Origin of the sequence: Rhodopseudomonas infernalis (genome assembly GCF_022271405.1) — a bacterium.
GTDB classification, from domain to species: Bacteria; Pseudomonadota; Alphaproteobacteria; order Rhizobiales; family Xanthobacteraceae; genus Rhodopseudomonas; species Rhodopseudomonas infernalis.
The window spans coordinates 1-55305 of sequence record NZ_JAJNAL010000006.1 but is presented as its reverse complement, the minus strand read 5'-3'; the positions used below and the strand labels follow the sequence as shown (position 1 = coordinate 55305).

General features: G+C 65.0%; 62 protein-coding genes and 1 pseudogene (1 of these 63 only partly in view). 5 read left to right on the top strand and 58 right to left on the bottom strand.

Annotation, left to right across the window (positions count from 1 at the left end; translation table 11 throughout):
* The 5 genes in view from LPW26_RS06235 to LPW26_RS06215 are tightly spaced (at most 13 nt apart) and all read right to left on the bottom strand, a layout consistent with a single transcriptional unit that may run on beyond the window.
* Positions 1 to 2176, bottom strand: the 5' portion of a protein-coding gene (locus LPW26_RS06235; RefSeq protein WP_238733456.1) for a xanthine dehydrogenase family protein molybdopterin-binding subunit. The gene continues 125 nt to the left of window position 1, outside the view; the window shows 2176 of its 2301 coding nt (coding positions 1-2176); it begins with the start codon at positions 2174 to 2176; its stop codon lies off the left edge, out of view.
* Entirely contained in the window at positions 2163 to 2645 is a 483-nt protein-coding gene (locus tag LPW26_RS06230) for a (2Fe-2S)-binding protein (RefSeq protein WP_238733453.1), read from the bottom strand. The genes LPW26_RS06235 and LPW26_RS06230 overlap by 14 nt, the downstream gene beginning before the upstream one ends.
* Entirely contained in the window at positions 2642 to 3505 is an 864-nt protein-coding gene (locus LPW26_RS06225; RefSeq protein ID WP_238733452.1) for an FAD binding domain-containing protein, read from the bottom strand. The genes LPW26_RS06230 and LPW26_RS06225 overlap by 4 nt, the downstream gene beginning before the upstream one ends.
* 13 nt (positions 3506 to 3518) lie before the next feature.
* Positions 3519 to 4298 carry an ABC transporter permease gene (locus LPW26_RS06220; protein ID WP_238733451.1) on the bottom strand — a complete coding sequence of 260 codons (780 nt, stop codon included), beginning with the start codon at positions 4296 to 4298 and terminating at the stop codon, positions 3519 to 3521.
* A gap of 8 nt (positions 4299 to 4306) precedes the next feature.
* The gene (locus LPW26_RS06215; protein ID WP_238733450.1) at positions 4307 to 5080 is read right to left on the bottom strand and encodes an ABC transporter ATP-binding protein; all 774 of its coding nucleotides are present in this window, start codon (positions 5078 to 5080) and stop codon (positions 4307 to 4309) included.
* A 337-nt stretch (positions 5081 to 5417) separates the two neighbouring features.
* Between LPW26_RS06215 and LPW26_RS06210 the strand changes: the two genes are divergently transcribed.
* A complete protein-coding gene (locus LPW26_RS06210) occupies positions 5418 to 6284 on the top strand; it encodes an IclR family transcriptional regulator (RefSeq protein WP_238733441.1) in 867 nt (288 codons plus the stop codon).
* A 22-nt stretch (positions 6285 to 6306) separates the two neighbouring features.
* Here the strand turns inward: LPW26_RS06210 and LPW26_RS06205 are convergent, their stop codons facing one another.
* The 3 genes from LPW26_RS06205 to LPW26_RS06195 all read right to left on the bottom strand — a co-directional run bounded on the left by LPW26_RS06205 (position 6307) and on the right by LPW26_RS06195 (position 10084).
* A complete protein-coding gene (locus LPW26_RS06205; RefSeq protein ID WP_238733439.1) occupies positions 6307 to 7311 on the bottom strand; it encodes an LLM class flavin-dependent oxidoreductase in 1005 nt (334 codons plus the stop codon).
* Between the two features lie 41 nt (positions 7312 to 7352).
* Positions 7353 to 8540 (bottom strand): M24 family metallopeptidase, encoded by a 1188-nt coding sequence (locus tag LPW26_RS06200; RefSeq protein ID WP_238733436.1) that lies wholly within the window; start codon positions 8538 to 8540, stop codon positions 7353 to 7355.
* Positions 8541 to 8830: 290 nt separating this feature from the next.
* Complete coding sequence (locus tag LPW26_RS06195) at positions 8831 to 10084, bottom strand: hypothetical protein (RefSeq protein WP_238733435.1); 1254 nt, start codon at positions 10082 to 10084, stop codon at positions 8831 to 8833.
* 379 nt (positions 10085 to 10463) lie between these two features.
* Between LPW26_RS06195 and LPW26_RS06190 the strand changes: the two genes are divergently transcribed.
* The 4 genes from LPW26_RS06190 (at position 10464) to LPW26_RS06175 (ending at position 12319) form a co-directional block, all read left to right on the top strand.
* The gene (locus tag LPW26_RS06190) at positions 10464 to 10904 is read left to right on the top strand and encodes a hypothetical protein (RefSeq protein WP_238733434.1); all 441 of its coding nucleotides are present in this window, start codon (positions 10464 to 10466) and stop codon (positions 10902 to 10904) included.
* Between the two features lie 293 nt (positions 10905 to 11197).
* A complete protein-coding gene (locus LPW26_RS06185; protein ID WP_238733433.1) occupies positions 11198 to 11371 on the top strand; it encodes a hypothetical protein in 174 nt (57 codons plus the stop codon).
* Between the two features lie 314 nt (positions 11372 to 11685).
* Positions 11686 to 11973 (top strand): hypothetical protein, encoded by a 288-nt coding sequence (locus tag LPW26_RS06180; protein WP_238733432.1) that lies wholly within the window; start codon positions 11686 to 11688, stop codon positions 11971 to 11973.
* A 4-nt stretch (positions 11974 to 11977) separates the two neighbouring features.
* Positions 11978 to 12319: a hypothetical protein gene (locus tag LPW26_RS06175; RefSeq protein ID WP_238733430.1), complete on the top strand. Its 342-nt coding sequence runs from the start codon at positions 11978 to 11980 to the stop codon at positions 12317 to 12319.
* Positions 12320 to 12463: 144 nt separating this feature from the next.
* Here the strand turns inward: LPW26_RS06175 and LPW26_RS06170 are convergent, their stop codons facing one another.
* The 50 genes and pseudogenes from LPW26_RS06170 to LPW26_RS05925 form a co-directional block, all read right to left on the bottom strand.
* Positions 12464 to 12781, bottom strand: coding sequence for a hypothetical protein (locus tag LPW26_RS06170; RefSeq protein WP_238733428.1), 318 nt, complete (start codon positions 12779 to 12781; stop codon positions 12464 to 12466).
* Positions 12759 to 13175, bottom strand: a complete 417-nt coding sequence (locus LPW26_RS06165) for a hypothetical protein (protein ID WP_238733426.1) — start codon at positions 13173 to 13175, stop codon at positions 12759 to 12761. Before LPW26_RS06165 ends, LPW26_RS06170 begins: the two co-directional genes overlap by 23 nt.
* Before the next feature lie 2 nt (positions 13176 to 13177).
* Positions 13178 to 13810, bottom strand: a complete 633-nt coding sequence (locus LPW26_RS06160) for a hypothetical protein (protein WP_238733425.1) — start codon at positions 13808 to 13810, stop codon at positions 13178 to 13180.
* Between the two features lies 1 nt (position 13811).
* Positions 13812 to 14852 carry a glycoside hydrolase family 19 protein gene (locus LPW26_RS06155; RefSeq protein WP_238733424.1) on the bottom strand — a complete coding sequence of 347 codons (1041 nt, stop codon included), beginning with the start codon at positions 14850 to 14852 and terminating at the stop codon, positions 13812 to 13814.
* Positions 14853 to 14989: 137 nt separating this feature from the next.
* Positions 14990 to 17401 (bottom strand): hypothetical protein, encoded by a 2412-nt coding sequence (locus LPW26_RS06150; protein WP_238733423.1) that lies wholly within the window; start codon positions 17399 to 17401, stop codon positions 14990 to 14992.
* An 8-nt stretch (positions 17402 to 17409) separates the two neighbouring features.
* Positions 17410 to 17976 carry a DUF4376 domain-containing protein gene (locus LPW26_RS06145; RefSeq protein ID WP_238733422.1) on the bottom strand — a complete coding sequence of 189 codons (567 nt, stop codon included), beginning with the start codon at positions 17974 to 17976 and terminating at the stop codon, positions 17410 to 17412.
* A gap of 14 nt (positions 17977 to 17990) precedes the next feature.
* Positions 17991 to 19217: a glycine-rich domain-containing protein gene (locus LPW26_RS06140; protein WP_238733420.1), complete on the bottom strand. Its 1227-nt coding sequence runs from the start codon at positions 19215 to 19217 to the stop codon at positions 17991 to 17993.
* Entirely contained in the window at positions 19218 to 19868 is a 651-nt protein-coding gene (locus LPW26_RS06135) for a hypothetical protein (protein ID WP_238733416.1), read from the bottom strand.
* 5 nt (positions 19869 to 19873) lie between these two features.
* Positions 19874 to 21001: a baseplate J/gp47 family protein gene (locus LPW26_RS06130; RefSeq protein WP_238733413.1), complete on the bottom strand. Its 1128-nt coding sequence runs from the start codon at positions 20999 to 21001 to the stop codon at positions 19874 to 19876.
* Between the two features lie 19 nt (positions 21002 to 21020).
* Positions 21021 to 21602 carry a phage GP46 family protein gene (locus LPW26_RS06125; RefSeq protein WP_238733409.1) on the bottom strand — a complete coding sequence of 194 codons (582 nt, stop codon included), beginning with the start codon at positions 21600 to 21602 and terminating at the stop codon, positions 21021 to 21023.
* Positions 21602 to 22108, bottom strand: a complete 507-nt coding sequence (locus LPW26_RS06120) for a phage baseplate assembly protein domain-containing protein (protein ID WP_238733406.1) — start codon at positions 22106 to 22108, stop codon at positions 21602 to 21604. The genes LPW26_RS06125 and LPW26_RS06120 overlap by 1 nt, the downstream gene beginning before the upstream one ends.
* A gap of 3 nt (positions 22109 to 22111) precedes the next feature.
* A complete protein-coding gene (locus LPW26_RS06115; protein WP_238733403.1) occupies positions 22112 to 23152 on the bottom strand; it encodes a phage baseplate assembly protein in 1041 nt (346 codons plus the stop codon).
* A gap of 7 nt (positions 23153 to 23159) precedes the next feature.
* Positions 23160 to 24377 (bottom strand): DNA circularization N-terminal domain-containing protein, encoded by a 1218-nt coding sequence (locus tag LPW26_RS06110; RefSeq protein WP_238733400.1) that lies wholly within the window; start codon positions 24375 to 24377, stop codon positions 23160 to 23162.
* Between the two features lie 9 nt (positions 24378 to 24386).
* Positions 24387 to 26354, bottom strand: a complete 1968-nt coding sequence (locus LPW26_RS06105) for a phage tail tape measure protein (RefSeq protein WP_238733398.1) — start codon at positions 26352 to 26354, stop codon at positions 24387 to 24389.
* Between the two features lie 115 nt (positions 26355 to 26469).
* The gene (locus LPW26_RS06100) at positions 26470 to 26835 is read right to left on the bottom strand and encodes a hypothetical protein (protein ID WP_238733395.1); all 366 of its coding nucleotides are present in this window, start codon (positions 26833 to 26835) and stop codon (positions 26470 to 26472) included.
* Positions 26835 to 27218: a phage tail tube protein gene (locus LPW26_RS06095; RefSeq protein WP_238733393.1), complete on the bottom strand. Its 384-nt coding sequence runs from the start codon at positions 27216 to 27218 to the stop codon at positions 26835 to 26837. The genes LPW26_RS06100 and LPW26_RS06095 overlap by 1 nt, the downstream gene beginning before the upstream one ends.
* Positions 27219 to 27288: 70 nt before the next feature.
* Positions 27289 to 28800 carry a phage tail sheath C-terminal domain-containing protein gene (locus LPW26_RS06090; protein WP_238733390.1) on the bottom strand — a complete coding sequence of 504 codons (1512 nt, stop codon included), beginning with the start codon at positions 28798 to 28800 and terminating at the stop codon, positions 27289 to 27291.
* Between the two features lie 3 nt (positions 28801 to 28803).
* Entirely contained in the window at positions 28804 to 29034 is a 231-nt protein-coding gene (locus LPW26_RS06085; RefSeq protein ID WP_238733389.1) for a DUF2635 domain-containing protein, read from the bottom strand.
* A gap of 10 nt (positions 29035 to 29044) precedes the next feature.
* Positions 29045 to 29860, bottom strand: a complete 816-nt coding sequence (locus LPW26_RS06080) for a hypothetical protein (protein ID WP_238733388.1) — start codon at positions 29858 to 29860, stop codon at positions 29045 to 29047.
* A complete protein-coding gene (locus LPW26_RS06075) occupies positions 29857 to 30270 on the bottom strand; it encodes a hypothetical protein (protein WP_238733387.1) in 414 nt (137 codons plus the stop codon). The genes LPW26_RS06080 and LPW26_RS06075 overlap by 4 nt, the downstream gene beginning before the upstream one ends.
* A gap of 115 nt (positions 30271 to 30385) precedes the next feature.
* Positions 30386 to 31414, bottom strand: coding sequence for a major capsid protein (locus tag LPW26_RS06070; protein WP_238733386.1), 1029 nt, complete (start codon positions 31412 to 31414; stop codon positions 30386 to 30388).
* A gap of 14 nt (positions 31415 to 31428) precedes the next feature.
* Positions 31429 to 32079, bottom strand: coding sequence for a head decoration protein (locus LPW26_RS06065; RefSeq protein WP_238733385.1), 651 nt, complete (start codon positions 32077 to 32079; stop codon positions 31429 to 31431).
* Between the two features lie 12 nt (positions 32080 to 32091).
* The gene (locus LPW26_RS06060) at positions 32092 to 32619 is read right to left on the bottom strand and encodes a hypothetical protein (protein WP_238733384.1); all 528 of its coding nucleotides are present in this window, start codon (positions 32617 to 32619) and stop codon (positions 32092 to 32094) included.
* 2 nt (positions 32620 to 32621) lie between these two features.
* Entirely contained in the window at positions 32622 to 33545 is a 924-nt protein-coding gene (locus tag LPW26_RS06055; protein WP_238733383.1) for a S49 family peptidase, read from the bottom strand.
* A 10-nt stretch (positions 33546 to 33555) separates the two neighbouring features.
* A complete protein-coding gene (locus tag LPW26_RS06050) occupies positions 33556 to 33813 on the bottom strand; it encodes a gpW family protein (RefSeq protein ID WP_238733382.1) in 258 nt (85 codons plus the stop codon).
* The gene (locus tag LPW26_RS06045) at positions 33813 to 35468 is read right to left on the bottom strand and encodes a phage portal protein (protein WP_238733381.1); all 1656 of its coding nucleotides are present in this window, start codon (positions 35466 to 35468) and stop codon (positions 33813 to 33815) included. The genes LPW26_RS06050 and LPW26_RS06045 overlap by 1 nt, the downstream gene beginning before the upstream one ends.
* Positions 35469 to 35593: 125 nt before the next feature.
* The gene (locus LPW26_RS06040; RefSeq protein ID WP_238733380.1) at positions 35594 to 37708 is read right to left on the bottom strand and encodes a phage terminase large subunit family protein; all 2115 of its coding nucleotides are present in this window, start codon (positions 37706 to 37708) and stop codon (positions 35594 to 35596) included.
* Positions 37705 to 38328, bottom strand: a complete 624-nt coding sequence (locus LPW26_RS06035) for a hypothetical protein (protein WP_238733379.1) — start codon at positions 38326 to 38328, stop codon at positions 37705 to 37707. The genes LPW26_RS06040 and LPW26_RS06035 overlap by 4 nt, the downstream gene beginning before the upstream one ends.
* Positions 38329 to 38473: 145 nt before the next feature.
* Complete coding sequence (locus tag LPW26_RS06030) at positions 38474 to 39037, bottom strand: hypothetical protein (RefSeq protein WP_238733378.1); 564 nt, start codon at positions 39035 to 39037, stop codon at positions 38474 to 38476.
* A complete protein-coding gene (locus tag LPW26_RS06025) occupies positions 39034 to 39189 on the bottom strand; it encodes a hypothetical protein (RefSeq protein WP_238733377.1) in 156 nt (51 codons plus the stop codon). The genes LPW26_RS06030 and LPW26_RS06025 overlap by 4 nt, the downstream gene beginning before the upstream one ends.
* Before the next feature lie 419 nt (positions 39190 to 39608).
* A complete protein-coding gene (nusG, locus tag LPW26_RS06020; RefSeq protein WP_238733376.1) occupies positions 39609 to 40244 on the bottom strand; it encodes a transcription termination/antitermination protein NusG in 636 nt (211 codons plus the stop codon).
* Between the two features lie 2 nt (positions 40245 to 40246).
* Positions 40247 to 41353 (bottom strand): hypothetical protein, encoded by a 1107-nt coding sequence (locus LPW26_RS06015; protein WP_238733375.1) that lies wholly within the window; start codon positions 41351 to 41353, stop codon positions 40247 to 40249.
* 261 nt (positions 41354 to 41614) lie between these two features.
* Positions 41615 to 41830 carry a cytochrome C gene (locus tag LPW26_RS06010; RefSeq protein WP_238733374.1) on the bottom strand — a complete coding sequence of 72 codons (216 nt, stop codon included), beginning with the start codon at positions 41828 to 41830 and terminating at the stop codon, positions 41615 to 41617.
* Positions 41827 to 42084, bottom strand: coding sequence for a hypothetical protein (locus tag LPW26_RS06005; protein WP_238733373.1), 258 nt, complete (start codon positions 42082 to 42084; stop codon positions 41827 to 41829). Before LPW26_RS06005 ends, LPW26_RS06010 begins: the two co-directional genes overlap by 4 nt.
* Positions 42081 to 43811, bottom strand: coding sequence for an SNF2-related protein (locus LPW26_RS06000; protein ID WP_238733372.1), 1731 nt, complete (start codon positions 43809 to 43811; stop codon positions 42081 to 42083). The genes LPW26_RS06005 and LPW26_RS06000 overlap by 4 nt, the downstream gene beginning before the upstream one ends.
* A complete protein-coding gene (locus LPW26_RS05995) occupies positions 43808 to 44179 on the bottom strand; it encodes a hypothetical protein (RefSeq protein WP_238733371.1) in 372 nt (123 codons plus the stop codon). Before LPW26_RS05995 ends, LPW26_RS06000 begins: the two co-directional genes overlap by 4 nt.
* A complete protein-coding gene (locus LPW26_RS05990) occupies positions 44176 to 44589 on the bottom strand; it encodes an ASCH domain-containing protein (RefSeq protein WP_238733370.1) in 414 nt (137 codons plus the stop codon). The genes LPW26_RS05995 and LPW26_RS05990 overlap by 4 nt, the downstream gene beginning before the upstream one ends.
* Complete coding sequence (locus tag LPW26_RS05985) at positions 44586 to 45023, bottom strand: hypothetical protein (protein WP_238733369.1); 438 nt, start codon at positions 45021 to 45023, stop codon at positions 44586 to 44588. Before LPW26_RS05985 ends, LPW26_RS05990 begins: the two co-directional genes overlap by 4 nt.
* Positions 45017 to 45457, bottom strand: coding sequence for a TSCPD domain-containing protein (locus LPW26_RS05980; RefSeq protein WP_238733368.1), 441 nt, complete (start codon positions 45455 to 45457; stop codon positions 45017 to 45019). The genes LPW26_RS05985 and LPW26_RS05980 overlap by 7 nt, the downstream gene beginning before the upstream one ends.
* Positions 45454 to 45705 carry a hypothetical protein gene (locus LPW26_RS05975; protein ID WP_238733367.1) on the bottom strand — a complete coding sequence of 84 codons (252 nt, stop codon included), beginning with the start codon at positions 45703 to 45705 and terminating at the stop codon, positions 45454 to 45456. Before LPW26_RS05975 ends, LPW26_RS05980 begins: the two co-directional genes overlap by 4 nt.
* Entirely contained in the window at positions 45705 to 46277 is a 573-nt protein-coding gene (locus LPW26_RS05970; RefSeq protein WP_238733366.1) for a hypothetical protein, read from the bottom strand. The genes LPW26_RS05975 and LPW26_RS05970 overlap by 1 nt, the downstream gene beginning before the upstream one ends.
* Complete coding sequence (locus LPW26_RS05965) at positions 46277 to 46546, bottom strand: DUF2312 domain-containing protein (protein WP_238733365.1); 270 nt, start codon at positions 46544 to 46546, stop codon at positions 46277 to 46279. Before LPW26_RS05965 ends, LPW26_RS05970 begins: the two co-directional genes overlap by 1 nt.
* Positions 46547 to 46557: 11 nt before the next feature.
* On the bottom strand, positions 46558 to 47061 hold the full coding sequence (locus LPW26_RS05960) for a DUF7220 family protein (protein WP_238733364.1): 504 nt from the start codon (positions 47059 to 47061) through the stop codon (positions 46558 to 46560).
* Positions 47062 to 47065: 4 nt separating this feature from the next.
* The gene (locus LPW26_RS05955) at positions 47066 to 47275 is read right to left on the bottom strand and encodes a hypothetical protein (protein ID WP_238733363.1); all 210 of its coding nucleotides are present in this window, start codon (positions 47273 to 47275) and stop codon (positions 47066 to 47068) included.
* Positions 47272 to 51030 (bottom strand): DNA methyltransferase, encoded by a 3759-nt coding sequence (locus LPW26_RS05950; RefSeq protein ID WP_238733362.1) that lies wholly within the window; start codon positions 51028 to 51030, stop codon positions 47272 to 47274. The genes LPW26_RS05955 and LPW26_RS05950 overlap by 4 nt, the downstream gene beginning before the upstream one ends.
* Positions 51027 to 53024: a DNA cytosine methyltransferase gene (locus LPW26_RS05945; protein ID WP_238733361.1), complete on the bottom strand. Its 1998-nt coding sequence runs from the start codon at positions 53022 to 53024 to the stop codon at positions 51027 to 51029. Before LPW26_RS05945 ends, LPW26_RS05950 begins: the two co-directional genes overlap by 4 nt.
* Complete coding sequence (locus LPW26_RS05940; RefSeq protein ID WP_238733360.1) at positions 53021 to 53230, bottom strand: hypothetical protein; 210 nt, start codon at positions 53228 to 53230, stop codon at positions 53021 to 53023. Before LPW26_RS05940 ends, LPW26_RS05945 begins: the two co-directional genes overlap by 4 nt.
* A complete protein-coding gene (locus tag LPW26_RS05935; RefSeq protein WP_238733359.1) occupies positions 53227 to 54630 on the bottom strand; it encodes an MT-A70 family methyltransferase in 1404 nt (467 codons plus the stop codon). Before LPW26_RS05935 ends, LPW26_RS05940 begins: the two co-directional genes overlap by 4 nt.
* On the bottom strand, positions 54627 to 54893 hold the full coding sequence (locus tag LPW26_RS05930) for a hypothetical protein (protein ID WP_238733358.1): 267 nt from the start codon (positions 54891 to 54893) through the stop codon (positions 54627 to 54629). Before LPW26_RS05930 ends, LPW26_RS05935 begins: the two co-directional genes overlap by 4 nt.
* Positions 54890 to 55305: pseudogene (locus tag LPW26_RS05925) on the bottom strand (hypothetical protein); the annotation flags it as partial. The gene LPW26_RS05930 and the pseudogene LPW26_RS05925, both read right to left, overlap by 4 nt.

Below are 55305 nucleotides of genomic sequence, written 5' to 3'. Positions count from 1 at the left end.
CGACCGCGCCGCCGACCGCAATCAGGCCGCCCTCGCCTGCGCCCTTGGCGCCGAGCGGATTATTGGGTGACGGCCGCAATTCGAGCGACACCGAGCGAATGTTCGGGAAGTTCGCGACACTCGGCAGCAGATATTCGGCCAACGAACCTGTCAGCAGCTGTCCGTCTTCGTCGTAGTGGATCTGTTCGAGGAACACGCTGCCGAGTCCCTGGACGACCGATCCGATCACCTGGCCGTGCAAGGTCGCAGGATTGATGATCTTGCCGACATCCTCGACCGTCAGATAGTCGAGGATCTCGACCTGTCCGGTGCGCGGATCGACAGTCAGGTGCACCGCATGCGAGCCGTAGCTGTAAGTGTGCTTGGTGTTGCTGAAGGTCGCCTCGGCGCTCACGCCCTGACGGGCCAGCTCACTGAAGCTCAGTTTGCGGCCGCCGAAGGCCGCCGCGCCGTCGGCAATGCCAACCTGCTCCGGCGTACAGGAAAATGCCGCCGCGGATACCCTGGCGATCTCGCGCTTCAGCGCCTCCGCCGCGAGTCCGACGGCGTTGCCGCCCATCACGGTCGAGCGCGAATGAAACGATCCAAACCCCTCTTTCACCAGCGTGGTCGAGCCGTGGCGCACCCGGATTTGCTCGATCGGCACCTCGATCGCGTCCGAGGCGATCTGCGCCATCACGGTCTCGAGCCCCTGCCCGATGGCCGACGATCCGACATCGAGGTCGACGCCGCCGTCCGGCCGCAGCGTCATCCGCGCGCTCTCGCGCGGCCCCGCGGCGCCGCCCTCGATGAAGCAGCCGAGTCCGAAGCCGTGATACTTGCCGTCGATCAACCGCCCCTGATCGGCGACGCGCCGGTGCCAGCCGAATTCCTCCAGGCAGCGCTCGAACACGACCGCATAGACGCCGCTGTCACAGGCCGTCTCGCTGCTCGGATCGACATGCCGGGTCCGCGGCATCTTGTACGGCATCTCGTGCTCGGCGATCAGATTGCGGCGACGGATCTCGTCGGGCGCAATGCCGAGGTCGGTCGCGGCCATCTCCAGCAGCCGCTCGAAGAAGAACGCCGCCTCGAACCGGCCGGGGCCGCGATAGGTGCCGGCCGGCGTCTTGTTGGTGACGAACACTTCGGCATCGACGCCGACATTGGCGATGCTGTACGGCCCGCTGAGAAACTGCGCGACGTTGCGCGGCGCGGTGAAGCCGTTGGTGCGGACATAGGCGCCGATGTCGACTTCGATCGTTCCGCGCAGACCGACGACCTTGCCGTCGCGGCGACAGGCGATCTCCAGCGCCGCGGCCATCTCGCGCGCGTGGTTCATCGCCATGAAATGTTCGCGCCGATCCTCGGTCCACCTCACCGGACGAGCCAACCGCTTCGCGGCGAACGGGATCAGGAAATCCTCGGGATAGAACTCGCCGCGGGCGCCGAACCCGCCGCCGACGTCGACCTCGATCAGATCGACCTGCGTCTCGGCGAGCCCGAGCATGCCGGCGAGCGTTCGCCGATTGAAGAACGGCACCTTGGCGGCGCCCGACAGCGTCAGATGCTCGGCGGCCGCGTCCCACTGCGCGAACAGGCCGCGCGTCTCCATGGTCATCGCGGTGTGGCGCTGTGTGCTGAAGCTGGCTTTGCGGACGTAGTCGGCGTCGCGAAACGCGGCCTCGACGTCGCCCTTCTCGGCCCGCATCAGAATCGCGCGGTTGCTGCCGGACGCGGCGAACAGCAACTGATCGTCGTTTCGTGCGGCCTCGACACTGGCCACCGCCGGCAGCGGCTCGATCTCGACCTCGACCAGTGCCGCCGCATCCTCGGCCAGCGCAGCGCTCGCCGCGACCACCACGGCGAGCGGCTCGCCGACATAGCGCACCACCTCGTGGGCGATCACCGGCTGCAGATACGGCTCGCCTTCCGGCAACACCTGCTGCCGCAGCGGGATCATCGGCACGCTGCCGATATCGCGTGAGGTGAGCACCGCGACGACATCCGGATGCGCAACAGCCGGGTCGACGTCGATCCGGACGATGCGGCCGTGGGCGACGTTGCTGCGGACGATCACCGCATACACCGTGTCCGGCGTGGCGAGGTCGCCGACATACTGGCCGCGCCCGGTGAGAAAGCGCGCATCTTCGAGGCGCTCGACCGCGCGCCCGACCATGGTGTTAGACCGCTGCATCGGCGCCGCCCTGGTAAGCCGGCTGTGCCACGCACGCCGCCTCGACGATCGGCAGATAGCCGGTGCAACGGCAGGCGTGCCCGCCGAGGGCCTCCTTGATCCGGTCCTCGCTCGCGTCCGGCTCGCTGCTGAGCAGCGCATGCAGCGTCATCAGGATTCCGGGCGTGCAGAAGCCGCATTGCAGCGCATGGCAGCGTTTGAACGCGGCCTGCAACGGCGACAGCGCCGCGGGCGAGCCGAGCCCTTCGACGGTGGTGATCGTGCAGCCGTCGCTCTGCACTGCGAGGGTCAGACAACCCCGAACCGGCGCGCCGTCGACGATCACCGTGCACGCGCCGCAGACGCCGTGCTCGCATCCGAGATGCGTCCCGGTCAGCCGCAACTGATCGCGCAGCAAATCCGCCAGAGTCAAGCGTGGCTCGACGTCGAGCTGCCGCGCTTCGCCGTTGACCGTCAGGGCGATCTTCATGCCGCGCCCCCTCGGGCGTGCGCCTGGGCCAGCGCGTCTTCGAGTATCACCCCGAGTAGCGCCGTCCGATACACACGATCCGCATTCAAATCATCGACGCAGTCGACCTCGCCTGCCAGCACGTCCCGCATGTTCGCGAGGTCAACATCGTCCACACGACGGCCATCGAGACAGCGCTCGACCGCAAACAGCCGCTGCGGCATTTCCACCGCCGCGAAGGCGACGACGCGGCTATCGCCAATGACGCCGGCGGCGTCGACCGCATAGTGCAGACAGATGCCGGCGAGCGCGAAGTCGCCGGGACGACGCGCAAACTCCGCAAAGCCGTAGCGCCGCCCCGCCATCGCGGGGATCCTGATTTCGGTGACGATCTCGGCAGCGTCCAGCGACGTCTCGAGCGGCCCGGTGAGAAACTCGGCGATCGAAATCAGGCGCGGTCCCGACGGCCCGACCGCGACAACGCTCGCATCGCAAGCCAGCGCGACGGCCGGCAACTCGGCCGCCGGATCGGCATGCGCGATGCTGCCGCCGATGGTGCCACGGCTGCGGATCTGCAGATGCGCGACATGGCCGATGGCTTCGACCAGCAGCGGATGCACCTCAGCCAACAGCGCCGACGCTGCGATCTGGCACCAGCGCACGCCTGCGCCCAGTCTGATGGTGCCGTCCTCGACAACGATCTGGTCGAGCCCCGGCACCCGCGCGATATCGACCAGCAGCCTCGGCGCGGCGAGCCGGAACGCCATCATCGGCAGCAAGCTCTGTCCGCCGGCCAGCACCTTGGCGTCGTCGCCCTGCAACAGGGAGATCGCCTCGGACAACGAGGTCGGGCGCGCATAGTCGAATGCCGGCAGCTTCATGGTGTCGATCCGTCTAACCGAGGATCGGTGCGGGATCAGACCGCAGCCAGAAGATCATCCGCTTGCGAGCGAACTTCACTACACTGTGCAGACTGAGACCGATCGCCGCGAGGCAGAGCAGCACGGCGAACATGCCGGCGACATCGAGATTGAAGTTCAGCGAGGTGATCAGGTAGCCGAGCCCGACCTGGGCGCCGACGAATTCACCGACGACGGCGCCGATCACGGCGAGCACCGACGCAATCTCGAAACCGGCAAAGATCAGCACCAGCGCCGACGGAATGCGCAATCGAAACAGCGTCTGCATCGGCGTGGACCCGAACGCGCGCATCATCTCGAGCTGGTTTTTGTCCACCGACTGAAAACCAGAGACGACGCTGACCAGGATCGGGAAAAAGCAGAGCAGCGCGGTGATGACGATCTTCGATGTCAGGCCGTAGCCGAACCACATCACGAACAGCGGCGCGATCGCGATCTTCGGCACGGTCTGCATCGCCACCACGTAGGGATACACCAGCCGCTCGACGGCCGGCATCAGCGAGATCGCGCTGCCGACGACGAGGCCGGCAATGCCACCCGCGGCCAGACCGGTCAGCACCGACGTCAACGTCGCGACGAAATGCGGCCACACCTCGCCGGTCGTCACCATCTCGTACAACCGCACGATGACGGCGCTCGGCGCCGGAATGACGAAGGGCGAAATCGCGAAGATCCGGACCACGCCCTCCCATGCGGCGAACACCGCGAGCAGCAGAGCCAGAGATTGCAGTTTATGAATGGTCCTGCTGCGCATCGTCTGGCTCACATGTCCTGTCCGGGCGCCGACGCTGCACCGAAGTGCCGCCGCACGCGATCGCTGAGCTCGGCGAAGGCCGGCGTGCCAAGCGTGCGCAGATCGCGCGGCCGCGGAATATCGACGTCGAGAATTTCCGAAATCCGCCCCGGCCGCGGCGACATCACCACGACACGATCACCGAGCAGCACGGCTTCCGGGATACTATGGGTGATGAACAGGACGGTCTTGCCCTCCTGCGAACACCAGCGCATCAGCTCGACATTCATGGTCTCGCGCGTCATCGCGTCCAGCGCGCCGAACGGCTCGTCCATCAGCAAGATCTTGGGATTGCGCACCAGCGCCCGGCAGATCGCGACGCGCTGCTGCATGCCACCCGACAATTCGAACGGATATTTGCGCTCGAAGTCCTTGAGCCCGACGAGATCGAGCAACCCGTGTGCGCGCTGTTCGATCGCCGGCGAACGATCACCCTTGAGGTGGGCCGGCAGCAACACGTTCTGCAGAACCGTGTACCAGGGAAGTAGCGTCGCCTGCTGGAAGACGACCGAGACGTCGTCATTGGGGCCGCGAACTTTGTTGCCGCCGACCACGATCTCGCCGGAGGTCGCCCCCTCGAGGCCCGCCAGGATCCGCAGCAACGTGGTCTTGCCGCAGCCGCTCGGACCGACCACCGAGACGAACTCACCCTGCGAGATCTCCAGGTCGACGTCCTTGAGCGCATGGACCGTCTCGTCCGACCGCGTCCGATAGATCTTGCCTGCCCCGCGCACCGAAATCATCGACGCCTGCTCCCGCAGGCTCGTTCGACCGTCTGTCTTGCGTAACGCGGCGATCGCCATTTGCGGGTTCTCAAGTCCTTCACACTGTGCTCAATATCGGTACGCCGTTCCACGTATTGAGCTTATTCTCCGGTTCGCCGATTAGTCAACGTCGAATGTCGGCATGGTGGTCGCATGACGAAGCGGTGGAGGCGCACTACACGTGCGGAAGGATGACAAGCTAGGCAGCTCGCGCTTGCGGAAACGGCAGAGTGCGCCGATCATGAGCAACTCGCTCGCCCATGCGCAAAACGCGGACGCGACTGCAGCCGCTGAAGATCGAAGGATGGAAGTAAAGATGACTCAAGAGACCGGTTCCGGCGCGGAGAATCAGTCGGTAGCGCGGGCGATCGCTATCCTCGATCTGCTGGCGGACTCGCCTCCGCTCGGCGTCCGCGAGGTCGCCCGCCAACTCGATATCGCGCCGAGCATCGCGCTGCGCCTGCTGAAGACGCTGAGCCGCGCCAACTATCTGGAGCAATCCGGCGAGAACGCGCGCTACACGATCGGCTACCGTGCCTTCCGCACCGGCAATGCCTTTCTCGGTCAGAGCACGATCCACTCCGCCGCGATGCCCGAGCTGCATCGACTGGCCGATCAGCACATCAACGGCTTTCTCGGCGTATTGCGCGATCATGCGGTCGTCTATCTGGCGACCGTGCCGAGCAGCGGACCGATCGCGCTGAACCATCGCCCCGGCGCGCAGACCTATCTGCACTCCACGGCTCTCGGCAAGGCGATCCTGGCCGAATACTCGGACGCGGAGGTGAAGCAGCTACTCAGCGAGACGCCGCTCCCGAAGCTGACGCCGCAGACCAAGGTCCACATCCCCAAACTCCTCGTCGAACTGCAGGAGGTTCGGCGTTTGGGATATGCCCTCAACGAGGACGAGAACCGGGTCGGCGTGTATTCGGCCGGCGCCGTGGTGCGCAATGCCGACAACAAGGCGATCGGGGCGCTCAGCGGCGGCGTACCCAGCGCCGGCCTCACCGACAAGGAACGCGCCCGCGTGATCAAGCTGGTGGTGGACGCCGCGCTGTCGGCGTCACGCAAGCTCGGCGCCAGCATCGCGGGCGATTTCGCCGGTGCCGGCCGATCTTTCGACCGCTCCGGCGCATCGTCCCGCAATGCGGGGCGGGTGACAGAGCCGCAGCCGCGCCGCTGAGCCGGCGCGGCGCGGGTCCGCATCATTGCACGTGCGGCATGACCTCCTCGGCGAACCAGCGCACCTGGTCGTCGTATTCCTGCAGCGAATTGACGGCGACGACCATCGCGGCGCAGTGGTCGACGCCGATCGCCTTCAGCTTGTGGATCTTCTCGATGATCGAGGCGGGAGAGCCGACGAGGTTCGCGGTGACCTGGTGCACCGGGTCGCGGCCCGTATAGGCCAGCGACACACGATGCGCGACCAGACCGCTCTGCATATAGGTCTTCTCCGCCTCGGCATCGGTCTTGCCGATCAGCAGCGAGAATTGCGGTGCGATCTCGATCTCGGCGGGATCGCGGCCCAGCGCCTCGGCGCGCTGGCGGAGCTGACCGATCCGCTCCTCGATCTCGTTGAACGGCCGCCACCCCGGCAGCCAGCCGCGCCCGACAGCCGCCGCCCGCTCGATCGACTGCATGTTATGGCCGCCGATGAACAGCGGGAACGGCGTCTGCGCCGGTTTCGGAAACAGTTCGACGCCGTGGAAGGAATAGTACTTGCCGTCGAAGCTTGCCGATTTCTCCGAGATCAACGCCAGGAACGACTTCAGCCCCTCCTCCATCATCTCGCCGCGGTGGAACGTCTTGGCCTTGCTGCCGGCCCAAGCCTCGAACTCCTCGCGATAGGCGCCGAGCCCGACCGCCATGGTGAAACGGCCGCCCGACATCTGATCGATGGTGCAGACCTGTTTGGCGAGATACACCGGCTCGCGCATCGGCATCACCAGCAGCGCAGTGCCGACGCGTAGCTTCGTCGTCGCCTGCGCGATCATCGCCATCACCACCAGCGGCTCGAAGAAGTTCGGCGGCGTGTCGGGATACATGTCGCGCACGTAGTGCTGCGTCGTCATGTGGTCGTTGCCCCAGACGCCGTCGTAGCCGAGCTGCTCGCATAGCACCGCGGTCTTCACCAGATCCTGAGGGGCACAAAACGGGATCGGATAGGCCAGACCCTCGTAGCCGGTCGCCAGGCACACGGAAAATTTCACATTGCTCTCCTTCGAGGTGCAGTTCGGGGATTTTCGCGGGGTCAGATCGCCAGAATGCGCAGCCGTCCGTCGCGCGCCATCAGGGATTCGCTGCCGTCGCGGGTGATCAGGATCATGTCCTCGACCTGAAGGCCGGCGAAGCCGAGCTCGTAGTATGGCGTCTCGACGCAGACCACCATGTTCTCCTCCAGCACGTCGCTGGAGTCGGCTGCGATGTTCGGCGGATCGTAGCCGTCGATGCCGATGCCGTGGCCGACATGGCTGCGCTCGTAGTGCGGAATGCCGTTGCGGCGCACGGTTTCGACGACTTCGTTGAACAGAGTGGCGACGCGCAGCCCGGGCTTGGCGATGTCGTGGGCGCGCTGCACGCCGAGCCACAGCGCGTTGTGATAATCGCGCACCTTGGCGGTCGGCTCGCCGACCGCCGCGATCCGCGAAATGTCCGAACGATAGTGCCGGTAGCGGCAACCGACATCGAAGCGGATCACGTCGCCGCGGCGCAGCTGCCGCGACGATGGCTGCACGTTGCTCATAGCGCTGCGATCGCCGAAGCCGATACAGCCGGTCACCGGCACGCCGTCGAGACTGGTCGTGGTGCTGTGGAACACCCGGGCCATTTCGAGCTCGGTCATCCCCTCTGTCGCGGCGTCCAGCGCCCGGTCGATCGACCGCTCAGTGATCGAGCACGCCATCCGCAGCCGGGCGATTTCCTCGGGCGTCTTGATCGCGCGGATTTTCTCGAACAGCTTGAACGACCGAACGAATGTGGCTTGCGGCAGGCGCTGGATCAGCTCCTCCATGCATTGCGGCGTGATGCCGAGCTCGTCGATGCCGATCCGCGCGGACCCGCCGACGTCATCCGTGAGCGCCGCGACCAGCGCGTCGACCGGCCCCTTGTATTCGCGGTCGGAAAACAACGCGACCTGCCGCTGATCTTCCGCGCTGAGCGTCGCCGACGGATCGACGTCCGTGCGGAAATACGAGAACCGCCGCACCTGGCCGCCCGGGTTCTGGTCCGCCACGAGGTCGAGCAGCGATGTGCTGGTGATGATGCAGAGCTCGGCCTTGGTCCGGCTGTACATCACGTAGGCCTGCGGCCCGCGCCGGACCCATTGCGACATCGCCCAATAGCCGCCCAGGTAGAGCACATTCTCCGGCGTCGTCGCGACCAGCGCGTCGAGCCCGTTGTCTTGCATGATCTCGGCGGCGCGGGAGGCATTCAGCAGCATGACAGCCCTGTTTCTATTATCGGCACGGTGTTTCTAATTTTGACGATGCGCCGCCGCCCTGTCAATTCGCGCGCAGCTCTGATTTTGAATTTAAACGCGGCGGCCTGCTCAGAAGGCGGGCAGATCGGCGAAATAGTCAGCCGCGCCGTCCGCCCGAAACCGGGATAGAGACAGCGTCAAGGCGATCGGTGTGAGGGGCAGGAACCGGTGAAGCCGGTCAGCAGCGAGCTGAGCCGGAGATGGCGACTGAGCTGATGATGCAGCCCCGAGGCCGCTGATTGCGGCCCGCGCTACCAGCGCCGCGCAGCGCCGAAGTTTTCCGATGCGGCCGGTCGGAAATAGATTTGCGTCACCGCCGAGACGAGATTGAGCGCGATGCAGAGGGCGACGAGGACGGCGGCGAAGCGGCGCGCCTCGATCCGTGCCGACAGATAGACCACGTAGAACGGCAGCATGAAGATCAGGTAGCGCTGCGCCGGCCGGCTGAACGACAGCACCACGACGAACAGCGCGATCACGCCGATCATCGCGCGATCGCGGACCGTGTGCGGCTGGTTGAGCAGGCTGAGGACGAAGACGGCGAACAGGCCGGCGAGAACGACGCCCGAGACCCCTGCCCCGACCCAGCGATCGAACGGACCGAAATTCATCTCGCCGCTGGACGACGGCAGCACGGCGCCAACGAGGCCAGCGAGTGCAATGGCGGCGAGCTTGAGCATGCGACCACGGGGATCGGCCATCGTGCTCTGCAGCGAGAACGGCATCGCCAGCAGCGCGAGGAAGCCGCCATAGTGCACGACGTTGGTCAGCACGTGCTGCGTGGTCAGGCCGTGCTCGGTGACCCATTTCGGCGCCGTGAGCCAAAATCCGAAGGCCTTGAACACGGCGACGTTATAGACCGCGAGGACGCAGCCGGTGAGGGCCACCACGATGCCCAGCATCACGCCTCTGAATTTGACGGACTGAGTCCCCGTCGGCGCGAGGGCGATGAGCGGCAGCAACAGGACGGCGTGGTACTTCAAGGCCGCAGCGAAAGCGAAGACGCCGGCGCCCGCCAGCACCATCGCCGGCCCCTGTGCGCGCCAGCAGATCGCGATCGCAGCCAAAGCAAACGCCATCGGCGGAAAGTCGGCCGTGCCGCGGCCGGCGAACACCCAGATCAGCGGATTGAGCATGATGGCGGCGGAAATCAGCCAGCCGCCGATCCGGGCCTGCGTGACGATCGCGTGCAGCCCGGCAGCCATGACGGCGAAGCCAATCAGCGAAACCAGCCGGCACCCCCAATCCACGCTGATACCGAGGACATGCGCCAGCGCAGCCCCGACGGCAGCCAACACGAGCGTGTTCGCATCGGATTCGAAGTAGGCCTGCACCAAGGCGGCGTCGCCGGTCTGGAAATAGCGCGCAGCCGAATTGAACGCGCTCTCCTGGTTGACGAAGGGCAGCCACAGAGTCCCGAGGTGCGCGACGACGAGAACGCCCAGGGCAAAGGGGCCAGCGTGTCTGGAAGGCGACCGATCGTGTGCGGAGGCTGATAGCGACATGGGAACCGCTTAACAACTCTCGCCGAAGCGCACAAGTAATCGCAGCGGCGATCGGCGATTGCGGCAGGCGAAGTTGGGGCGTGAGACCGAGCGGCTCATGATGTCCGCGGACATCCGATCTTGCGACAGCTTCCTAACACTTCGGCCAGCGCAGGGTGGCCGACTTCCTTCTCGCGCCCGCCACACAACCATCGGGGCGATCGCTCAAGTTCGAATCGATCCGTCTCGTCCGCGTTGTACTTATTGTGCCGTTGCAACTACGCGCCTCACAGCGCTGTGAACCAGGGATGGTTCGACGCCGGAACAACTCTCTGCGGACCACGTTTCGTCGTCATCGAATTCGACGCTTCATGAGATCACCAACAGGGAGAATTACCCGATGATTCGCACGATCGCCCTCGCCGCCGTGGCGGCCACAGTCGCGTTGTCTGCCGCGTCCCCGGCTTCGGCCCAGCAGCGCGTCAAGCACATGAAGAACACCGCCGCCTGCTCGCAGATGGATCCGAATTGCCGCTACGACAGCCAGGCGCGCTCCACCGATCGCGACCAGTGGGGTGCCGGCGGCTGGCGTGACAGCAACGCGGCGTTCTGGCCGGCCGACGTCGCCGCCGGCGTCGTGGGCGGCGCGATCGGCACTGCCGGCGCCATCGCTACCGCGCCGTTCCGGGCCGGCTATGACGGGCAGTATGGCTGGAACCAGCCCACCGGCTGGGGTCAGAGCTACGGCTGGAACCAGTCCTACGCCGAGCGCAACGGCTTCGTCTGTCAGCCGGGCACGACCTTCCGCGGCCAGGACGGCCTGATGCATCTCTGCCAGTAAGCAGAACCGCATTTTACGAAAAGCCGCTTCTCCGGAAGCGGCTTTTTCATGCGCGGATAGCGTTCGCGGCGCTCAAGTGATTCGGTTAATGCTCCCGTTCATCAGCAATTAACCGTATGCCAAACGACTAAACGCCGGAACATCCTTCCGCATTGCGGAAAGGCGTATCCCGAACGTCCCTTCTGGCGGTTCCGACCATTCGCAAAAGCGGGGAAAAGCTAAAATTCGAACGATTGGCTCAACCTGACGCCAAACTGCTTGGGGCACAGTGCGGCTCGACAGGGAGCCGACCAATGAGTGAAGCCGAATACAAACGCCTGCTGGACGACGTCAGCCACGCCTTCGCCGAAACCGACCAGGACAATCAACGACCGTCCGGGCTGGTGGCATCGATGCGGCGCGCAGCCAATGACAATCAGACCGAGTGGCCGATGATTCCCTTCCCGACCGGCTGGCACGCGTCCTGAGCGACCGCGCAAGACCACCTTCGCCTGATCAAGGCGGAGCGCGCCGGCGGGCACAAAACGCCATAGTTGCCTAACCGTCTGATCGCCTATAGAAGATCGCCCGTTGGGGCCACGTGGCGGAGTGGTTACGCAACGGTCTGCAAAGCAGAGCGTTTCCGCAATCGGCTCAACAGGCAATCTGAAACAGTGGCCAAAATGGTCACGTTTTCCTCGTTTTTTGCCATTGATCTCTCAGAAGAATTTTTCTTTTCAGAATGGCCAACCACCGCTTGGACGCGTCACAGCCCCTCACCCTCCGCCGCGTTCGCCACCCCATGTCCACGGACAACTACCGCGTGATCTGGCACCGCAATGCGGAGCCCCCGATCGAGGTCGGGTCGATCGGGGTCCAGACCGGCGCCGCCGGCCGGGCATTCTGGGCATGGGGGATCGACACGGTCGTACCTGTGCGGGAGTTCGCGACACACGGCGAGGCGCCGGACCGCGAAGCCTCAATGGCGGCGTTCCGGGAAGCATGGGATAGGTTCACCTGCGACCCGGCGAGACTTGCGCTGTTCGTCGAATGGAAAGCAGCGAGCGCTGGCGGAGACCACAGCGGATAAACCGATGATCTTCGCGCGGATTGGCGTCACCGCCATGCCGAGGCGACATGAGCTGCCCCAGCGCACCAGCCGCGCCGCGACGATAAAATCCAGCGGCATTACCGCCGTCCACCGGCGCCTCCCGATCACAATGGATATCGGCCGCACCAGCGGCCGCATTGCGACAAAGGGGATTGCCGTGACCAAATACGACGATGATCTCGCCTCAATTCTTGAAATTTTAGAACGAGCAGTCGCTGCTGCCGAGCGCCTGAAATTGCCGACGCTCGGCTACCTGCTGTCGATGGCGGTGATGGAAGCCACCGAGCAGATGCGAACTTCTGAAGCCAAGCGCCACAGGGCCTAAAACGCAAAAAAAAAGCCCCGCCGACATGCCCCATTGCGGGAGCGGTCGGCGGGGCCAGTTTTGGGAGGGCCCTTGGCGGGCGAAGTGCCGGCGGCGGGAGGCGAGCCGTCGGCGTCATTGCGGCGCGGGCACGCGCCGACCGGGTTAGCGCCGCCGGCGGTCGCTCATTGCTTCATCGATCTTGTTGGCGAGATCCTCGAGCGCGTTCGTGGTCTTGACGTCGTGCTGCCGATCGAGCGCGGCCGCGTGGCAGTTCATTGCGATCGCCAGCTTGTCGAGCACCTTGATGTAGTCGCCAAACTGGTTGGCCTCGACGATGGTCCCCGCGATGCTGACGAACGGAGCAGATTGCACTGCCCTGGTCTTGGCGGCATCGCCCTGGCTGACGCCCCGCCATGCGGCGAGCGCGGCCAGCACCATCATGCCGAAAGCGATCGCGTCAGGGGTTGTGATACCGAGCATCGAAAGCCGCCCTGTTGATGGAGAACAGTTCAAAGGCTGACAGCAGGGCGTACACTGCAAAGCCCGTGGGGATCGGCATCTCGTTGATCGCCGACGACTGGTAGAGCAGGATCGACACCTGCCCCCAGGACAGCGCTCCGAACAATGCTCCGAACATCCGGATATGCGGCGACCGCGGCCAGCGGCCGTTGATGTAGAGCGCGACCAGCCGGCCGGCCCCGATGAAGGCGAACGCGAAAGCCCAGAACGTTTCAGTCGTGCCGAACCGGCTGAAGGCGACGAAGCCGGGCTGCGCCAGCGTATCGCCAGGCATCGCAAGCGTCGCCCCCCAACCGACCATGACGAGGGACGAGAACCACTCGATGGTTCGGTCGGAGAGGCTCTGGAGGGCCACCCTCATTTCCTTCGACCTGCCACCGCCGTCGTCACGGCCGAGACGACGCCGCCGACCGGCTGCCCGGTGATCGCGGTCTGGCGCTCGTTGCTGCCGGTCCAGACGTGCACGCCGAGGACGCCGAACCGCGCGCCCCACCACACGGTGAGAACCGAAGTCGCCCCCACCAGCTCGTTGATCTTGCCGGCGACGACGCACCAGACGATCAACGCCGCCCAGAACGGGCATTCGATCGCGAGCTCGTAGGCCATCCATGTCCGCCAATGGCCCCACCATCGGTCCGGCGTGGCCGCCTGCGCGGCAGTCTCTGCCCGGATGGTCTCGTTGACCTGGTCGATCTGCTCCTTGGCCACGTCCGCCTGCACCTCGACGATCCGCGTCAGGTAGGCGTACTTCGCCGCAACCTCGGACTCGGCAGCCGACAGCTGCGCCTTGGCCACGTCCGGATCGGCGGCGATTGCGTTGCTGACGTCTTCCGGCGATGCTTTCGACGAAAGACCGAGCGCCGACTTGATGCGCGAAGCCGCGAACTCCGACACCGGCCCCGGCATGCCGAGCGCAGTGCCGAGGATCGGAAAGCCGAAGTCGATCGCCGTCTTGGCGATCCACGCGTATCGTCCGAGATCGATCGCCATCTCAGGCCGCCTTTCGCTTGGAGGTTTTGCGCTTGGGCGCGGACGTCTTCGCGGCGGCCGGCCGGCGCTTGCGCCGCGGCTTCGCCGCCGGCGGCATCGGGGCATCCATTGCGGGCGCATCCGCCACCGTCTGGGACGCCGCCAGCGACGGAGCCGGCAGCGTTTCAGTCGCCGCGGCCTTGCGGCGCCGCCACCACCACCACGCCGCGCCACTGAGGGCCGCCACAGCGACCAGCACCAACGCCGCGACCAGCCAGGCTTCCCAGCCCCACCCCTGCTGCACGCCGGTCGCGACCGCAGCCGAGGTCGTGCCGACGGCGCTGCCCACCAAAGCCTCACGCTTGCTCACCGGCGCCGCCTTCGGATCCGGGATCGCCGCAGCCTGGTCGGACACCACCTGCAGCCGCTTGATGATCGGATCGTTGCCGGCCATCTGCGCCTTTCGGTCTGCCATGCCGTTGGTGCCGCCATTCCAGGCCTTCACGCAGCCGACGAAGTCGCCCGCGTCGGCGAAGCGATTGAGCCCCTTCCACTGCCAGAACGCCGCGCAGATCTCCGGTTGCAGGTCGAGCCGCGACGCGATCTCCGGGCTCATCACAGCCGGCAGGCCGGTGATCCGCTCCAGCGCCGCGTAGCCGTCGCGGCCGGTCCATTGCGGTCCGCCGCGCCCGATGTAGCGCGAGCCGTCCGACGTGCCCGGCCGGTTGCCCATGCGGCCGCCGTAGATGTCGTTAAACGCCTTGGTCTGCCAGCCCTTGGACGTGCCGAATTTGGCCTGCACCGCCGCAGCGCTCTTGAACCGGTTCGGCCACACAGCCGCCATCCGCGCGGCCGTGTAGTTGATGTTCTCGGTCAGGTTCGGGATGGTGAACCCGCCGCACTCATGCTCGATGTTGGCGAGGAAATACGCGAGGCGTGTCTTGGTCGCGGTGATGCCGGCCTTGTCGAGCGCGGACTGCTTGACTGCGAACGCGTCGATCACCTGCTGCGGCGCGCGCGGGAAGATCGCCCGCCAGTCGGCGGCCGTGAGTTTGATTGGCATCTTGTTCTCCATGATCGGCCGACATCGGGAGCGTGGTGGCCCACGCTTGCGTTGAGGACTACCAGTCCCATGCACAGTCCATCTGCGCCGCGCCGCCGAGCCGGAGCGGCGACTAACAATGGTCGGCGCTGCTAATTCTACAGCCCAAGGTTGATGATTGGCGCCCCGTTCCCTACAAACTCGGTGAAAGCGGCTCCTTCCGCGAATGCTGGCATCGCATTGTTGTAGGTAGATGCCACACTCAGAGCATTGGCTGCGAGAGAAGCAGCTCCCATGAAAGCAGCCATGAACTGATCCGCGCTTGGGATGGAGAGCATCGTGGGGGGCGCCCCCGTGCACTTTACTCCCATCCAATACCAGCCAGTCGGCAGAAATCCAAAGAACGCTAAAACTGCGTTCGAGTTGTTGGTTGCGGTCGACGCGCCGGCGTTGTCCACAAGCACTGGGCTTCCAAGCGGCCGATTGGACAAAGCGCTATTCCGCCAGACTGCCGCCTTTATCGATGAGCCGGCACCGCCTGTGACCACCCTGCCTGATCCGGACGTGACTTTCCTGGCATGGTCGACATAGAACGGGTAAAGATAAATAGTGTCCGCCCCCGGGATAGCGACTGTAGAGATGACAGTTCCTGTCCTAGTTGCGTACAGGCGACCGGTGATTAGTTGCGACCCTTCATAATCGACGATTGCACCAGACACGGCCGAGACTTCAAGTCCAGTGTTGCCAACGCCACGAACATTCTTCAGCGAAATAAAGTTGTTATTTGCGGCGCCGATTTTGACAATGTCAGTGACAAGCGAAGAAGTGTCGATCACTCGCACTTCGGAAATATCAGCAGAAAGCCCGAAGTTCATGTTTCTGAGGTCAACGGCAAATGGCTTAGTGACAGTGCGCTGACAAATGTCTTTGCCATGCAGATCGCGATACTCGAGATTGCCGCCAACCCCGTTCCGGCCGGTTGTAACAATGGGGCCTCCGACTTCTCGCGCGCTGATACCTCGCAATATTGTTTCTCTCGCATCATCCACGATGGCGCCGTATTCCCGGTAATCGGTGCCATCAAACGTGACGCCGGAGTTGGTTCTAACTGCAGAAAAATTTGACACTTCGCTGCGATCACCGCAAGTTCCAGTCGACCCGGAATAGCCGCCCCTGATCCAAGCCCCGGCGCCGATAGTATCGGTTGCGCTGCAACCAAGGACCCGCGTCGCTCTCGATCGTATCTGGAAGCCTACAAAATGCCCTCCGATGGTGTGGCAATTGCTGAACGTGATACCATCACCCGTCTGATGTGTATCAAAGCCAGCGTTCTTTGGGGAGATATGCTGGCTGTTCGAGATGAGTGAATTCCTCGGACACCCATAAGACCAGCCGTAAGCTGCGACAAGACCGTAGGTGGTGTAGGCGTGACGCAGACGCTCGGCATAAAGCCGGTCAACTATCAGGCCCTCATTGAGGTTTCCCTCTCCGATGCCGTACCCAAAACCTGACGCCCCTTCTGACGATTCCGGACTGCTCGTCCCGGTCGTAGCCGACCCGCCATCGTACGCGCGATAATCCGAAATCAGCGCCCCGCGACATCCGATCAACTGAACTCCCGTTGCGATTGGGCCCTTTACGCGCACCCCCTGCACGAGCGGACGCCGGCAAAATCGCAAATCGATCGCGCTCCGCTCGGCATAGGTCGTGCTCAGTCCAGTCAGTGAGCTGTCCATCACGAAGGCGACGTCGCTGTAAGCCACACCATCGGTCAGGGACACAGGCAGCAGTCGTGCCGTCGCTGCGACGAGGTAGGAGTCCTTGAGTGGTTGCCAAAATGTAATCGTGTCGCCGCTAACGCCAAGAATATCGACGAACTCCGCCTTCTTTGATGGCTGGCCGGCATCGATAGCGGTCTCGCTGATTATAACGCAGGTTTGCCCGACTGCGTAGCTCGCCCCCAGTCCAGATTGCATGACCACGCTGACACTGCCGACCAGAGCATCGAGACCGATGAGCCCGCCAGAAACCTCCGGCGGCGCGTTATGCGTCTGGAAAACGTTGCCATCACCATACTTGGTGATGACTGTCTTTCCATACTCGCCACGGACGACTACACCTGGATTAGAGAGAGCGGCGGATGAACTTGTGAAGTTTCCAGCCGGGATTAGTATGGTACCGACCCCGCGAGCTGAAGCGTCAGCCACAGCGTCGCCCCACACAGTTTCAATACCGACGTCGCCATTCCTGATTGCAGTCCGCTGCGAGCGTGACACGGCGTAGTCCAGAACGCTAACTACATCCCTCAAACGGTCGCCAATTCCGAGGGCCAGCAGGATATCGTCCGCCGTGGCAAGGCTGATGAGATCCCGACCGAACTCCGTCAGTTTGGCTACGCTCGGATCACCATTTGGCTTGACATAGGGGAAGGTCCCGGGGGTCGCGTCTAGACCAGACAGCGCGCCCAGCATGCCGTCGATCTCGTGCTCTTCGTTCCAATCGGAAGGCTGCACGATAGTGCTGTCTGCGGTGTCGTTCCGCGGAGAGTGCTTCTTGTGCTTGATGCCCATGGCAGTCCTCAGACCTGCGCCAGCGCGGCGTCGACTTGCGCCAGCGTGGTGATCTCGCCGGCTTCAATCGTGGCGAAGATCTGCGGGAGGGCATCGAACGTCGACTGAACCCAATCAGCGACCTCGGTCGCGGCGGTGACGAAGTCAGCAGCGTCAATCGTCGCAAACTCGGTTGCGCCGATCTGCCAAAGCACCGTTTCCGGCGGATTGGCCTGCGCCAACCTCGAGACTTTGCCGTTCATCAGGGTCAGGCCGTCGAGATTGCGGCCGTCCGTCGACGTCGCGAACAGGATCTCCTGCTCATCGACGGTCACCGCCTTCCCTGCGGTGACGAGCGACCACTGCGCGGCGTTGGCGTAGGCGATCAGTTCGCCCTTCGTCGGCTGCGGCGCGACCGGCGGCGACGACGTGCCGTCTTCCGCCAGCACGTCGCCGACAGCGGCCCCTGGAGGACAGGCATGGAACGCAGCAGCGATGTCGGGATGGAAGGCATCGGCCGGCGTGATGCCGTCCGGAAGCTGCACGAGCTCGAGGATTGCGCCGGGGACACCGGCGCAGCGGGCGTAAGTCGTCATGGTCATTTCTCCGATCACGCGTATTCGTCGATGTAGATGACGCCCTGACCGCCGTTGCCGCCGGAGTGCGAGGGTGCACTGTTGCCCGCCGATGCGCCGCCGCCGCCAGCGCCGAACGACGTGGCGTGATTGCCGTTCGACCCACCCCCTGAGATGAACACCGAGTTTCCACCACCACCGCCGGTGACTGGCGACGACGCACCAGGGCCCGAGACCAGGTTGACGGCGGACAGCGCCGTTCCATAGACACCACTCGATCCGTTGCTGATGTAAATGTTGCCGCCGGTGCCGGCCCCACCGGCCCCACCGGTCTGCATGGATGCGATGGAGATGTTGTCCGGGGAGGCACCACCCCCGCCTCCCGTGGCAGAGCAGAAGGCGCCGAAGGAAGACGTGCCACCAGTGGCCCCACCGACACCTGCACCGCCGCCACCGCCGCCACCGACGGTGATAACAGCACCAGAGAACCCGGAAGCGATCTGCGAGATGGCGACGCCGCCGGCACCACCCCCGCCCGCCACACCAAAGCTGGATCCGCCCATGGCCGGGGATCCTCCGCCACCACCCCCGCCACCGAGCACAGTCACGACGATGTAGCTGGTGCCCGGTGTCGGGTCGTAAGGCGTCGATCCGACCGTGCTGAACACGCGGCGCTTGATGAAGCCGCCGGGCGCCTTGCCGGACGCGTTCAGATTGTTCTGCACGACGAGCTTCGTGCCGTCGTAGATCATGTCGACGACGGAGCCGGCGCCGTAAACGCCGGCGACCAGATCGGAGCCGTCGCGGTTCTTCAACGGAACCGTACCGACTCCGACGATGGTGACCGTCGCGGCTCCAGTGATCGCGTTGGCGAGCTTCGTCCTCAGCGGCAGGCCGGCAATGAGTTCGATGGGCGGCACCCACATATTCAGCACGATCGCGTTCGTGCTGCCGGTATCGGGCGCGTAGTTGGTCTTGCCCCGCTGGACAAGGTTGTAGACGGCCCGGTTCAGACCATTGTCGCGATCTTCTACGCCGTTGATCGGCGTGACCCCGTCGAGGCGATTACCATTGATGCGGTACAGGCCGCGAAGGACGGCAAGGACGCCGTTGAAGAACGCGGCGCGGACGTCCGTCCCGTCACCCGCATCGATACTGGTGCAATCTTCGAACCACGTATCTAACGCACCAAAGGTCCGATCATCATCGGGCCGCGTTGTGACTGCGCCTTCGGCATTGGCAGGACCGAGAATGTCGAACATTTAGAACACCTCGTAAGTGATCTTGATTTCAGCGTGGACAACTCGGGCGAGCAGACATTCCAACGGGGCAATGTCGGGAGGACACCACAGCCGCCAACCAGCTTTGAACCGCCCCACTTTTGGTGGAGCGCGATGCCGCCCAGAAAACGAAGGACTAGCTGCAAGGTCGACAACGATCACGAGCTCGCTGCTGCGGCGCTTCCCTGTCCGCATTCTACCGACTTTGGTGCCAACACCGAGCCGCGATCCGCAGGTCAGTTCATCGTCGAGGCAGGTGATCGACCAGCCGGCGCGTGCCGCGATCGCCGCGTAGTATTCGCAACGCGTACCGCCAATCGCGGCCACCTTGGCGCACAGATCCGGGAACGGATCGCAGGCATCCGGAAGGCCGTATTCCTCCATCCACAGATCGTGCGTCTCGCTGTGGGTCGCGCACCAGAATTCAAGGCGCAGCGCGCAGAGCCGCTGCGTCAGGAAGGCGAACACCTCGGCCGCGCTTTGCCAGTAATCGTGCAGGATGGAGCCCGGCTGCGGACCGCTCTCATGGGTCTGCCAGGCGCGGCCACGCGGCAGCGATTTCATGGCGGCCTGTGTGAGATCGTCATGCGTCAGGCACCGGAACGTCGCCGGATAGGGGTCGCGAGCCGCCATCGCGATCACACGAAGCTGACGGTGCCGAGCACCGCCATCTCACCCGGGTCAAGCGCGACGTCGGCGGACGGCGAGGTGATGACGTGGCGCTCCTCGCCGCTCGCATTGGCCACCGATTGCCAGATCCACGAGCGGGAGAACGACGCCGGATAGGCCAGATACGGCATGTTCGAGATCTCGCTGTCGGTACCGGCGACGCGGGAGCGACGACGGAACACATCGCGTAGTTCGGCGCGAACCGCTTCGCGGACGTCGCTGCGATCCGGCGCCAGCCCGCTGATGACGACATCGACCACGACCGCGGTCGGCGCCGCGACGGCGACGCGCGCGCCGGCCGGGCGCAGAGCCTCGATATGATCGCGGACACGCGCGACATCGCTCGGCGACGGGATGCCGTTGTCGTAGAGATCGAACATCAGCGGGAACACCCGCACCGTGCCGTTGCCCGACCACAGCCGCTCGACATAGACGGTCGGCCGATCGGCGTAGAACGACACACCCGGCACCTGGCCGGCCCACATCACGTAGTCCGCGGCCGAGCCGCCGTGCGGCGGATTGCGCTTGCGAAATAGGATGCGGGCCCGGTAGCTCTCAATGTCCTCGACGTCGGCGCCGTAGGCTAGCCCATCGCTGTCGACCTCGGCCAAGGCGTCTGGATCGCCGGTGCCGCCAGAGACGATTTCGAGCGGCGTGCCGGCTTCGGTTGTGCCGGCCTTTCCGTCCGCCGAGGCTTCAACCCGGACCGTGAACGAGCCGGCTCCTGTGGTGGAGCCGGCATCCTTCGAGATGAACTCGACGCCGTCGGCCCGGCGAAACACCGCGCCCCCGGCGAGCACAAAAGCAGCCGCCGTCGTGACAATCACCTTGCCGCGCGCCGGCGCCGCCGGGTTCTGACTGATGCCGAATTCCTCGCCGTGCAGCTTCAGGCTTTCGAGGTCCGGCGCCGTGACGGCGAACTTCTGCCGGCTGATGTAGGACGCGAAGCCGAACACTTCGAAGGTCATGCCGGCCATGACCTTCGCCGACACATAGACGTTGTTCGGCCATACCCATGCATCGCTGCCCTTCAGGTTGGCGCGGAAAGCCTTGCGGGCGCGCGCCATCAAGTCGCCGAGAGACGGGACCGCATACATCAGCAAAACCTCTGAAAGATCAGGCCGCACCGAACGGAAGCGGCCGGGGCGACGTCAGGCTCTGACGCCACAGGTCATCGAACTTGAAGTCGTAGACCTTCGACCCATCGCGGCCGTAGATCTGGATTGCGAGCTCGACGCGGTTCGCCGCGAAGTAAGCGACGGCCTGCGCTTCGATCCGCACGGCGACGCCCTGTCGGATCAACGTCGCGAGCGCCTCGATCGCCAGCGCCTCGACCCAGCGGCGGATCTCTTCGGTGAGCGGCGCCCGCGCCAGCACCCACAGCAGCGATCCCATCTCGCCTTCGCCGAGCTCGGCATGGATATCCTCGCCGTCTCCCCACCAGCCGCGCGGATCGCCGTCCTCGACCAGGTAGGCGAGCGGGTGGTCCTTCTCGATCCGCCGATCGGTGAACAGCGAGATGATGATCGCGGTGTGCAGCGCGGCCTTGGACCGCAGCCCGCCGCGGTTCTGCGGCTCATCCGGCCCGGCCATCGCCCAATCGGCGAAGCCGCTCCACGGCTGCCAGACGCTGTCCCACAGCAGGATCGGCTGCTCGTCCGACCCTTCGTCGATCCTGACCCGAAGCGAAGAACCCATCAGCCGACCTTTGCCTTCACGTTCACGGACGGGCCGTCCTCGGTCATCACAAACGAATAGGTTCCGTCGGTGCCATCGCCGCCGAGGAAGACCATCTTCCCGTCGCCCGGCTTGACCCACACCTTGCTGTCGCTCGACCGCAGCTCGACCTCGCCCTTCTGCGACGTCACGTGGACGCCGTCGCCGGACTTCATCCAGACGACGTTGCCCTTGTCGTCGTAGAGGACCGCGTTGCCCTCCTTCAGGTTCTTCGGTCGGTCGTCCTTATGCTCGCCGCCGATGAACAGCGTTCGGTCCGACCGGCCGCCGAGCTGGATCATGACGCCCTCGGCGTCCTTGCGTGGGTATGAGCTGATCCCGTGCTGCTGGACGCGGACGACGTCCTTCATCTGCTCGTTCTTGAGTCCTCGGAAATCGACCTTCTGCTGCGTGCCGCTGTCGTCGAGCTTGAGCAGTCGGCCACGCCGGAACATCGATCGCAGTGCATCGTCATGCTCCCACGACATCGCCTACTGCTCCCAATCCTTGCCCGACTTGTTGCCCTTGCCGCCTTCGCCGCCATAGCTGCGCGGATCCGTGAGCCCGAGCGTTGCGAAACTGCCCTGCTCGCTCTGCTCGTAGTCGACGCTCTCGATCAGCATGTCCTGTGCGATGTCGAGAAACGGGCTTTCGGTCCAGACCAGGTTGCCGGGCTCCCAGAGCTTGCCGCCTTGATCGTGGAAGCCCTGCACGGTGATCGTCGCCTTCAGGGCATCGCCGGCGGCGCGATCCTTGCGGTTCTTGGCCCGCTTCTTGGCGCGCTTTTTGTCGGTGTCCTCATCCTGCACGATGATGATCGGCCGATGCCGCTTCACCGCGGAGTCCTTCTCCGTTTCTTCGACCTCCAGCGCATCCTCGCCGTGGCCGAACGGACGCTGCCCGCGCACGATGATCTCGGAATGCCGGTTGCGGCCGTTGTGGCTAGCCGACCCCTCGAGGATGTTGTCCCCCTCGACCAGCGCGCCGCTCTGGCGCTTCGAGCCGGCCTTGGTGATGTTGATGTCGCCATCGGCGGTGCCGGCGAGCGTCAGGCCCTGCTGGCGCGCCATCTTCTCGACGCAACGGAAGACGCTCTCGCCGGGCGTCAGCTGATACTGGTCGATCTTCTCCAAGGGCTGGTCGGACCGGAACTTGGCGCCGTATTTCTTGCAGACCTCGTTGCCGATTTCCTTCGGGTCCTTCTTCTTGAAGCTTCCGGTGTCGTGTTCGGCGGAGCCGTCGATCAGGTCCGCCGATTTGGAACGGCCCGAAACCGAGATCTGTGCTTCGTTTCCCTTCAGACTTGGCTTTCGTTCGTCGATGTGACCGCTCAGCAGCAGGTCGCCATTGGCCGAAATCGTGATCGCGGTCCCGACAGCGAAGACGCGGTTCGTCGCCGAGGCGCCAAGCTCGGCGGCGACATCAAACGAGAACGATCTCGCCGCCTCGTTGAAGGCGGCCCGTACGCTGACCTTCTTGAACGCCGTGTAGTTCATACCGCCGACGCTGACGGTGACAACCTCGATGCCCATGGCCTGGCTACCGCGCCAGAGCTTCGAACGCAGGCGGCATAAACGAGGGATGCACCACCCGGTTGCGCGCGACCAGCTCGCCCGACCGAGTCGGGTCGGCATAGAGACGCCACGCCCAATACAGCGACGGCATCGACATGTTCGCCGCGACGTTCATCACCGGCGCGAGGTCGAGGATGACGCGCGACAGATAGTCGATTACCGCGTCGCGGATCGCGCCGACCGCGTGCGAAAGGTCGATATCCTCGGCGCCGATGCCGAGCAGTTCGGCTTCGAAGAACTCCGCGGTGTCGGCGCGCAGCCGGATGCCGGCCTGACGATCCGAGAGTTGCACGCGCGCGACCGCCTCCGCATAGGCCGCCAGCGCGGCGATCCGCAGTACCTGGTTGGCAGCCTGCCGGTTGCGCGCCGCCGCGGCCGCGGACGGCGTGCCGTAGAACACGGGGCCGGCCGGGAGCGCGATCGACGGCTCGGTTGCCACTTCGCCGAACGCCACCACAGCCGCCTCGGGAGCCATGCCGTCGCCGAGCGCTCGTGCGATCGACACGATCTGCACCGGGATGTCGGCCAGCGCGGCCGGTTCGGCGATCATCGCCTCGGCGCCGTCGAACAGGCGGTCGATACGAGCACGCTGAACCGTACTCACCGCCAGGTCGATCGATCCGCCGGTGCGGATCACCTCCAGCGCGGACACCGCGTCGAGCGTCGCCCCGACCGCCTCATCCACCACGAAGTCGGCGCCGGTTGCCACCACCGTCGACGCAAACACCCGCGATAGGGCGACTGACGCGTTCTCAGCAGCGAGGAACACCATGTTGGCGAGCTGTGCGCCCGACACCAGCGCCGAACTGGCACCCTCGCGCACGAACATCAGCGCGAGAGCGATGAAGCCTGCGCGATCCTTCCTGCGATCACGCCGGAAGGTCAGGCATCGCACCAGGATCGGGCCGTGCGTCGGCAGCACCAGAATGCCAGCGCCACGCGTCGCGCAGGTTGCGATCACCGCCGCGGCATCGGCATCCGCGCTGTCCGACGCCACGTAGGCCGTGACTTCGAACTGGCGGCTCCGCTCGCCGAGATCCTCGAGGAACGGATCGTCCCGCATCGGGAACTCGTGAATGACGATGCGACGCGCTCCGTCGTCGCCGTCATCCTCGACCCAGAACGGCACGCCCTTGTAGGACGCCATCCACAGCGTCTTGGTCCAGTCGCGCGCTAGCGCCATCGGGAAGCCTCAGTAGCTGATCGGCGGCGCCGGCGCGGCCGCGTCGGGCGACGACTTGCCGGTCGACCCGGGGCCGTTGGTGTTGAGCTGACCGCGCATTTGAGCGGTCGTATTCTTGGCCGTGGCGATAGCGTTGAGCAGCTCGCTGGACGGCTTCACCTCGACCTCGACTTTCACCGTCGTCTCGCCGCTCACTTCGGCCGATCCGGTCAGCTCGGCCGTGACGGACTTACTCGGCAGGTCGAGGATGTTGTTCTCGCCGGCGCGGCCGTCGTTCGGAGCTGGCGTCTTCCAGCCCATCTTGCCCGTTGCCGTCACCCTCTTCCCGGTCTTGTTCTTCCCCATGTCGGACAGGGCTTGCCCACGCCGCCGCTCGCGATCCACCTCCTGCAGAACCTCGAGCTCCTTTTCGCTGAAGATCGGGCCCATCTCCTCGGGAGTCTGCGCCGATAGCGCGCCATCGATCTCGAACTTTCGCAACCGAAGCTCGCCAAGGATCTTCTCGCGATCGGCGCCGGGATGGCCTCGCATACGCTCGCGCCATGTCGGGTTCTTGCTGTCGCCGGCCTTTTCGATCACGTCGATCTTCTGGTCGATCTCGCGCCTCTCCCTCTCCAGCGGAGCGCGGCGGCGACGAGCCAACGCCTCGCGAGCCTTTTGGACCTCCGGCTTTTCGTCTTCCTCGATAATCTCCCGCAGAATGCGATTAGCACCGCCGACCACAGCGCTGCCGCCGTTGGCCCATAGCTTCGAGCCGAGCTTCTGAAGCACGACGTCGAGGGTCGCCGAAAGCTTGTCGAGCGCAACCTGCGGCCGGTCCAAAGCCCGCTCCAGGTCGGTCGCGCCAGCGCCGCCTGACGTCTTGAGCCGATTGGTCACATCGTCCAGGACGTTCTTGTATGACAGCAGCGCCAGCACAGCGCGCCGCATTTCCTTGTCGCCGGCGAGCAGCGGCAGCTTCGACAGGTCGCCTTTCAGCGCCTTCTCCGTCATTTCGACGAACGTCTGGATCAAGTCCTTGCCGGACTTGCGGGACTTATCCATCTCCTTGCGGATGTCGATGCCGAACTTCTTGAACTTGTTCGCGGTCTCATCCGTCTCCATCTTGCCGAGCAGATCGGAGAACGACGACGCAGCCTCTTCCGTCGTACCGGATCCGGCACGGATCGTTTGCAGCACAGCAACGATGCGCTTGAGCCCCTCTTCGCCCTTCAGGCCGATCGCCGCAGCCTGCGGCGCCATCGACGCCATGTAGCGGGCCATGTCCTTCAGTTCGAACTTGCCGGCCTTGCCGCCGACAACCAGCGTATCGAATGCCGCGTCCATCTTGCTCGTGCTGATACCGAGAGCCTGATTGAGCGCCAGCGCAGTCGTAGCCATATCCTTGACCTCGGCGCCGGCCGCCTGCGCGGTCTTGGCGATCGCCGGAAGCGCCGGCAGCGCCTGCGGCAAATCCATGCCGCCGGCCACCAGGCTTTCGAGGCCGCTGGTAACATCGTCGAAGCTCTTTCCGGTCTGCGACGAGAGCCCACTGATCGATCTATTGAGCTGCTGAATTTCGGCGTCCGTCGCATCGGCCGTGATGCCGATGCGCGTGATAGCCATGTCGGTTTCAGCGTAGCGGCGAACGCTCTTCTGGCCGAGATAGACGCCGCCAGCTGCCGTAGCCAGGCCGCCGATCCCCGCCATGCCGAGGCCCGCCCCAACTCCAGCCGCCCCGAAGCGAGCCGCAGCAGCGGCCGCGGCAGCTGCCCGGCCAGCCGAAACGGACGCAGCCGCGGAAGCTCGTCCGGTCGCGCGCCCGGCACCCGCAGCAGCCGCTTCCACAGCGCCCGCCCGCCGCGCCGCTCCAGCAGCCGCCGTGTTGGCATTGCGCGCCGTCGCGGTCAGCCGGGAGATCTTCTGCGCAATCGCGCTGAAGACCATGCCGGTCGCGTCCCTCGCCGAAATGACGGCGCGGGCTTCGATCGTTCGCATCAGCGGTTCTTTCGTGGACGTTTCGAGTACCAGGCCACGGCTCGCTCGAGCCAGTGGATGATCTGGTCTGGAGTCATGGCCTCGACGGACATGGCGTCGAAGCCGAGCGAAAAGACTAACTGGTCGGCGGCTTTGAGGAGCTCGTCAAAGCCGCAGGCTTGAAAAAATCAAGGACCGCATCCTTCAGCGCGAGGGCATCGCGATAATCGACCTGCCCTAAAAGGCCGGGGTCGATCTTGTTGCCGGCGTCATCGGTCGCCAGGGCGGCGATGTACTTCTCGATGATGCCCATGTCTTCGTGCGGCAGCATGGCGTTCTGCAGCACGATCATCGCGGCGGGGTCGCCGAACGACATGATCTCGCGGTAGCCCGGCTGGCGAAGGCGGATAAGCTCGATCTTGCGTTCGCCATGCGCTTCGATCGGCTTGACGAGCACCCGGAGGCGGCTGCCGTCCGGTCCGACTGTGAATGTGTCCGACATCAGGTGATCGTCTTGTAGTTGTCGGCCGCGATTTCGAGGTTCGACACCTCGCCGGTCGAAAGATCGATGTCGGGATCGCCAGTGAAGCAACCGTTGGTGAGCAGGTGCGTCACGCCGGTGTCCTGCTCGATGAACGTGAACGGGATGTTGATCATGAGCATGATGTTCTCCGACCATCGCAGCGGCGTGCCGTTGTCATCGACGAACCGGTCGAAGGTGCACTTGGCCTTGCGGGGCTTCGCCTTGTTGGTGCGGAAGTTGCTGCCGTCCTGATTGCTGTCGACCTCAACGGTGATGTTCGAGGGCTGTAGCGAGATCACGCCGCGCGCCGAATACGCGACGCCGTTGATGACCGTTGAAACACGGCCGCCGGAAGTGTGCATGGTGGTGATCCTCGTGTGAGAAGCTCAAGGAAGGGCAGCCTGCGGCGGGCGCACGGCCCGCCGCAGGCGATCAAGCCGCGTACTGCAGGAAGGTCGTCGCGTTCGCAGCGAAGACGCGGAACTGGTTGACGACGTCGACCGGCAGGTAGGCGTTGACCCGGTTCGGATCGCTCGACCGCTCGACGATGAGCGACTTGGCGAACTGCTCGGAATTGTCGACGAGGCCACCCTGCTCCAGCTCCGTGTAGATGTGGACGCACTCGGCCTTCAGGATCTTGACCGTGACGATGCCGGGATTTCCGGTCGGATTGTCGTCGGCGAGCGCGCAGCGGCCGTACTTCTGCGTGATGCGCTGCCGCATGTAGCGCACGAAGTACACCATCTGCAGCCGGGTCTCGACGTCCAGCCAGGTGATGTCCGGCTGGTTATAGGCGTTGACCTGATAGGTGGTCACCGAGCGGTCGATCAGCACAGTGCCATCGACCATCACGGTGAAGCTGGCGATGCCGTCCTGATAGAGCTGGTTGCGCTGCAGGGTGGTCGGCCAGTTGGCACGATTGAGCGGCGGGCGGATGCCGACGAGGTCGAGCGTTTGCACAGGGCGACTGATCCGGTAGGCCTGATCGACTTCGCCCCCGATGTTCTTGTCGGACGCGATGCGCGCCCCCCAGGCCGCGGCCCAACGCCACGGCGGCGATGTCGTGTCGGGCGTGACCCCCACCAATGTGACGTTCGGATCGTTGCGGAGCACGCCGAACGCCGCCTGGTTCGAAAACGTGTCGAACATGACGGTGAAGTAGTGGCCGTACAGCTGTTGCATCGGCGACCACCGGCCGGAGGTGCCGCCCAGGAAATCCTTGATCACGTCCAGCGACGTCGTGTCGGCATAGGGCGCGCAGATGAAATCGAATTCGATGTCACCCAGCGCCGCGAGCGCGGAGCCGAGCGCCGGCGTGCCCGTCCCGGTCGTTGTGGCAGCGATGGTCAGATAGTTCCGCAGGGCGCTCTCGTCGCCGACCAGGCGGGTGATGATCGTCTGCTTGCCGGCGATCGCCCCGACGTTGCGGGCCGTCAAGGTCACCACGTTGCTGGCAACCGTCGCAATCACCGAGAACGACAGCGGACGGCCGAACTTGAAGTACCCTTGATTGATCGCCGCGGCGAGCGCCGTCGCGACGTTCGCGTTCGTGTCGGTCGGGTTGACCGCGACCTCGACCTTCTCGCCACCGATGTAGAGCACGAGGCTGCCGGCGCTACCGAGGATGCCGGGCGCGACGGTGATGGTGTGGGTCTGCGCGACGCCGGCCGGATCTGCCACGGGCAGACACCAGATCTCGCCGAACGGATGGTTCTGCCGCGCCCACACGGACATCTCGGACAGCATCGAGCCGGCGCCGAACAACGCCTGCGGGTCGCCGTCGAGACGAATTGCAGTGTCCACTGCCGCGCTGCCGCCCGACGTCTTCTGGCCGACCACCAGCGTGCGGCTGGGCCCCTGGTAGGCGTTCGCGCCGGCATTCACCTCGGCATAGAACAGCGGGACCCGGAGGGTCGGCGGGATGTTGTTGAACAGCACCGACATGGATCAGGTCTCCTTCTGGGCGCGATGGTGCGGCGGCTTGGACGGCGGGGGCTCGGGGGCACCCGGCATCGGCGGCTGGGGGTCGGCGACGATCACGTCTCCGACCCTGATGAGGCGCTCGTAGTGCACGGTCCGCGGCACCCAGGATCCGGCCGCGGCCATCACGGTCGAATTGCGTTCGGGCATGCGGACGCGAGCGCCCTCGGCGGGCGTCACAAAGACCATCTGCGTCATTGGCTGTCCTTCAGGATGGATCGGAGAAGTCGAGTTTCGCTTTGATGGACGGCGCGTGGTTCGCGTTCGTCAGTTCGATATCGATCCGCTTCATCGCGGGCCTCGTCAGGATCGACAGGGAGGCGGCGATGGCCGCGCAGACTTCGGCACCGTGCGACCCTTCCGGCATCGCCTTCGCCACCTTCCGCAGCGGGTCGGGCAGCACATCGAGCCCGGTCGGCTCCGAGCCGATCGCGGCGTTGCGGACCTGCACCTGGTCGTCGCTGATCTCGCAATGAAGCGTGAGGATCCGAACGGCGATCCTCGTCCCGGCATCGTCAACGACCTGGCGGTGACATTCCGACTTTCGGATGCGCGCGATGCTGCGGAACAGGAACGGCAGCGGCGCCGGGTCGTAAGCCAGCCGGCGCACCGCCTGAAATTCGAGAACGTCGAGCGAGGCTTCATGGCGGGCGTCGGTGTCGGGATAACCGACGATGAAGTCCGCTCCATCCTTCACCGACTGGATCATCCCGAGCTCGAGCACCACCTCGATCATGCGGCGAAACGGCGGCCCGCCGTTCTGCTCGGATAATTGGTCGCCCTCGTCATTGTCGGTCAGGACGACGATCGTCGGCAGCGCGTCGCCGGCGAGCGCCTCAGGCGCGAAGTCCGACATCCTGCTGTCGTAGACTCTCTCGGCGGCGATCGTCGGGCGCGGCCGCGGCGTGTCCGAAATCGAGAATGCTCCGCTGAAGCCTGCCGGTTCGAAGCTGTGCTTGCCGCCCTCATCGCCCTTCAAGCACTCGGCGACGCAAAGCCTCAAGGCTGTCCGCGCCAGCGTCATCGTTTTCGGTCCGTCAGCGGGATGGTGGTGCGAGCGACGCCATCGGGCCGCGGCGGCTTCGTGATCTCGTAGACCGCGCCGGTTTTGGCGCGCGTGATCCGGTCACCCGGGCGCGGACGCCACTGCAATCCGGCATCATTGACGGTGACGAAGGGTTGCCCGAGCGTCCAGGCATGTGCGTTGTCATCCTGCACCGATCCTCGCGCCTTCGGCGTGATCGAGCTCGTCGCATTGTGCCAAGCCGCCACGGCCATGAAGGACGGGCGAGACGGATCCGCAACCTTCGGAAGATCGACGTCGGCGCCAACCGTGAATGCTTCGAACAGGAATGTCTCGCCGTGCACTCGGTCGATCGCCCGAGAAGCTTTTGCGGCAGCACGCTCGAAGGGAGTCATCAGGATCAGTCTCACTCGATAGCTCGCGGGCTCGCGGTCCGCATCTATCCTATGATGCAAAAAGTCCGGCGCTGGCGGCGCCGGGCTCTTGCAGACGCTTAGGCCGCCCGCGCCAATTGGCGCAGCCGGATCACTGCTGCTTAGCGCGGAGCAGCATCTCCGGGCGGGTGCAGGCGAACAGCGGGTAGCTGTAGAGTTCGACCCGGTCCCACTGGTCGCGACCGGACTTATCCTCGAGGATCAGCCCGACCTTCTCCTCCCCCCGCTTGTTGAGGTAGGGCTTGAACTCGCTGGCGGGGGCCCAGCCGACCTTGAAGGCCCCCCGCGCACCGATCGGGAAGAACCGGGCCTTCTGGCTGCCGATCGCAATCGTCGTACCGTCGTCGGTGCCTTGATAGTTGATGAAGGTGATGCCCTCGATCTCGATCGACGAGAACCCTTCGATTTTTTCGAGCAGCGGCGCACGCTCGGTGCCGAGCTTGGTCTCCTTGATCTGCGGGTGGTTCACCAGCATATCGAAGAACTCGTCGCCGACCAGCGCACCGACGCGCGTGCTCGGAGTCCAGACGCCCTTCGCGGCCTTCTGCATGGTGCGCTTGACGTCGCGGCATTTCTTGCGAACGTCGGTCGTATCGACGTTGAGATTGAAGTTGATCTCGGCCGGTTCGGCGATGCCCCATTCGCTGAACCAGTCATACAGCACCGTGGTGCCGTCCGCATCGAACACCTTGCCCAGGATGGCGCCAAAGCGGTGATACTCCCAGGTCAACTCCAGATCGTCCGTGATCTGCGCAGTACGGTCGGAGACTTCCTGCGCGATGTCCCGGGTCTGCTCATCGAAGGGCAGCGCAAGGACGCCCGCCAGCTCGATCGCATAGATCGTCGAGCCCTTGGCGAGACGAACGGCATCGAACTTGCGGACCTTCGCCCCCTGGGGGATCAGCTCCTCCGGCGGAGCGCCCATCTCCGAGGTCGGGATGAGCGACAGCGTGCCCTCCTTGCTGGCGATCGCGATGGTGCGGGACCGCGAATAGATCGGCTCGAACAAGTTGAGCGAGCCGAGCAGCTGGGGTTTGAAGGCGACCTTTTCCACGACGTCCTCGTGGAATTCGATCACACCCCAGCCGTTCGCGTTGAAGACGTCGGTGACGAGTGCCATTGCTGCAGCCCTCCTTAGCGGCCAATGATGCCGAACGTCGCCAAAGAGGCGAGCGCAGCAGTTTTCTGATCGCTCGTGACGCCTCCGGCCCAGACCAGCAAGTCGATCTGAACCTCGGAATCGCGAGCCGTGATGGTGCGTCGGACGGCAGCAGAGGTCGCGTCGCAACCCTCGTAGAGGATCGCGCTGGCCGGCTTGCTGCCGTCGAAGGGTGCGTAGACGGCATCGCCCGGCTCGATCACCACGTCGACGTAGAACTTGTCCCCGACGACGTTGGCCGACGCGCCGGCCGTGATGGCGAACTTGACGCCGCCGCCGGTGAAGGCCGCGCCGTGGGTCGATACGCCGATCGCTTTGCCTTGCGGATCTTCCCAGCTCACCTTGGTCGCCGCCGATGCCACGCCGACATAGCGGCCGCTCTTGGCGGTCGCGGCGATCGGCGTTGTGGCGTCCATCGCGATGGTGCCGGAATTGGCCGTGTTGGCCGCATCGGCGGCTGCCGTCGCGGCGACGCTCGCCGGCACGACCTCCGGCGAAAGCACGGCACCGGCCTTGAGAACACCGGAAGCGGCCTTGATGAACACCTGCTCGCGCGAACGAAACCCGTGCGCCTCGGAAACGATGTAGCCGGCCGTGCGGTTGAGGTCTTCCGTCAAAATGGGCATGTGAGCCTCCCCTTACCGACGCTTGTTGGTGGTGGCGACGGCCGCCGCGAGCGGCGAGCGATCGCTCCTGCCGTCCGTCTTCGCCTGAGGCTGCGCCAGAGCGGAGGCCGAGGCGCGAGCGGCAGCGTAGTCGGCGGCGGACGTGGCGGCGGGCTTGGCCGCGGCGATATTCCCCGTCACGAAGGTCGCGATGTCGCCACCGGACATGCCGGGCGACTTCACCGCGAGATCGAGCGCGGCGGCCATGCGGCCGGCATCGCCCTTGATGCCTTCGGCGCCGAGCGCGGCAGACAGACGCTCGGTCGCGGCGGTCGCGCCGGCCGTGACGCCCTCGGCGCGCGCGGCGGTGACCGCGGCGTCGTGCGCGGCTTGCGAGATGCCGGGATTGGGATCGCCCCCGGCGGGCGGGCTGTTAGTTGCCATGCTTCCGTTCCTCATCGTTGCATTGAGCGCCGGGGCGCTGGTGTCGTCCTCATTGAGGACATCGTCGACCGCACCGGCCACAGCATTGTGGACGGCGGCCAAAAGGCTTTTCGCCATGATCAGGATCTCCGGTTGACTTCCTTGACGAAGGCCGCAAAGGCCTCCTGCCCGTCGCCGACGGCGTCGATCAGACCGAGATCGAGCGCCTCGGCGGCCGTGAAGGCCTGCGCCTCGGTCTTCAGCGCCTGTGCCTTGGTGAGCCGCTTGCCGCGACCTTTGGCGACGACGGCGGCGAACTGATCGCGCACCTCATCGACCTGCGCTTGCCAGCGATCGCGCTGGCCGTCCGGCAACGGCTCGTAGGGATTTCCCTCGATCTTGTGCACGCCTGACTTGATGATGGTCACTTTGATGCCGTCCTGCTCCAGCGCGCCGGAGTAATCGGCATGCAGCATGACGCAACCGATCGAGCCGGCACCACCGAACTGCGGCGCAATAATCTGGCGGCATGGGCTCGCCTGCAGATAGGCAGCCGAGTAAGCGAAATCCGTCAGGATCGCGATCGTCGGCTTGGCCTTCGACAGTGCCGCAATCATCGCCGCGGTTTCGAAACCGCCGTTGACCATTCCGCCGAAACTATCGATCTCGAAAACCACGCCCTTGACATCGGCATTCCGTCCGGCGCGCGCGATCTGCGTCTGCAGGCCCTGATACGAAGTCTCGCCCGACGGCGCGCCGATCCAGCCGCCCTTCTGGATCAGCGACCCCTCAATCGGGATGATCGCGACGCCGTCGACCATATCGAACGGCGCGTATCCGCTGCGATCAACGTCGCGCCCCATCCTGTCCCCGATGACACCGGCGGACGGGCGGCCGTTGGCGAAGGCGACGTGATCGACGCCGCCGGCGCCGTTCATGATAGTGATCGAATGCCCGGTGAGCTGCGGCCCGATCGCGCGCAGCACGACCTCCGCCTTGCGCGGATCGTACATCAGCGGCTGTTCGAACAGCTGGCCGCACAGATGCGGATAGGCGATGCTCATGCTTTTGACCTCAGACGAACCGCATCCGCTTGGCGTAGCGGGTGCGAGTGCCGTTCTTGACGGCGCACTGCCGCTCGTAGTTGGCGATCAGATCACGCAGCTGCGCCATGTTGGTGGAGCTCCACCTGACCTCGTGATCGTCAAAGCGCGTCATCACCACGCCGCCGCCAGTCGAGACCTGCAGCTCGACCTTGCGCAGCGCGCGGGCAACGGCGCAGGGATCGTCAAAATCGATCTCGACGCCGTCGATGCTGACGATCTCAACCATCAGGCGTTCTCGCTTTTTCGGACCCGCGGCGCATCAGCGACATCGTCTGCAGTATCATCCTTGGCCGCACTGGCGCCCCTGGCTCGTTCGAACGGAGACGGCATGCCTTCGGCGACATAGAGACGATGCTCGCGGCGACGTTGTTCGAACACCTCGTCCGCATCCTTGCCGAGTTCGGCACATTCGTCGGCCAGCGTCGAGGAGCCGTTCCAAAGACGCTCGCTGGCTGCCTTCGCGCTTTTGCCATCGTCGGCCGTCGGCTTCGCCGGCCCCTGCCAGAGCGCCCAGCAGAAGCGGTCGCGGTTCTCGCGGAACAGATCATAGCCGCCCTTGACGACGATCCGCCCCTCGCCGACCTCCTCGTCAAACCAGCTTTCGTAGGCTGCCTGCGACGGCGGAGCCGCGATGCGTTCGCGGCGCCGCGTCACCACAGGCCAGATCGACGAATTCTCCATGCGGGTCGACGAATATGTCGCGCCTTCGTAGTTCATCGTCATGCCGCCGAAGGTGATGCCGATCGCCCGCGCCATGGTTCGCGACAACCGATCATCGACTGGCAGGAACTGCGGCCCAGGCGTCTGCGCCGACAACAGCTTGAGCTCCTCGTCGGGCGCCAGATGCGAGACCTGCGGATCGCTGCCGATCGCGATTTCGCTTTCGGCCGCGCGCTCCAGCTGCGCCATGAAGTAATCGCGCATCTCGGTCGCATAGGACAGCGGCTGATCGGAGCCTGGCGCTGCCGGTATGTCGTCAATGATCTGCGTGATCGCCTCGAAGGCTTCCTTCGAAGGCGACTTTGAGGTCAGCGTCGCGGCGAACACCGTCTGCAGGATCGCGGTCTGGATCGTGGTGTCGACCAGGACCTCCTGCTGAATGTGCTCGCGGAACGCTGCGGCGAGCCGGCTGATGCCCCGGACGTCGTCGCAGTCCATCGGATCAAAGACATGCACGATCAGTTGGCGGCCATCGACATCCCGCGCCCGATAATCGCGCTTGCGGCTGATGCCGGATTCCTTCTCCTCGATCCGGTAGGCGATCGGCCGGCCCGATGGATCGTGGATCACGCCCTGGAACAGCCCCTCGATCACGCTGGTGTCCTGTACCAGTTTGGTCGGGTTGACCATGCACAGCTTGGTGCCTGAGGCGATGCCGTAGCGCTTCCGCTCAGACGGGCGCATGTAGTCGATATTGAACAACGCCTCGCCATAGGCCATATCGTGGCGCAGCGCGATGTCGATCATCTGCGGCACAGTGAACTTGCCGCGCGCGTCGCATTCCTGCGGAGACCACGCCCAGCGCTTCCAGCGCCGCTTGATGGTGCGCACAAGCTGCGCCGTCTCCTCCGGGCTGTAGCCCAAGTCCTCGAGATCCGGCTGCGGGTTGAGCACCAGCTCGACCCCGACGGTGTCGGCGATCACCTGATCAGCCGCTCCGCGCAGCCGACCGGAATTCTGGATCAAATCCATCGCCAGCGCCGCGGTCCGGCGCCAGGCAATCCGCACGTCGTCGCGATGATCGCGCAGCGATGTCTGCCGCGTTGAGAAGATCTTCGACCGCGTGTCGCGCAGATAGCCGGCCCGCGCCCGCGGCGGGACGGTGCTTGCGCCAATTGGCGCAGCCTTGTTGCGGCCGAGGATGCGGGAAAGGAGGTTCAATGCGTGGCCTATTGGTCCAGAACTTCGCGGATCTTGCCGACCGTCAACGACGGATCGATTTCACCTAGAAACAGCAGGATCGTCTTGCGGGCAGTGAACGCGAGCGTGTTCGGCGCGCCGTCGACCTACCGCTTCTTCCACTTCTCACGCCGCGCCGCCTTGGCCTTCTCGCGATCGGCGGCGCTCACCAGCACCGGCTTGCGCTCGAACGGTCCGGCCGCGGCATCGAACAGATCCGGCGTCGCAGGCTTGCCGTGCACCATCAGCAGCAGATCGGCCCAGCGCTGTTCGTTGAGCCGGCGCTTGTGCTCGAGGTGCCAGCCCAGCGCCAGCGCATAGACCGTGGCGTCGAACCAGTCGTTTTGCCGCCCGGGCAGCTTCGCCCATTCGCGCGGTGCGTTCGGCTTCACCAGCGCCCGCGTCCGCTTGTTGGCGGCGTTGGCGCGGCTTTCCTGCTCCGGATCGACCAGCCGTTCGGCGGTGAGCTCCTTGACGAAATGTTCGTCGGCAAGTTCGCTCGTCAGGTGCAGCGTGTTGCGCGGCCAGCGACCCGCTTTGTCCGGGCCGTCGACCAGGTTGGCGAGGCCGGCCACAACCTCGGTCTTCACGTCGTACAGGCCGACCGGATAGAGCATCACCTTGCCCATGACCCGGTTGTTCCGGTCCTTGATGTCGCGCTTCTTCGGCGTGCCGAGCCATGGAAGCCCATGCTTGTGCTGGCCATCGAGCGCGTAGCAATGCGGCCGGTTCGAACAGAACCGATAGACGCGATCGGTGATCCAGCCGGCATCCACGCCCGACAGGTCGATCCCGACCTCGCCGCCTCCGGCGGTCGGATATTTCCGACCCAGCGCATCCGACAGCGCGATCCAGGGTTCGTCGTCCTGGTCGGGCTTGCCTTCGAACACTTCGCGGTCGATCAGCCAGCGTTGGCCACGCGGACCGAGCGCGTAGCATGTCCACTTGATGCCGTAGCCCTGCACGTCCGCCGATGAGACGAGTAAGCCGGCACCCGCCGGCACCTTGCCGCGCGGATAGGTATGCGCTTTTGCGGCCTCGAGCAGATTCTCCCATTCCACCGCAGCGCCGCCGGGCTCGTAGGGCTCGGCAAGATCCTGCTGATAGAACGCCTTCAGCTTCGTGGTGTCGGTCTGCGCACCTTCCCAGCGCTCCCAGATATCGGCGAAGCTCTCGCGCGGCGCATAGGCCGCCCACAGATGATAGCTCGGCTGCCAGTCGGCGCAGCGGCCCTCACAGGGATCGCAGCGCCAGCGCGGCAGATCGTCCGGCTTGATCACCAGCGGCACCGGATCGGCGCCGTCCGGCACGCGTCGCGGAATCCAGACGTCGCTCGCCAGCATCTCGTGCTTGTGGCCGTCGAGGATCACGCCGTCGCAGGCCAGGCACCTGAAATGCACCGGAAGCTTGGCCGCCTCATCGGGCGGCCGGAGCTGCTCGATCATCAGCGGCTGATAAGCGGCGCAATGCGGACACGGCACGTAGTAGTAGCGCTGATCGCCCGCCATGAAATCGGCGGTGATCATGCATTCGCCGGCGATGCCTGGCGTGGAGCCTTCCCACTCCTTGCCGAGGTTGCCGTACATCTTCTGCCGCGCGCGGGCCTGATCCCGTGGGCTGCCGCGACCGTCGACGTCACGCGGATAGCCGGTGACCTCGTCCATCGCCAGATACTTGATCGACACCATCTGCAGGCCCTTGGACGAGCCCGCGTTGACGATGATGCAGTAACCGCCCGAGAACCGCTTGTAGGCGGTCGTCGATGCCTTCTCGTCGCGGCTGTTGACCGGCGCGACCTTATGGTTCCACGCCTTCGAAGCCGTGATGGTCGGGTCGAGCTTGACCCGGTTGAACTTGGTCGCCTCCTCGAGCGTCGGCAGCACGATCATCATCGGGCCCGGCGCGCGGTCGACGACGTAGCCAAACCAGTTCTCGATCGCCGTCGACTTACCGAGCTGCGCAGCCCAGCGCGCCGTGACGCGCCGCGCCGGATGGTCCGGGTGCAGACAATCCTGCGGCTCGCGCAGATACGGCACCCGATCGGTGCGGAACTTCCCCGGCCAAGGCGAGCCAGACTCGGCCGAAACCTCGCGGTAGCGATCAGACCACTCGCTGATCGTCAGATCCTCGACCGGCTTGGACGCCGCAGCGAGACTGCCGAACAGAACCTTGGCGCCGGGCGGCAGATGCGGGAAGCGCAGCCGCGGATCGTGGAAGCTCATTGCAGCGGCGCCACGACGGCGCTGTCGTCACCCTGCTCGGCAGCCATCTCGGCGCGGTTGATGCTGTCGAGCATCTTCAGAACCTCGCCATGGAATACTTCGACGCCGCGCCGCGCATAGGACTTCAGCACCAGGCGGACGATGCGCTCGTCCCAATTGTATTTGACCGATGCCGATGCGGCCTCGCTGTCGACCGCGCGATCGAAGGCGCTCTGCATCAAAGCGACCGCATCGCGGCCGGCCCGGTCAACCTCCCCAACCGGCGTCAGCTCGCCGCGCCGTTCGGCGAGGTCGAGCTCGCGCAGCTCGGCGTCGGCATTGACCTTGCGGGCGGCACCATCGGCCTGGGATCCGGCGAAGCTGCTGCGGCCAGGCGAAGACACTGGCGACTTAGCGCTCTGCGCCGGCACCGCCGACCTGCGTAGCCTGACGTTCTCGGTGCGGTGCAGTTGCAGCGCATTGAACTCGACCAGATTGGACTTGCCTTCGCGCCGCGTCTTCAGCGCCTCGGCATGCTGGCTCACGTAACGCGACAGCGTCGAGCGATCGACGGCATCCCCCGCCGCCGTCAACCTCGCCGCCGCATCCGTGATCGAAATCCACTCGCTATCGACCGTCATCCGTGCACCGACACGTGCGCCGTGCAGGCGTTCACGTGTACCGAATTACAATTGAGCAACTACGCGAACCCCGGGCCTCTCCGCGCCGTCCGCGGCGCAGCAAAAGGAATACGGTCCCTTTTTGTGCGCCGCCGCAGGATTTCAGTCAGGAACCGAGAACGCGGTAGAGCTCGTGAGCGATGCGTCCGGGCATCTCGCGCTGGACGGTCGCGTAGAACACGGCCTCGGAATTGCCGGTGACCATCTCGGTCGGGATGTACAGGCCGGAGCGTGGCGCCGCGGCGAGCGGCAGCCGCGCCTTGCCTGCGCGTTCCAGCACGGCCCCGTTGGTCTTGAGGGCCACTCGCTTCGGGAAGAGGCCGCCCTTCATGAACGTCCCGGGGTAGACGGAGCGCTTGTTCCAAGGCGCAGCGCTCACACCCTTTCGGGTTTCGCGCGGTTTGAAGAACACAAGCCGGACATCGCCGCCCTTGGCCTTGATCTCAAAGTTTGAACCGTTGAAGGCCTTCTTCGCCTTCAGGGCTTTCGCCATGGTCTTTCGCTTCATCCCAGTCTGAGGGACGAGCGCGCGGATCATCGCGGTACGGGCTTTCGCACCGGTGTGGTTCTGAGCCCGGACCATGACGAGATCGAGCTTGCTGCTGGCAGCCTTCAGGGCGTTCGAGATGCGCTGGACCTGCCCGACGTCGAAGTTGAGATCAACGCTCATCGCCGGCTCGTCAGGCGCAGACGCGCCAAGGCGATGCTGACGGACTGCGCCGTCGACCGCAGATCTTCAATCGACGACTGCGCCACGAATTTCAGCTGCTCGGAGGCATCCTTGGTGTCGCCTCGCGCGATGGAGCGCGCGCCGATCTTCAAGGCTTCCCGCCGTTCTTTGCATCGGCACATGGTCGATCACCAATAATCGCAGCGGGCCGTCAGCCTGCAGGAGACTGACGGCCCTTCACAATCGAGCCCTCGCGGGAGGACCGCAGCTTACGCCTCGGTTCGTCGGGCTGGACGACGGGCCGGAAGCGATGCCACTGACCTTAGCTGAATGAAAAACGCCCGCCGCATCGGCGCGACGCAGCGGGCGAAGTCTAGGGAGGAAACGCCCAAGGAGGGCAGCGATGACGAATGCCATCGCACACCCTATGACGCAAAACGCCCCAGCGTTTCCGCCAGGGCATTTGACAAAATGCAAAGCTTCGCTTTCGTTGCGCCCCGAGCAGCGGGGGCAACTGCGCGGCGGGGGCTCTTGGCCTTGCCACCGTCAGCCACTCCAGCGGCAGGGTCCGCTACAATGGCTCGACTTGGTCCTGTGACAGGTGCACGCGGACCTTGCGCTTGAAGATGTCCATCAACAGCGTGATTCGCCCATGGTCGTCAATCGCCTCGATGGTGCCATTGTGCCCGCCCAGCAGCTCGCCCACAGCCGCACGCACCTGATCACCGATGGCGAAACGCACATTGGGCCGCCCCTTTTTCTCCAGATACGCCTCGCGCTCGGTCACTTCGATGCCGTGGATAATCGCCATAGCAGAGGGCCTGACGATCGCGACCTCCTCGCCAAACCTCATGAACGGCCGCGACGTCAGCACTCCGTAGGTCGAGCGGATCAGACCTTCCTTGGCTGCGACCTCACGCTCAGGGACAAAGACAATACCGGGGAAGATCGGCTTCACCACATCCGGATGATCCTTGCCCTGCTGGTGCTGGCGCGCCGGCAGCTTGGCCGCATGCAACTCGGTCGGCACATAGAACGCCACCTTCCGCAGCGTCAGGTTTGCCGTCACGGTGAACACCCGGTTCGGTTCGGTCATCAGCACCAACCATCGGCAATCGCTCGTCGGCGCGATGTCGATCGGCTTTTCGATCGCGACGTAGTCCACGAACTGCCCGATCTTGAATTTGTTGGCTTCGATCATCGTCATCCTCACCCTCTCCCGCCTTCGCTCGCAAATGCTTCGTCGTCGTCCGCCGTCATCTCCGGCGGCGGCGGATCGGCCCCGTGATCGCGCTCGCTGGTGGCGATCGAACCGTCCGCCTTCGGCGGCCATGGCCACGGCGCGCGGATGCCGCGGCGCTCGTTCTCGCCGACGCCGCGCGCAACGATCAGCGGCGGCCGATTGCCGAGAACCCGATCCTTCAGAAAGTTCGCCCAGGCGCCAATCTGGTTGCGGTCTTCTATCCACAGCCAGGCCGAGCTTTCCGGCGCATCGGCGAACACCTTGACGCGCGCCGACATCTCGCCGCGATAGACGATCCGGCCGCCGCTTTCGAAGGGCCGCACCCGCGCAACGGCGTACATCGCGTTGATCGCCCGCGCCTCCGGACTACCAACCTGATAGGTCGATGTCGCCGAGTGGACCTTGCCGTCCGCGGCCGGGACGTAGCGCAACCACTGATCCCAGCCGGCTTCATCGCGGATGAACGATTGCGCGCTCTGGGCAGTCGGTCGCTTCTGCGGCGGATGTGAGCACAGCCACGTTCGGTAGCCCTTCGCAGCAGCTATCAGCTTTGATCGCCTTCCCGTCTCGACCCGATCGAACACGGACCGCGACAAACCGAGCTTGGGGATCGGCTCACCCCATGAACCGACGAACTCTTCCCATTCCGGATCGGACGCACGCTCCCCCCCGGAGGGGGGTAAGGGGGGAGTCTTGGAATCCAGTAAGGAATCCTTTTGCAGTCTCAGGACTGGGAATGGATCAGTCCCAGGCCTGGGAATGGCGCCGGAATTTCCAGTCCCCACGGGAGACTGGCCGGCCAGCGCCGAATTATCGGCTTCCACGGCGTTGATGTTGCTATCGTTTTGAACGCGCTCGCTTTCTTCATCGTCGCCAGTCTCCACGGGAGACTGGAAATCGCCAGTCTCCGCCAGAGACTGCGCATCGCCTGCGCGCGCGAACACGCCGTCGTAGCGCGCGCGATCCTCTTCGCAGTCGATATCGAAACTGGCGCCGAGATTGAGCCGCACCGTCGGCCGCTTCGCTCCGTCCGCCAGCACCAGCGTCGCCCGGTCGCACAGGCCGAGCGCCACCAGGGTGTTGAGGTGTCGAAACAGGCTGGATTTCGGCAGCCGCGTCCGGTCGCTGAGATAGTGCCACCAATGATCGCGGCCCGGCCATTTGACGAACGCTTCTCCGTTCGGGTCGGCGCAGTTGGCCAGCACCAGCAGAACGATCTGCTCGTACGATTTCTTCAACTTCTGTTTGCTGGCCCAAGTAACAGCTTCCCAGCTCATCGCAGGTCGATCTCTTCGTCAGGTGTTTTCAGGAAACGCAGGGACGCAACAGAACTCTCAGTAAACCGGCGGCTGCACCGCCTCGCACGCCGGCGTCGGGCCGGCCGGCAGCTTGTCGCCGCCGCGCCAGAACTCTTGCCAGTGCACGTCGCGCGGCCCTTCGCTCTCGTGCCGCGTGACCTTCACGATGCCGCAGCCGTTGAGGCACGCGCGCTCGGTCTTGAACGGCGGGAAGCGCTTAGGCTCGCCCCAGCGATGGCGGCGCAGGCTCATTTGGTGCCCGCCTGTAAAGTGGCGCTGATGAGAAACTGAGCCAACGCATCGGCCTGTTCGACGGTGAGATTGACGCAGTGACCTTCCACGTGCAGCTCAACCAGCGGCGCGGCGACGAACCCTGATGGCGCAGTAACGACAATCGACGGCCGATGGATGACCCCGACAACGTCTGCGTCGAATCTCGCCACAGGCCGGGCGACGCGAGCGCGTGGAAAATCAACGACGTTTCCTTGATCTATCGTCCTCGTCATGCCTTCCCCCGATCGAGATACATCTGCGCCAGCATCTTCAGGCGCGATTCATCGGTCTGGACGGCCTGCAGGGCACGCCCCGGATCGAGGATGCCGGACGCCTGCGACGCCTTGAGCCCGTGCAGGTTGGCGATCAGCGGGTCGCTGCCGCCGTCGGCGACTACGTAGTATTCGTCGATCGCATCTGTCCGCGCGTGCGGGCGCAACCGGCCGCGCAGCTGCTCGTGCACCTTCGGCGACCAGTCGAGTTCACCGTGAACCACGGTCTTGCAGCGGTGCTGCAGGCCGTCGAGGCCCGCGCCGGAGCGCAGCGACATGATGATGATGTCGCTGCGGCCTTCCATGAACGCCTTTTTGCCGGCGTCCTTTTCGGCGACCGTCTCGCTGCCGGTGTAGAGGATCGGTTTGTAGGGCGCGAGTTCGCGCATCCAGATGTCGTAGACGTCGCGGTGCCAGCCACCGAGAATAAGCGGCGTCCCGGCATCGAGCAGGATCCTGCAGAACGCCGCGACCTGCTGCGCCTTGGCCACGCCGGTCGTGTGGCGTGCCATCATGTCGAGTTCGCGCGCCGCCTGCCCGCGCTCGGTGAACGAGCCCGACAGCACCTTGATCGCCAGCGCCCGCGCCAGCTCCTCGTCGGCCGCGGCCGCCTCCTCATCGTAGGCGACCTCGTGGATGATGCGGTTCGGGGGCGGCCCGCCGCCCGTCTCGCGCAGCACGAAGTTGATCTCGCGCAGATAGGTGCCGAGTGCGTCCGGATCCTTGACGACCATCTTCCGATCGTTAGCGGAGTATTCGCACCACTCCTGCGCAAACTCCTCACGGGTGCCGAGCACACCCGGATCGATGATGTCGCAGATGTTGAACATTTCGCCGCCGTAATTGAACACGGGCGTGGCGGACAGGCCGAGCCGCAGCACGGCGTTGCGGGCGAACACGTCGGCGGCGGCGCCCTTGCTGGTGCCCCGTCCGTGGCGAAGCGACTGCACCTCATCGAACACGACCGAGCGGAAGCGTCCGGTGTTCGCGACGTCGACCCAGCCATGGAAGTTGGAATATTTGAAAATGTAGCAGTCCCGGTGTGGCAGCACGTAGGGGCTCGTGCCGGCGATGATGTGGCCGCTCAGCGTCGTGTATTTGAAGATCTGCTCGTCCAGCCACTGATTAGCGACGTGAGGCTCCACGATCAGCGCGCAGGGCAGGAAGCGATCGTCCATCACCGTCGCGAGCGCCGCCAGCGTCTTGCCGAGGCCGACATCGTCGGCGATCAGCAGCCGGCTCACCTTGCGGCCGACCTCGACGGCGCGCGCCTGGTTCGGCCGCAACACGACACCGTCCCTTAGGCGCGCCGGACGCTCGGACGGCTGCCAGTCTCCGTGCAGCACCTGCTCCAGCTCGCCCCGCAGGCTTTCGAAGCGCATCCGTCCTTCGGACAGCCGCAAGCGATCGTCCGGCGTGATCCGCAGCGGATAGCGCGCGATGAACCATTCCAGCTCGGCGCGGTTTTCGTCGCTATCGGAGAAATTGAAGGTGCCGACCTGCGTCGGATTGAGCCGCGGGAAGATGCGCTTCATGCGGATCGCGACATGCGGCTCGAGGTCGGTGATCACCCAGCGCCCGCCGGCGAAGGCCAGCGAGCCGAAGCTGCGATCTGCGCTGCCATCGCGCCAGGAGAGCCGCGAGACCGCCGCAAGGAAATCGTCGCTCTGCTCTGCGGCAGCGTTCATAGCCAGGCCCTTCCGAGATTGGCAACGAAAGCGGGCTTGCCGCCGATCGTCGCCGGCAGCGTCATCGCCACATTGGTGGCGAGGATGATCTGCTCGACCTCGTCGTGGGCGCAGTAGCGCTCCAGCTGTCGATAGATCGCCCGGCGACTGCCCTTGATCTTCACCTCGATCGCGAGGCCCCGCAGCGGCAGGATGTCGTGGCTGATCACGAAGAAATCGACGATATCGCCGTCGCCGAGATGGACCTCGCGGCGCGCGATCAAACCATCGCCCGTCAGCACGCCGAGCATGTCTTCCTGCAGCCGCTTTTCGTCCGACAGCGGCAGCCGATATCGCTGCAGAAGATCGATGATGCGCCCGGGCGTCATGCCAGCGCCTCACGCACCAAATCGTCGGGCACATCGAACAGTCCGCGCGCGCCGGTGAAGGCGATCGGACGATCGAACAGGCGCGGGTCGCGTAGCACGAAGCCGTACGGGCCGGAGAACCACAGCGAAAGCGACGCCTTCACGCAATCGACGACCTCGACGGTGCCGAGCAGCACCCCACGCTCCAGCTCTTCCGGCGCAGGCATCGTAAGGCCGGCCGGGAACGGCACGGTCATGCCGAGCGCGTGCACCGTCGCAAGGCAGTCCTCGTACTCATCCCGCGTCATTCCCTTGGACGCGTGGATCAGCAGCCGGCCACGAAACCGTGTCCGCCAGCTCCGGTTTTCGATATCCTTGCCGACGTGGAAGATGCACCACGGCCACGGCTGACGGACTGACAAGGCCTTCATGCGCTGACTTCCTCTTTGGTCGCCGGATCATCCGCGGTGAGGATCCTCGTCACGATCTGCTCGGCGGTGAGACGGCGGAACGCGCCGGTCGCGGCCGCGCGATCGAGGCGGCGCAGCCACTGCGGCGGGAACCGCAGGATGGGGAGAGGCTCGGCATTCGGGCGCCGGCCAGGGCGCCATCCGATCACCACTTCGTCGCGCCAGGGGCTTTCGCAGTCGCGTAGTTCGGTCAGCAGCCGGTTGATCACTTCGGCCGCCTTGAACGCCTCCGTCCGGCTGCGCTCGTCGTCGATCGCGCTCCGTTTGAGATCATGCGCAACCGACGGGCGATCTTTCGCCTCCGCCGTGGTGTACAGGACGGCGTTGAGCCGGGCAGCCGGCCCCGGCGCATTGACGGGCGCGGCCAGCAACGCGAGCAAACCGCTCGTCAGCATGCGATGCTCCCGTCTTCGCCGAACCCCGGAAGCGGCGCGATGACGACGCCTTGCGCGCGCAGCAGCTTATCGACGGCCACACACACGATGGTCTGCGCCGCATGGCGGTCATCGCGGGTCAGCGCCCGGGCGACGACCTCGAGCGGCGCGCCATATTGCAGCGCGTGGCTGAGGATGATCGCACTGTCGCGTGCGATCGCCGCGATCTGTTCGCCCGCCTTGCCGGCGTCGATGAAGACATCGCCGACGGCGCCGTCCGGATAGTAGCCGACCGTCACGGTGATCGGCGCGCGCAGCCCTTCGAACTCGAAATCGAACGTGTCGGAGTGCCGACGCTCCGGCAGCCGGCGCCGCACCGGCTGCGGATTGCGCAGATACCAGATCACAGCGCGGACCCGGGCGAGGATGCGCCAATTGGCGGAGCCGGAGATCATTGACGGTCTCCGGTCATCTTCCACCAGAATAGCCGACGCCGATAGACGCCGTCCGGAAACCAGCTACGCGCATCGTTGACGGCATGGTTGATCAGCACCAACGCGACGATCAGATTGAGACTGAATTCGCTCAACGCACCGACACCCATGCGGTTGACGGCAGCGATGCACTGGCTGATCAGTACCGTGCCGGTCAGCAGCGACGCCATTGCGGTCGGGCCTAATACGATCAGGATTTCTCGTTGCATCACAGCACCCCTACGGCTTGGCCGCACACCTCGACATGCTCGGCGCAGGGGCCAGTAAGAGGCATCAACGCACCGATGCCGCCGTCGAAATTGAACTGCAGCGGCCCGCACAGGTTGTTCACCATGTCGTGGATCGCGACGCGAACATCAGGAAGTTCAGCGATCCGGCGCACGTAGCTCAGCCTGAAATAGCCGCCACCGATCTCGGTCGAGATCGGCGATTCCTGATCGATCCAACCACAACCACCGCAGAACTCACATGCGAACTCCGGGCACCCCCTCAGATGTCCTCGGCCATCGCAGAGCAGGCATGGCCCCGTCTCCGGAGCCTCCGGCAGATCGAAGTGCAACGGCACGAACCGCAGCGCACCCCGGCCTTCTAACCGCAGCGGCGCGTCCCACTTACCCTGCACCTGGACTTCGGACACATCGTCCCGCCGCGGCACGCGCACCATGATGTGGCCGTTAGTTGCGTAGCTGAAAGCGCCACAAGAGAACGGCGTTTCCGTCCAGCGCCGGTGCACCTCATGCATGCCCGGATAGGCACAGAACCTCTTCAGATCGATGTCCATCACAGCATCCCCAGCGCTTGCATGTAGGTCTCGAGGATCGTCTCCTGCTCGGCGCGCTCATTGGCATCCTGCTTGCGCAGGCGGACGATGGTGCGAAGCGCCTTGACGTCGTAGCCATTGCCCTTCGCCTCGACGTAGACGTCGCGGATGTCGTCCGCGATGCCCTTCTTGTCTTCCTCGAGCCGCTCGACACGCTCGACGATCGACTTCAACTGATCATTGGCGAACCGCGTCGCCGGCTCGTCTGCAGGCTTCATCTGTGCTGACATGGCTCAGTCCCTCACCGGAATTTCGTCTTGCCGCGATCGAACTTCTCGCCTTCGGCGATCGCGAGCGCAGCGCCCTTGACCAGATCGCGCCGGAACCCGACTGGCTTCCACCACTCATCAGCCCACGGCCACAGCGGCGGCACATGATGAGGCGAGGAGCCGGCGGCAAGCAGATAGACGGCGCCGGCCTGTGAAAGCTTGCCGCGCGGATGATCGTCGTCGTGCTCGACGCTCCAGCCCTCCGCCTCGATCTGTCGAAAGCGTTCGGCGATCACGGCCTGCATGAACGGCGACAGCGGCCGCCGAATACGGAACGCCTCGAATACCCGGCGCAGCAAGTAGCTCCGGACGATCGAGATCACCGTCATGATCAGCGCGAAGATCAGGTTCTGATGGAAGTCGACGACGACGCCGAGCATCGGCAGGAACACGACCTGCGCGCCGAGCGAAATGCCGAAGCCGACGGCGATGTTGATGAAGCTCTCGACGAGAGACATCAGGCGGGATTGTTTCATCGGATCAATCCTCGCTGAAGTCCTGGGTGCACAGCATCGCTGTCCATGCGCCCTGGTCGAACCTGGCGGAATCGCCGCTCCCAGCCGGGAACGGATTTGAGGCCGGGATCTCGCTGCCATCCCAGTGCGCGAACTTGTAGGACATCACGCCTTTTTCGTAGGGCGATGCGGCATCCCAATCGGCCCGCGTCGGAAGCTTCGGTTCAGTGCTCATGATTGATCCTTCGTTTTTTGATGCTGGTCCGCCGCCACCAGGTCGAACAGCTCCGGCACCGCCATTTGCTCTTCGGCCGCATGCAGGTAGTAGACGCCATCGAGGAAGTAGAGGGCGCTCAGCTCGGTCGCGGCGCCGCGGCGTCCCTTGAGCAGCGCGCGATACGGCACCGTCATCAGTCCGCCGAACGGATCGAAGATCAGGTCGCCCGGGTTCGAGTAGCGCTCGATCAGCCGGTCGACGATATCGAACTGGAGCGGGCAAACATGCATCTCGGCGCCCTTGCGCTGCTGCAGCATGTTCAGCGTCCGCATCCGGTTGACGTCGTGCCAGACGTCCGGATCGTGCGAGCCCGGCGCGATCGACATGAACGACGCCGGCAGCGTCCCGGTCTTCTCCAGCCGCTCCCCGATCGTGACATGGGCTTCGTAGTCGTAGATCCGCTCAGCCGTGGTGCGGGCGAACAGCTTGGCCAGGTCCGCCGGGCCGCACAGCGCGAACTCTTCGGCGGTCAAATGGCGGTTGCCGCTGGAGCGCCAGAATGCATGCGCGTCGATCTGCCAGCGCGCGCGGGAGTAACCGGCGCCCTCGCCCGCGGCCGGGTCGTCGCCGTCCCATTTCTCTTTGGTCACCGGAACATCGGCATAGCCGCGGCTGCGGTCGCTCTGCGGCTTGCGCAGCAGCAGCACGTATTCGGGCGAGCCGACGCCCATCTTGGTGCCGTCCTTGCAGACTTCGCTCCAGCCCAGCCGATAGGTCTGATTGTTCTCCCGCACCACGTCGGTGACGACGGTGATCATGCCCATGTACTGAAAGCCGTGCGCCCGGTAGTGCATGATCGCTTCTGCGTGGAACGGCGAGATCGTCGGCACCCCCTCGCCCGTCACCGAGCCGAACAACACCCGGTCCTTGACGTGGATGCAGGCGAGCCGGCCCGGCCGCAGCATCCGCAGCAGCTCGCACGTCAGGAAATCCATCTGACTCCAGAAGTGACCGTTATCGTCGGTGTGGCCGAAGTCGCGATAGCTCGCCGAATATTCGTAGTGATTGGAGAACGGGATCGAGGTCACGATCTGGTCGACCGAATTGTCCGGCCAGGTTCGGCATTCGGCGACCGCGTCATTGTTGATCGCCACGAAGCGCTCGCCGCGGATCTCGACGCGCTTGACGCCCATGGTCCGGAGCAGTGCATCGCGCATCGGCAGCGCGTCGAGGCCGTGGCGGCGGATGATCTCGCTCATCCGGTTTCGCATCTCGGTGTCGCGCGCCCACTTTTCCTCGAGCGCCGCGCGGCCGCTCCGCTCGTCTTCCGAATAGATGATATCGATCTCGACCGGGTGCTGCTGGCCGAAGCGCTGCAGCCGAAACAGCGACTGCAGGAAGTCGTTGAACTTGTAGCCGTAGCCCGGCAGCGCCAGATAGATCGCCTTGTGGCAGTGATACTGGAAATTCGAACCGGAGCCGGACAGCACCGGCTTGGTGGCGAAATACTGCGTCCGCCCCTTCTCGAAATCGGCGAGCCGCAGTTCGCGCTCGTCGATATCCATGCCGGTGCCGGTGATCGTCACCACACCCGGCACCACCTGCTCGATCGCCTCGCGCTCCGCCTCAAGATCGTGCCAGATCAGCCGGTGCGCCTCCGGATCCTGCGCGATGATCTCCGTCATCTTGGCGACGCGCGCCTGCAGGCTGTCGCGCCGCGCCTTGGCGGCTTCGGAGAGGCTCGCGGCGACGTCGCGGAACATCACGCTTTGCCCGTCGCGCTCCGGCTCCGCCTTGCTGTGATCCGCCGGCACTTCATGCCAGCGCAGTTTCAGCGGCGGCAGTTCGTAGCCTTCGTCGCTGTAGCCGAGCTCGCTGGGCTTCTGCAGGAAGGCAGCCCAGGAGTGCACCCACATCCAGAATTCGTCTTCCTTGTGCGGGTAGAGCGTGAGGTCGCCGGCCTTCTCGCTGTTGCGCTGGAACCAGCGCGTCAGGGCAAGGCCGGTATCCATCACTCCGAGGAAGCCGGCGTAGTGGATCAACTCCTTGTAGCGGTTCGGCGACGGCGTCGCGGTCGCCACCAGGCGGAACGGCAGCTTGGCGAACAGCGGCAGGAACTCCTGAAACGTCTTGGAGCCGTAGCTGCGCAGGATCGAAGCTTCATCGAGCGACACCGCGTCGAACTGGTTCGGATCGAGCTTGCCGTCGCGCAGGCTCTCGTAATTGGTGGCGAAGTGCACCACCCCCTCGGCAAGGAGCGTCGCAACGCCGGCATCGCTGCGGACGAAGCGCAGGTCCATGCCGAGTTGTTCGGCCTCTTCGATGAAGCCGTGACGGACGCCGAGCGGCAGCACGTTGAGCGTGAGCCCGCCGGTGCGGCGGTGAAGCTGCCGCGCCCATTCGAGCTGCATCGAGGTCTTGTGCAGGCCGAAGCTGGCGAAGATCGCCGCGCAGCCGAGCCGCAGCGCCCAGACCACGAGGTCCTTGCAATGCGGCTTCAACCACGGATGCAGATCGTCCCGCGCCACCTCGATGCCGCGCATCGGCGCCGAGACGATCTTGTCCTCGAGGAAGGCATCGTAGGACGGCCAGTCGATCGACAGGTCGTCGAGGTCGATGTCGTCGTCAACTTCATCGTCATCGGCGGCAGCTGCGCCAATTGGCGCAGCCGAAGAATGAGGTGCCGTCTCTCCGGCTGTCACGTCCATAAACTCAGACGTTGTAGTCAGGACCGCGCCTGACGCGCCTACTTGCAACCCCGTTCCGGCGGTGGGTTGTCTTACGGGACCCTGGGCCCCAGCCGTTCCGGCTTTGCCTTTGGTTGCTTTCGCTACGGGATCAGTTGCCGGTCTCTCCCGACTGTCACCGCTGGTCGCGATCTCGGTTCTCGTCCGGTTCTCTCCGCATTTGATTCCGCTGCAGGCACCGGCAACCCCGCCCAGAATCTCGGTCTCCGTCGCCGGAGAACTATTGATTTGCACCCCACCATCGCCCGAAGACGCACCAGCTGGCTCACCGCGCCATGCAACCTTGTCGGGCAGGTGATCGAATTTCTGCCAGTGCGCCTCGATGGCCGCATCCATCTTGGCATGCTCGCCCCAGCGATAGCTGATGACGTGGCCGCAGCTGCACGTCCCGATCGTCATCTGCCGGCGGTTGACGACCGGATTGGTCATCGCGACCGCATGGCCGGCCGGCCAGGCCTTGCGGACCCGGTGCGCCGTCACCAGCGCCGCCACGACCGGATCGGCGAGCGCCGCAGCGGGTTGATTTCCTTCGCCGTCCAAAACCTCGGAAAATGCCTGTGCCGCAGCGGCTTCTGGTTGATTTCCTTGCGGCAACTCACCAGCATCGTCATGCCCGGGCTTGACCCGGGCATCCGCCGCAGCGGCCGTTTCCGGCTTCAGCGACAGCGCCCATTCGATGATCCGCCCGGCGTAGCCCGTGCCCCAGCACGTCCCCTCATCTTCCTTGTTGCGCATGTACTTCCGGGCCCGCCGCACCATCCGGGCGATCGCGGTGCGCAGCGCAGCCTCGCGGGTCGAATGCTGCGGCAGCATGACCGACAGGCTCGGCGGCGCCGACAACCAGCTCCCGTTCTCCAGCTCGATCAGCAGGATCCGGCTGGCGCGCGACTGGTACGCCTGCACGGGATGATCGAACACCTCCGCCTGATCGTCGCGGAAGAACTTGCCGCCATCGCCGAGCGGCGGCTCTCCAGCAGCGCTTCGCAGTACCGGCATATCCATGATCGCAGCCGCACCCGCACTCATTCGGCCGCCTCCATAAACTGCTCGACTTCACGAGGCGCGTAGTTCGCGCGCACCAGCGCCGCCGCCATCGGCGGACAGACGCTGTTGCCGCATTTGGCGACCTGCTGGGTCTTGGTGATCGGCCTGCCGGCGGCGTCGCGATCGATGATGTAGCTGTCGGGAAATCCCTGCGCGCGAAACAACTCTGGCGGCACGAACATGCGCAGACCGAGATCCGAGATGACGACCTCGATCCCGGCGATGGTCAGCGTCACGAACTCACGTTCGTCCCACAACCCGAACGAACGCAGCAGATCGGCGACGCGTCGCGCCTTCGCGACATGCTCCGGACCGAACGGCGGGATCGACGCCAACACCTCGGCAAGCCCGAACCTCGCCTTACTGGTCACCGTGTGAAGCGGATCGTCGATCTTCGGATCCTGATCGGCGCCGTAGTATTTCACAACGAAGGCAGTCGACGTCGCGATATGTTCGCCGCCTGCGCACTGCGTCGGTGCAGGCTCGGCCACATCACGGCCGCGTCGATCGGACCCCTTCAGATTGACGATGCCGGCAGAGACGACAGCCTGCGTTGATCCCTTTGCCACGACAGTCGATAGCGGGGTCCGCGCGTCGTGCCCGGGCTCCTGATAATTGTTCTGCGCCAGGAACGCCGCGACCAGGTGCATGTGCGCGCCGCCGCTGGTGATCGTATGAGATGGCCGGTCCGCTTCGTTGAACGGCTTGTCGGCGTGGCGCATCGTCATCAGGTGCGGAGCGACAACCGCATGGCGATTGCCGGTCGTCTGCGTCCGCAGCGGCTCGCCAGGCGATGCCGCCCGAACGTCATCTCCCTCGCCAGCGCCGTAGTAGGACGTCAACACGGGAGCCACCAAACCGATCGGCGCGGCGCCGCCCGGCCGCTTGATGAAGCTGTTCGCCGTGATCGTCGGAGCAGGATCTTCCAGCGAAGCGCCGACGCTGTTCTCGCGAAACTTCGTCAGGTGCGCCGCGATGATCTGATTCTGATCCTTTGGCGACGCCGCGACGGTGTGCAACGGATCGCCAGCATCGCGGACCTTGCCACCATGCTGGGCAGCGCTGACGAATGGCATCACCATCGCCTTTTCGCCGCGGTGCGCAGCGGTCACCGTCGCCAGCGGATCGACGACATCCTGCATCTGGCCTTCGCCATGATGCGTCAGATTGACGATGAACGGCTTGGCCGCATCGAGCACGTAGCGCTTCACGCCCTTGGCGATCCGTGCCAGCGTCGCCGGCTGCAGCGGGCGTTGCGCGCGCAGGCCGTGCTTCACCATGATCTCCACAGCGCTATCGAAGATCGACGGGCACGGCAGCGACCAGTCGATGATCTCGGCGGCCGTGCGCCAGGGCTTCAGGGAGCCGCTACGCACGCCCTCGGACTCCGGAGCGCCGTGCGTCGGCGCCGGCCACACGATCGGCTCACCGTCGCGCCGAGCGATGAGGAACAGCCGCTTGCGGATCGTCGGTGCGCCGTAGTCGCAGGCGCGCAGCTCGCGCCATTCGACCGCGTAGCCGAGCCGCTCCAGCTCACCGACCCATCGCTTGAAGATCAGCCCCTTGCGGGCCGCGCACGGCCGGCCATCGTCACCGAGCGGCCCCCACGTCTGAAACTCCTCTACGTTCTCGAGGATGATCACCCGCGGCGCGACCGTGTTGGCCCAATGCACCACCACCCACGCCAGCCCGCGGATGTTCTTCTCCACCGGCTTGCCGCCCTTGGCCTTGGAGAAGTGCTTGCAGTCGGGCGACGCCCAGAGAAGCCCGACCGGACGGCCGCCGCAGGCGCTCACCGGATCGACCGACCAGATATCCGAAGTCAGATGCACCGTCGCCGGATGGTTCGCCTCGTGCATCGCCAGCGCGACCGCATCGTGATTGATCGCGATGTCCGGCGAACGGCCGAGCGCCATCTCGATGCCGGTCGATGCACCGCCGCCGCCCGCGAAGCTGTCCACGATCAACTCCATCATTCTGCAGTCTTTCCCGAAAAGACCTTGCGGATATCGTCGAAAGCACGATCGCCCTCATGGACCTCGATCAGGATCTGCAGGGCTTTACCGAAGGTCTCCACGCTCTCGGCAGCAAGCTCACGCTGCGCATAAAGCTCAATGCTCTCGACTTCGGGATTCCAATCCTGATCAATCAGTTCAGCCATCTGAGCAGCGGTCATACTCATTCCGCAACCTCCGCGATCGGCGCAGCCTCGTTGCCCCAGACGTCCCAGTCCGGCCATCGCGCGCGCCATGCTGCGGGGTCATCGACGCGGCCGAACAATTCGATCTTCGGCACGCCGGGGAAGTAGCGATCAATCTGGTCGCGGAAGGCATCCGGCTTGGCGGAGTGATCGCCGAGCTCGGCATCGAGGATCGACATCGCCTGTGTGCCCTGCAGCGGAGCCGGCACGTCGCCGCGCACGCCGAGCATCAGCAGCTCGTGGCAGTCGATCCACCAGAAGCCGGTACCGCGATTGTAGTTGCCGGTCGACGCGCGCTTGGCCCAGATCTGATGCGACCGGTACGTTCCCTCACCGGACGGGGGCAGGAGCTGGCCGTCGGGCCCACGCAGCAGCCGGCCATCCGCCCCCCAAGGGCGCCGCGAGGCAAAGCCAAATTCGGCCAGGAGGTCCATCTGGTCGAACAAAGAGCAAGCCCAGCCCCACATCAGCATCGCGCAATTGTCGTTCGCCAGCGCCAGGATCTGCTCGCGCAAAGATGCGAGGTAATCGAACGGCTCGGTGCGGTAGTGATTTTCCGGCGACTTCTCCAGGCCGGTCTCGTCCGAGAACACGTTGAACTTGCGCGGCAAGTCGACATAGATCACGCCGTATTTCTTGCCGGTGAGCAGCGGCGCCGCCTCCGGCGTCGCCATCTTGGCTAGCCGTCTCTCGCGCCCCGCCGCCTGCTTTTCGCTGCGGTTCTTCTTGGCGATCTCCTTGACCACCCTGGGATCGACGGCCGCGACGATCGCGCGTTGCTCTTCGATCGGAAGCGCCGCGATATCAGCCGCCGCCGACACGGCGATCTGCCCGGTCTCGACCGCCTGCTGCAGCTCCGCCGCGCCCTTCTCCTGCACCACGGCCGCGCGCTGCACGCTGCGCCGGCCGACATTGAGCGTCGACGCCGCTTCGGTCTGCGACACCAGAGGCTCCGGCTCGGCACCAGCCGGCGCCGGTGCGACGCCGTTCAGCAGATCCGCGACGCCTGCGCCAATTGGCGCAGCCGCCCGCGTCGACTGGTTGTCGCCTAGCTTCAAGGTGGCGAGCCGCGCCGCCACCATGGCGCGCTGGCTTTCGTTGAGATGGCGGCGCTTGAGGTTCTTGCTGATCACCCAGGCGAGCGCCTCGCGATCGGTGCCGGTGAACACTTCGGTGCGGACGCCGATGCCCTTGCGGGTGCAGGCGGTGTAGCGATTGCGGCCGTCGAGGATCATGCCGCGATGCAGCTTGACGGTTTCGACCTGGCCATGCTCGGCAATATCGGCGCCGAGATCATCGATCTCGGCATCGGCGAGCATCGGAAACAGGTTCGCCAGCGGATGGAATTTCAGCGGCGGATGTCCGGGAGGAAGGAAGGTCATGCGGCACACCTTTCAATTCCACCAGCCAGCACGGCACGGATCAGCACCCAGCCTGCTTCCGACGGCCGGTAGAACGGCCCCTGCAGCGACGGATTGCTATCCACGCCCTGCCGGTACCAAATTTCGATAAGCCCGCGCCGCCACAGCGGCGCCATGGCCTCGCGCTGATCGCGCGTCAGTGCGTACTGACCGCCAGCCGAGCAGCAGACCGCGAGCTGCTTGAGCGTCGCGATCTGCCGGTTGCTGAGGCGTTCGCCCTTCACAGGCACTCTCCGACGATCTCACGACGGAGCGCCGCCACCTTGTCGCCTTCGCTCTGCACCTCGCCGATCAGCGCAACGATCCACCAGCGATCGCCTTTCCACTTCGGCGGAATGAACGTCGCGTGAAGGCCCTGCTTGGTGCAGATCTCAAGCGGCCCTTCGAGCTCTTCCACAGTGCCGGGCTGAACGGGCGACTTCTGCCGTCCCCCGTTGCAGGCACGGCCAGCGCTGTCCGACCGCCAGAACGCGATCGTCGCACCCTCCTTCTCGAGCGCCGCCAGGCGCTCCTGCTGAGAGACTGGCCACTTCCGGGCGAAGCCCGGGATTGTGGCCAGCCAATATTCTTTAGAGCCGTAGCCGTAGCCGGAGCCGTAGCCGTAGCCGTAGCCGGAGCCGTAGCCGTAGCCGTAGC

Coding starts and splice junctions, on each gene's coding strand:
- LPW26_RS06100 (WP_238733395.1), bottom strand. CDS start 26,835: ATGTCGGACACATTCACAGTCGGACCGGACGGCAGCCGCCTCCGGGTG.
- LPW26_RS06095 (WP_238733393.1), bottom strand. CDS start 27,218: ATGCACACTTCCGGCGGCCGTGTTTCAACGGTCATCAACGGCGTCGCG.
- LPW26_RS06225 (WP_238733452.1), bottom strand. CDS start 3,505: ATGAAGCTGCCGGCATTCGACTATGCGCGCCCGACCTCGTTGTCCGAG.
- nusG (WP_238733376.1), bottom strand. CDS start 40,244: ATGACGATGATCGAAGCCAACAAATTCAAGATCGGGCAGTTCGTGGAC.
- LPW26_RS06210 (WP_238733441.1), top strand. CDS start 5,418: ATGACTCAAGAGACCGGTTCCGGCGCGGAGAATCAGTCGGTAGCGCGG.
- LPW26_RS06115 (WP_238733403.1), bottom strand. CDS start 23,152: ATGGGCATCGAGGTTGTCACCGTCAGCGTCGGCGGTATGAACTACACG.
- LPW26_RS05935 (WP_238733359.1), bottom strand. CDS start 54,630: ATGACCTTCCTTCCTCCCGGACATCCGCCGCTGAAATTCCATCCGCTG.
- LPW26_RS06230 (WP_238733453.1), bottom strand. CDS start 2,645: ATGAAGATCGCCCTGACGGTCAACGGCGAAGCGCGGCAGCTCGACGTC.
- LPW26_RS06130 (WP_238733413.1), bottom strand. CDS start 21,001: ATGTATGCGGTCCCGTCTCTCGGCGACTTGATGGCGCGCGCCCGCAAG.
- LPW26_RS06050 (WP_238733382.1), bottom strand. CDS start 33,813: ATGGTTGAGATCGTCAGCATCGACGGCGTCGAGATCGATTTTGACGAT.
- LPW26_RS06215 (WP_238733450.1), bottom strand. CDS start 5,080: ATGATTTCGGTGCGCGGGGCAGGCAAGATCTATCGGACGCGGTCGGAC.
- LPW26_RS06145 (WP_238733422.1), bottom strand. CDS start 17,976: ATGACGACTTACGCCCGCTGCGCCGGTGTCCCCGGCGCAATCCTCGAG.
- LPW26_RS06155 (WP_238733424.1), bottom strand. CDS start 14,852: ATGCCAATCAAACTCACGGCCGCCGACTGGCGGGCGATCTTCCCGCGC.
- LPW26_RS06150 (WP_238733423.1), bottom strand. CDS start 17,401: ATGGGCATCAAGCACAAGAAGCACTCTCCGCGGAACGACACCGCAGAC.
- LPW26_RS06040 (WP_238733380.1), bottom strand. CDS start 37,708: ATGAGCTTCCACGATCCGCGGCTGCGCTTCCCGCATCTGCCGCCCGGC.
- LPW26_RS06180 (WP_238733432.1), top strand. CDS start 11,686: ATGTCCACGGACAACTACCGCGTGATCTGGCACCGCAATGCGGAGCCC.
- LPW26_RS05990 (WP_238733370.1), bottom strand. CDS start 44,589: ATGAAGGCCTTGTCAGTCCGTCAGCCGTGGCCGTGGTGCATCTTCCAC.
- LPW26_RS05955 (WP_238733363.1), bottom strand. CDS start 47,275: ATGAGCACTGAACCGAAGCTTCCGACGCGGGCCGATTGGGATGCCGCA.
- LPW26_RS06090 (WP_238733390.1), bottom strand. CDS start 28,800: ATGTCGGTGCTGTTCAACAACATCCCGCCGACCCTCCGGGTCCCGCTG.
- LPW26_RS06085 (WP_238733389.1), bottom strand. CDS start 29,034: ATGACGCAGATGGTCTTTGTGACGCCCGCCGAGGGCGCTCGCGTCCGC.
- LPW26_RS05975 (WP_238733367.1), bottom strand. CDS start 45,705: ATGCAACGAGAAATCCTGATCGTATTAGGCCCGACCGCAATGGCGTCG.
- LPW26_RS06175 (WP_238733430.1), top strand. CDS start 11,978: ATGATCTTCGCGCGGATTGGCGTCACCGCCATGCCGAGGCGACATGAG.
- LPW26_RS06195 (WP_238733435.1), bottom strand. CDS start 10,084: ATGTCGCTATCAGCCTCCGCACACGATCGGTCGCCTTCCAGACACGCT.
- LPW26_RS06065 (WP_238733385.1), bottom strand. CDS start 32,079: ATGCCCATTTTGACGGAAGACCTCAACCGCACGGCCGGCTACATCGTT.
- LPW26_RS06125 (WP_238733409.1), bottom strand. CDS start 21,602: ATGGGTTCTTCGCTTCGGGTCAGGATCGACGAAGGGTCGGACGAGCAG.
- LPW26_RS06060 (WP_238733384.1), bottom strand. CDS start 32,619: ATGGCGAAAAGCCTTTTGGCCGCCGTCCACAATGCTGTGGCCGGTGCG.
- LPW26_RS06135 (WP_238733416.1), bottom strand. CDS start 19,868: ATGGCGGCTCGCGACCCCTATCCGGCGACGTTCCGGTGCCTGACGCAT.
- LPW26_RS05970 (WP_238733366.1), bottom strand. CDS start 46,277: ATGGACATCGATCTGAAGAGGTTCTGTGCCTATCCGGGCATGCATGAG.
- LPW26_RS06160 (WP_238733425.1), bottom strand. CDS start 13,810: ATGGCGATCGATCTCGGACGATACGCGTGGATCGCCAAGACGGCGATC.
- LPW26_RS06120 (WP_238733406.1), bottom strand. CDS start 22,108: ATGTCGTGGGAGCATGACGATGCACTGCGATCGATGTTCCGGCGTGGC.
- LPW26_RS06080 (WP_238733388.1), bottom strand. CDS start 29,860: ATGACGCTGGCGCGGACAGCCTTGAGGCTTTGCGTCGCCGAGTGCTTG.
- LPW26_RS06055 (WP_238733383.1), bottom strand. CDS start 33,545: ATGAGCATCGCCTATCCGCATCTGTGCGGCCAGCTGTTCGAACAGCCG.
- LPW26_RS06000 (WP_238733372.1), bottom strand. CDS start 43,811: ATGAACGCTGCCGCAGAGCAGAGCGACGATTTCCTTGCGGCGGTCTCG.
- LPW26_RS05995 (WP_238733371.1), bottom strand. CDS start 44,179: ATGACGCCCGGGCGCATCATCGATCTTCTGCAGCGATATCGGCTGCCG.
- LPW26_RS06035 (WP_238733379.1), bottom strand. CDS start 38,328: ATGACGGTCGATAGCGAGTGGATTTCGATCACGGATGCGGCGGCGAGG.
- LPW26_RS06140 (WP_238733420.1), bottom strand. CDS start 19,217: ATGTTCGACATTCTCGGTCCTGCCAATGCCGAAGGCGCAGTCACAACG.
- LPW26_RS06200 (WP_238733436.1), bottom strand. CDS start 8,540: ATGCTGCTGAATGCCTCCCGCGCCGCCGAGATCATGCAAGACAACGGG.
- LPW26_RS06030 (WP_238733378.1), bottom strand. CDS start 39,037: ATGAGCGTTGATCTCAACTTCGACGTCGGGCAGGTCCAGCGCATCTCG.
- LPW26_RS06185 (WP_238733433.1), top strand. CDS start 11,198: ATGAGTGAAGCCGAATACAAACGCCTGCTGGACGACGTCAGCCACGCC.
- LPW26_RS05980 (WP_238733368.1), bottom strand. CDS start 45,457: ATGATCTCCGGCTCCGCCAATTGGCGCATCCTCGCCCGGGTCCGCGCT.
- LPW26_RS05965 (WP_238733365.1), bottom strand. CDS start 46,546: ATGTCAGCACAGATGAAGCCTGCAGACGAGCCGGCGACGCGGTTCGCC.
- LPW26_RS05950 (WP_238733362.1), bottom strand. CDS start 51,030: ATGAGTGCGGGTGCGGCTGCGATCATGGATATGCCGGTACTGCGAAGC.
- LPW26_RS06105 (WP_238733398.1), bottom strand. CDS start 26,354: ATGCGAACGATCGAAGCCCGCGCCGTCATTTCGGCGAGGGACGCGACC.
- LPW26_RS06070 (WP_238733386.1), bottom strand. CDS start 31,414: ATGGCACTCGTCACCGACGTCTTCAACGCGAACGGCTGGGGTGTGATC.
- LPW26_RS06190 (WP_238733434.1), top strand. CDS start 10,464: ATGATTCGCACGATCGCCCTCGCCGCCGTGGCGGCCACAGTCGCGTTG.
- LPW26_RS05985 (WP_238733369.1), bottom strand. CDS start 45,023: ATGCTGACGAGCGGTTTGCTCGCGTTGCTGGCCGCGCCCGTCAATGCG.
- LPW26_RS06005 (WP_238733373.1), bottom strand. CDS start 42,084: ATGACGAGGACGATAGATCAAGGAAACGTCGTTGATTTTCCACGCGCT.
- LPW26_RS05960 (WP_238733364.1), bottom strand. CDS start 47,061: ATGAAACAATCCCGCCTGATGTCTCTCGTCGAGAGCTTCATCAACATC.
- LPW26_RS06170 (WP_238733428.1), bottom strand. CDS start 12,781: ATGCTCGGTATCACAACCCCTGACGCGATCGCTTTCGGCATGATGGTG.
- LPW26_RS06010 (WP_238733374.1), bottom strand. CDS start 41,830: ATGAGCCTGCGCCGCCATCGCTGGGGCGAGCCTAAGCGCTTCCCGCCG.
- LPW26_RS06110 (WP_238733400.1), bottom strand. CDS start 24,377: ATGGCGCTAGCGCGCGACTGGACCAAGACGCTGTGGATGGCGTCCTAC.
- LPW26_RS05940 (WP_238733360.1), bottom strand. CDS start 53,230: ATGAGTATGACCGCTGCTCAGATGGCTGAACTGATTGATCAGGATTGG.
- LPW26_RS05945 (WP_238733361.1), bottom strand. CDS start 53,024: ATGATGGAGTTGATCGTGGACAGCTTCGCGGGCGGCGGCGGTGCATCG.
- LPW26_RS06220 (WP_238733451.1), bottom strand. CDS start 4,298: ATGCGCAGCAGGACCATTCATAAACTGCAATCTCTGGCTCTGCTGCTC.